The following is a 42233-nucleotide window of genomic DNA, read 5'->3' on the forward strand; positions in this document are numbered from 1 at the left end:
GTGTGGGTCACGACCTTCGATACCGACGCGTCAAACAGCCACCGCATCTTCTTCGTCACGTCGCTGCAGCAGACCGTGGGGCATCAGGCGGCGGAGGCGCTGCTCTCGCTGCTCAACGGGCGCACCGGGGCCATCGCGCTCGGCTCCACATGGCTCAATGCTGACGCATCGGCGCGCATCGCGGGGCTCAAAGCAGGTTTGCAGAACAATGCCGGTCTGCGCGTGCTCGACGCGCAGGACGACCGGCATGATCTCGCAGTAGCAACACAGGCGGCGCGCGGCGCGCTGGCCGCGCAGAAAGATCTGGCGGGCGTGTTCGGTGTGTACGCCTACAACGGCGTGGCGTGGTGCCGCGCGGCGCGCGATGCAAGCGCAGAGGAGCGGGTCGCCGTGGTGGCGTTTGAACTGACCGGCGAGACGGTGGATTGCCTGAAGGATGGCGGCATCGACGCACTGGTCAGCGCGCGCCCCTACGAGCAGGGCCTGCAGAGCGTGCTGGCGCTCGATGCGCTGGCGCGGCGCGGCCTGTTCGCCGCCGCCGAGGAACTGCACGTTCCGGTTGGCAGCGCGCCCGATGCCTGGGTGGTCGATGCGGGTGCCGATGTCATCTCGCTGGACGGCCGCGTGGGACAGAGTCTCGCGGAGTACGCCGCGCATCTGTCCACACTCGGCGTCCCGCACGCCTGGGCGCCGTAGGGTTTGTGCCGATGTAAACCACGATCGTGTAGGGGCGGCTCGCGAGCCGCCCAATTTCGTACCGTTCTACCCCGCCGTCAACGCTTCCAGCGCCAGCCGGTAGCCGATCCAGCCCAGACCCGCGATGCTGCCGCGGCAGACCGGCGCGATGAACGAGTGATGGCGGAACTCCTCACGCGCATACACGTTGCTGATGTGCACCTCAATTGCCGGCACCTTCACCGCCGAGATCGCGTCACGGATGGCGACGCTCGTGTGCGTGAAGCCGCCCGCGTTGATCACGATGCCGTCCCAGCCGATCGCGCCCTGGATCGCGTCGACGATCGCGCCCTCGTGGTTCGACTGCATGATCGTCAGGTCGACATTCGCCTCGCTCGCCCATTCGCGCAGGCGCGCATTGATCGTGTCGAGCGACAGCGCGCCGTAGATGCCCGGCTCGCGGATGCCGAGCATGTTCAAGTTTGGCCCGTGAATTACGAGGATGCGCATGGTGCGTCTCCGGTAATACTATTTCAACTTGGCCATGTCCTCATAGCGATTGCGCAAGTGCAACTGCCGCCCCCTCATCCCCTGGCCCCTTCTCCCCCGCGCGCGGGGGAGAAGGGGAAAAACTAACGGGGATTGGCGCGGCGGCTACGCCGCCGCGCCAATCCCCGGAGACTTGAGCCCCCTCCCAGCGAAGCTGGGAGGGGGCCGGGGGGAGGGCGGAATTTGGCGGTGTGCCGTGTGCTCATGCGGCATGCACATGGGGACATTTTCAATTTGAAACAGTATAAGATGTGTTGATAGGTGCACAGGCTATTGGGGCAGTGTTCTGACGCGTATGCGCGTGTTCTCGACAACGGCAAAATGTCCGGCCCAATCCTCGCGTGATGCCAGTGCTGCTACTGTGATGCGGGCCACATGGGTGGGCGACGGTGCTGAAATGCGAAACAAAATAACGTCACAGGCCGCTGGCAGGCCAGCTTTGAATGCCAATTCGCCAAAATCCTTGTCGAAAGTCAGGAGGATGCGGCCGTCTGAAACAGCGCGCGCAAGCACGGGGGAATCGCGGCTTCCGGGCGCGTCTAAGCGGATTGACAACACGTCGTGACCTTCACTCCGCAGAGCATCGATCGCTGCCTGCGGGAAATTTTCGTCGGCGATCAGGCGCATGCTGAACCGCTAGCCCGGCGTGAAGGCGTACACCTTTTCGTTGCGCAACGAGTGGCTTGCATAGGCGAGGCAGGCCTGGATGTCCTCGTGTGTCAGCCCTGGGTAGTTGTGAAGCAGGTCCGATTCGCTCCAGCCCTGCGCCAGCAAATCGATTGCGAACTCGACGGCCAGGCGCGTGCCTTTGACGACGGGCTTTCCAAGCAGAATCTCAGGATCAACGACGATCCGATCTTGCCAGTTCATGCTTCCCTCCATGCTTCGATCTGCCGATCCTATCTCATTATACGCTCAGATGCGCATACAATCACAGCGGAATCAGTATTTCGCCGTGTGCCGTCCGCTATGCCTTTGCCCTGAGCACCGCTTTCACGTCCGCCGCGTCCACGTCGTTGCGGATCACCGTCTGGCCGATCGACAGCGGCAGGATGAAACGGATGCGCCCCTGCTCCTTCTTCTTGTCGTTCTGCATCACCGCCAGCGCCGCGTCGGCGTCGAACTGTCCGTAAGTGGTCGGCAGGCCAACCCGTATCAGCAGCGCCGTGATACGCTCCACGAGCGCCGGGTCGCACATCTCCAGCCGCGCCGACAGCCGCGTCGCCGCCACCAGTCCCATCGCCACCGCTTCGCCGTGCCGGATGCCGTAATGCGACAGCGACTCGAACGCGTGCCCGAACGTGTGCCCCAGATTCAGCACCGCCCGCTCGGCGCGCTCGTGCGGGTCGGCCTCGATCACCTTGAGCTTGACCTCGATCGCATCGGCCAGGATGCGCGGCAGGTCGCGCAGGCCGTCGCGCTCCAGTCGCTCGAACAGCGCCGGGTCGCCGAGCACGCCGTGCTTCACGACCTCGGCCAGCCCGGAGCGCAGTTCCGCCACCGGCAGCGCCGCCAGCGCCTCGCGGTCGCCGCAGACGAGCACCGGCTGCTTGAATGCGCCGACCAGGTTCTTGCCTTTCGGCAGGTTGACCGCCGTCTTGCCGCCGAGGCTCGCATCGACCACCGAGAGCACCGTCGTCGGCAGTTGCACGAAGTGGCAGCCGCGCATGTACGTCGCCGCCGCGAACCCGGCCACATCGCCCACCACGCCGCCACCCAGCGCCAGCACCGCGCTGCTGCGCTCCAGTTGCGCGTCCACAAACTGGCCGTACAGCATCGCCGCCGTGTCCAGCGTCTTCGCGCTTTCGCCCGCCGGCATCGTCACAATCGCGCACTCGAAGCCGGATACACGCAGGCTGGCCGCCACCGTCCCGGCGTAGAGCGGGCCGACCACGTCATCGGTCACGATTGCGGCGCGCCCGGTCTTCGGCAGACGCTCGCGCAGCAGCGTGCCGACCTGTCGCCAGGTGCCCGCGCCGAGCACGACCTCATACTGGTCAGCGCCGGCGTGCACACTGCGCCGCAGGTCGATCACCGCGCCGCCCTGCGCCCGCTCTACGATCTGCGTCGCCACCTTCTCCGGCGTCAGTCCATCGGTATCGATGTGGTGCGGGATCAACGCGTAAGCCGCCTCGCGCCCGGCCAGCAGGTCCGCGATACGCCCGGTGACGGACTGCCCAGCCGGCCGATTGGACAGCAGCGGCCGCGAGGCTCCGTCGCCGATGCGCCGCTCGATCTCGGCCGGCGACGCGTCGAGGCAGAACAGCCGCCCGGTGCGCGCCAGCGTGGCGCGGTTGCCGTCATCGACCAGAGCGCCGCCGCCCGTCGCGATCACCAGATTGGACTGCGCCGCCAGTTCACGGCAAAGCGCGCTTTCGAGCGCCCGGAACGCCGTCTCGCCCTGCGCCGCGAAGATCTGCGCGACCGGCATCCCCGCGCACTCGGCCAGCACGGCGTCCATGTCCACGAACGCGCGCTCCAACGCCTGCGCCGCCAACTGCCCGCACGCCGTCTTCCCCGTGCCCATGAAACCCGTGATGATAATGTTCGCTGCCATGCGAAGTCCCATCCAAAGTGAACAGTGAACCGTAAACAGTGAGCAGTTACTGTTCACCGTTCACTGTTCACTTCTTTCTGATTGCTGACGACTGACTACTGGCGACTGTCGTAGTGCCGCTTCATCTCCGCGATGCTGTCGCCGCCATACTTTTCCACGAACGCCTCGGCCAGCGCCCACGCGACCATCGCCTCGCCGACGACCGAGGCGGCCGGCACGGCGCAGATGTCCGAGCGCGTGTAGTTCGTCGCCGTCGCCTCGCCGGTCTGCATGTTCAGCGAGCGCAGCGGCGACAGCGTCGTCGCGATCGGCTTCATCGCGGCTCGGATCACGACCGGCTGGCCGTTGGTCATGCCGCCTTCCAGCCCGCCGGCGCGGTTGCTGGTGCGCGCCACGCTGCCGCCCGCCGGCAGGGCGAACTCGTCGTGCACCTCGGTGCCGAATTTGCGCGCGTTCTCGAACGCCGGGCCGATCTCCACACCCTTGATCGCGTGAATGCTCATCACCGCCGCCGCCAGTCGCCCGTCCAGTTTGCGGTCCCAGTGCACATGGCTGCCAAGCCCGACCGGCAGGCCGGTCGCCACAACCAGAAAGCAGCCGCCGATGGTGTCGCGCTTGCTCATCGTCTCGCGGATGCGCGCATGCATCTGCTCCGACCAGGCCGGGTCGGGGCAGCGCACGTCCGACTCCTCCGCGCGCGCGAACAGTTCCTCGTACGGCACATCTGCCGGCGCCGGCATCTCGACGCCGCCGATCTCCGTGACGAACGAGCCGACACGCACGCCGAACGCGCCGAGCAGTTGTTTGGCGATCGCGCCGACCGCGACGCGCACCGCCGTCTCGCGCGCCGAGGCGCGCTCGGCGATCAGCCGCATGTCTTCGATGCCGTACTTGATCCGCCCGGCGTAGTCGGCGTGGCCGGGGCGCGGCACATACCACGGCGGCACCTTCTTGTCCTTCCAGTTCGCCCAGTCCCGGTTCTCGACGCGCAGCGCGATCGGCGCGCCGATGGTGACGCCGTCAACCACGCCCGCCGAAATGTCGGCCATGTCCTGCTCGATGCGCTGGCGGCCGCCGCGCCCGTAGCCGCCCTGCCGACGCCGCAGGTCATCGTTGATGGCCTCCATGTCGAGCGTGAGCCCTGCCGGCAGGCCCTCGATAATGCCGGTCAACCCCGGCCCGTGCGACTCGCCTGCCGTGAGAAAACGAAGCATGGTAATCAACTCCCAAATCCCAAACAAGGTATCCACGAAGGGACACGAAGAAACACGAACAATAATGACGGGCCCAATCTTGCTTTTCTTTGCGCTCTTTGCGCGCTTTGCGGTGAACTGTTTTTCGCTGCGCTCTCTGCGTGCTCTGCGGTTCAGCTATCAAGTGCCTGCGTCATCACGTCCACCGGCGCGTTGCGGCCAGTCCACAGCCGCAGCGACTCCGCGCCCTGGTAGACCAGCATCGCCAGCCCGCCGATCGGCTGCGCGCCGACCTGCCGCGACTCTTTCAACAGCGCCGTCTCGCGCGGATTGTACACCAGATCGTACACGAAACGCGCGCCGTAGCCGCGCCCGGCCAACGGCAGCGGCGTCTCGGCCGTGTTGGGCGTCATGCCGACCGGCGTCGTGTTGACGATCAGCATAAACTGGCCGCAGCGCATGGCGGGCGGCAACTGCGTCGTGACCTCCGCGCCAAACTCGTCCGCCAGCGCGATGGCGCGCTCCGGGGTGCGGTTCCAGATTGTGACGTGCGCGCCCGCGCTCGCCAGCGCATAGACCACCGCGCGCGCCGCGCCGCCCGCGCCGAGCACCAGCACGCACTGGCCGCGCACGTCGCAGCCGGCCTCGCTCAGGCCGCGCATGAAGCCGGCTGCGTCGGTGTTGTGGCCGGTCAGCCGTCCATCCTCGTTCACGATCGTGTTGACCGCGCCGATCGCGCGCGCCGTCGGCGCGATCTCATCTAGCAGCGGCATCACCGCCTGCTTGTGCGGGATCGTGACGTTCAGACCGCGATAACCTTGTGCCGCCAGCTCGCGCAGCCGCGCCGCCAGTTCGCCCGGCGGTGCCGCCAGCGCCTCGTACGTCCCGTCGATGCCGAGCGCGCGCAGCGCCGCGCCGTGCATGCGCGGCGACAGGCTGTGCTTGATCGGCCAGCCGATCACGCCGAGCCGCATCATCGCGTGATCCCGGCCAGCACCCGCTCGAACTCCGGGAACGACTTGGCGACGCTCTCGGCCCCGCTGATGCGCGTCTCGCCGCTCGCGATCAGCCCCGCGACCGCCAGCATCATCGCCAGCCGATGGTCGCCGTGCGAATCGACTTCCGCGCCGTGTAGCGGCGTGCGGCCGCGCACCACAAAGCCGTCCGGCCGCTCCTCGATCTGCGCGCCCAGCTTGCGCAGTTCGACCGCCACCGCGCTGACCCGGTCGCTCTCCTTGACGCGCAGCTCGGCCGCGTCGCGCACCAGCGTCTCGCCCTCGGCCTGTGTCGCCAGCAGGGCGACCAGCGGGAATTCATCAATCGCGCGCGGCACCACCGCGCCGCCGACCGTCGCGCCGCGCAGCCCGGCAACGGTGCGCACGCGCAGGTCGCCGACCGGCTCGCCGTTCTCCTCGTGTCCCTGTTCGACGGCGACCGCGCCGCCCATCGCTGTGATGATGTCGAGCAGTCCGGTGCGCGTCGGGTTCAGGTTCACCGCCTTGATCAGCAGGTCGGCGCGCGGCGCCAGCAGCCCGGCGGCGATGAAGAACGCCGCGGACGAGAAGTCGTTCGGCACGCTGATGTTCAGCGCGGACAGGTGCGACGGGGAGAGCATGATGGTATTCGTCTCCCGGTCGTGCGTGATCTGCGCCCCCATCGCGCGCAGCATCCGCTCGGTGTGGTCGCGCGTCGCCGCGCTCTCGCGCACGGTCGTGTGCCCGCTGGCGTGCAGGGCGGCCAGCAGCACCGCCGACTTGACCTGCGCGCTGGCGACCGGCGTGGCGTACTCGATCGCGTGCAGTCCGCCGCCCTTGATGATCAGCATCGCCTGGCGGCCGTTCGGCGTGGCTGGCGGCGGGAGCGGGCTGATGTCTGCGCCCATCAGTTTGAGCGGATCGATGATGCGTCCCATCGGCCGCTTCGCCAGTTGCGCGTTCGCCGACAGGATGCTCGTGAACGGCAGCCCGGCCAGCAGCCCGGCGATCAGCCGGATCGTCGTGCCGCTGCCGCCGCAGTCGAGCGGCGCGGCCGCCTCGCCTATGCGCCCGCCCGTGACGTGCAGCGCGCCGCCGCCGTTCCGGACGATCGGCACGCCGAGCGCCTCCAGGCAGCGCTTAGTGGCCGCCAGGTCGTCGGAGTCGGGCACGTTGGCCACGCGCGTGACGCCGTCGGCCAGCGCTCCGAGCAGCAGCGCCCGGTGCGCGATCGACTTGTCGCCCGGCACGACGACTTCGCCGGTCAGCTCTTGAGCGGGAACAATACGCATAGCAAATACCTTCCTTCGGATGTAGGGACAGGTCTTTGACCTGTCCGCAATGGACGGGTCAAAGACCCGTCCCTACACCACCTGTCTTCCGTCGACGTGCCGCTTCCAGCCTTGCGCTCCAGGCCGCCTCGTCACCGCGGGCGATCTGGTCGCGCAGAGTCGTCAGTTCGCGGCTATACGCATCGATCATCGCGACGATCGCCGCGCGGTTGCTCGCGATGATATCGCCCATCATGCGCGTGTCGCTCGCCGCCAGGCGCGTCATGCCCACGTAGCCCGTCGACGCCAGTTGCTCTGCGTGCTGGTCGTTCAGTCCGGTGACGGTGTTGACCAGCGTGGCGCTCAGCACGTACGGCAGATGGCTGATGGCCGCCACGGCGCGGTCGTGCGCGTCAGCTTCGATCATCAGCACCGCCGCGCCGGTAATCGCCACCAGGGACTGCGCCAGCCGCATCGCCCGCACGCTGGTGCGCGCCGTCGGCGTCAGCGCGAAGCGCGCCCCGCGAAACAGCCCGGCGTCGGCCGATTCGATGCCCGACGTCTCTTTGCCGCACATCGGGTGCCCGCCGACGCTCTCGATCGCGAGTTTGTCCATCGCGGCGACGATCTCGCGCTTGGTGCTGCCCAGGTCCATCAACAGTGTCCCCGTCGGCAGCGACGGCCCGTGCGTCTCGATCCATGCCACGATGCCGCGCACCGGCATCGCCAGCACGACGATATCGGCGGCGTCGCCGGGCTGCCAGTCGCCGTCAATCACATCGCGCGCCTGCGCCTGCCGGACCACGTCCGGGTTGGCGTCTGCGCCAAGCACGCGCAGCCGGGCGCCGCCCGCCTTCAGCGTCATCGCCAGTGAGCCGCCCATCAGGCCTAGCCCGGCGATGGCTATGGTAAAGCCATCGAGATCATCCATCGTGTTCTCTGGTCATCCATGTCCTGTGCGCGTCCCGCCTTTGGCGGGACGCCCGTCCCTGATAGGGACGGGCACAGGATGAAGTGCGACGGCAACACCGTTGCCATCCGCGTTGCTTCGCGCGCGAAGGATCTCAGATGCTTCACGCACGGGGCGCTCTCGAAAACCGGGGTCATGCCTTCGCGTTCAGCATGACAAGTGTGTTTAGATGTGCTTCCCAATGATCGACGCAATGCCCTTCAACTCGACCATCAGTGCCGCGAACTGCTTGAAGTCGAGCGACTGCGCGCCATCGGAGGTCGCTTTGGCCGGGTTGGGGTGTACCTCGATCAGCAGCCCGCTCGCCCCGGCCGCGACCGCGCCGCGCGCGACCGCGCCGACGAGCGCCGACCTGCCGGTGCCGTGACTCGGGTCGGCGATGACCGGCAGGTGGCTCAGTTCCTGGATCGCCGGAATCGCGTTGACGTCGAAGGTATTGCGGGTATAGGTCTCGAACGTGCGAATACCGCGCTCGCAGACCATCACGCGGCGGTTGCCGTGCGAGAGGATGTATTCGGCGCACATCAGCAGCTCCTCGATCGTGCCGGACATGGCGCGCTTGAGCAGGACCGGGTGCTGCGCCTCGCCGACGGCGTGCAGCAGCGGGTAATGCTGCATGTTGCGCGCGCCGATCTGTAGGATGTCCGAGTAGCGCGCGACGAGCGGCACCTGCTCGACCGCCATCACCTCGGTGATGACGAGCAGGCCGGTCTCTTTGCCAGCCTCAGCCAGCAGTTCGAGTCCTTCCTCGCCCATGCCCTGGAATGAGTAGGGCGACGAACGCGGCTTGAACGCGCCGCCACGCAGCACCTTCGCGCCCGCCTCCTTAACGGCGTGCGCTGTCTCCATGATCTGCTGGCGGCTCTCGATCGAGCACGGCCCGGCCATCACGACGACCTGGTCGCTGCCGATCCGCGAGCCGTTGAGCGGGACAACGGTATCTTCCTTCTGGAAGTCGCGGCTGGCGATCTTGAACGGCCGGCGGATGCGCACCACGTTCTCGACGCCGTCCCACATCTCGGCCACTTCGGGCGTCAGGTTCGTGCCGTTGCCGACCGCGCCGATGATCGTGCGCACCTCGCCAAAACTGGTGTGCGCCTTGAAGCCGTACGATTCAACTTTCTGAATCGCCTCGCTGATCTGCTCGCTCGACGCGCCCTGCTTCATTATGATAACCATAGTCTGTGCTCGTTTCTGATAATTTCGCGGCTAAGGCCGCGCCCTGGGCCCGTCATCCTGAGCGCGCAGGCAGGACCGTTGTGCTTCCAATCCGTCTCGCGCGCGAAGGATCTAAACACCGCAGTCGGAGATGCTTCACACGCGTATCGCGTCGAACAAGTTAGGTAATGCCTTCGCGTTTCATCCTGTGCCCGTCCCTGAAAGGGACGGCGTCCCGCCTAGCACGGGACGCGCGCAGGACATGTATGGCAACCTCATATCGTCTTTCCGATCGCCGCAGCGATGCTCTTCAGTTCGACCATCAACTGGGCGAACTGCTTGAAGTCAAGCGACTGCGCGCCGTCGGAGGTCGCTTTGGCCGGATTGGGATGCACTTCGATCAGCAGGCCGCTCGCCCCGGCGGCGACCGCGCCGCGCGCGACCGCGCCGACGAGCGCCGACTTGCCGGTGCCGTGGCTCGGGTCGGCGATGACCGGCAGGTGGCTCAGTTCCTGGATCGCCGGGATCGCGTTGACGTCGAACGTGTTGCGCGTGTACGTCTCGAAGGTGCGGATGCCGCGTTCGCAGACCATCACACGCCGGTTGCCGTGCGACAGAATGTATTCGGCGCACATCAGCAGTTCCTCGATCGTGCCGGACATGGCGCGCTTGAGCAACACCGGATGCTGCGACTCGCCAATGGCGTGCAGCAACGGGTAGTTCTGCATGTTGCGCGCGCCAATCTGCAGGATGTCGGAGTAGCGCGCGACGAGCGGCACCTGCTCGACCGCCATGACTTCGGTGATGACGAGCAGGCCGGTCTCTTTGCTCGCCTCGGCCAGCAGTTCAAGCCCTTCCTCGCCCATGCCCTGGAACGAGTAGGGCGACGAGCGTGGCTTAAACGCGCCGCCGCGCAGCACCTTGGCGCCGGCTTCCTTCACCGCGTGCGCCGACTCGAGGATCTGCTGGCGGCTCTCGACGGAGCACGGCCCGGCCATCACGACGATCTGGTCGGACCCGATGCGCGAGCCGTTGAGCGGGATGACGGTATCGTCCCTCTGGAAGTCGCGGCTGGCGAGCTTGAACGGCTTGCGAATGCGCACGACGCTCTCGACGCCGTCCCAGACCTCGGCCACTTCGGGCGTCAGATTTGTGCCGTTGCCGACCGCGCCGATGATCGTACGCTCGACGCCGAATACCGGATGCGCATTGAACCCGTGCGACTCGATCTTCTGAATTGCCTCGCTGATCTGCTCGCTCGACGCCCCCTGCTTCATGATAATGACCATGGTATCCTCCTGACCTATCTCACCGCAAAGATCGCAAAGAACGCGACGAAGGGCTTCTAACGCTCTCCGGGGAGCATTGCTTTGCTGTTGATTAGTCTCGCCGTGCTGATCGCGAGAGCGAGATGTTCTTTGCGCTCTTCGCGTTCTTTGCGGTGAAAGATGATTTTCAACGACTATCGCTGGCCAGATCGGGCCGCAGCCGCGCCGCCTCGCGCAAATACACATGCCGGATCTCGTCCTGTGCCCGCTCCGTGTTCCAGAACACCAGCACGCGGATGCAGCGCGGCAGTGCGCTCGCCACGTGCATCTGCTGGTAGCAGTCCATCGGCACCCGCTCCCAGCCGATGGCGCGCGCCGCTGCCGCCGGGAACCCCGCGCGCACGTCGGCGGTGACGCTGAACGTCGCCGCGGCGACGTCGGCCAACTCCACCCCGTTGCGCTCCACGATCTCGCGCAGCAGTTCCTGGGTCGCAGCGGCGATGTCGTCAACGGTGTCGGCGGCGACAGTCGTCGCGCCACGAATCCCGCGCATCATGCGATCGCTCCCTATCCGAGAAATGTGCCAGCGACGCTCAGGAGCGCCGCCACGCCGAACAGCGCAATGGTCGCGCCGGCGATCCGGTTGACCCATTGCATCGCGGCCGGCGTGAAGCGGTCGCGCGCCAGTCCGACGCCGAAGCTCAGCAGCAGCCACCAGGCCGCCGAGCCGCTGAAGACGCCCAGCACCAGCAGCGCGGCGCGCCCGTAGTCGCCGCCCGCGCTCGCGATGCCCATGCCCGCGAAGATGATCGTGAACGACGCGATCGTCATCGGGTTGGTCAGCGTCAGGAACAGCGTGGATGTGTACGCGCCCAGCAGCCCCGCGCCTTTCGCCGTCGCTGCGCGCTCCGCCGGCGCACTGACAAACGTGCGCCAGCCGAGCCAGCACAGGAACAACCCGCCGACCAGCCGCAGCGCCGTCTGCTGGCTGGTCAGGAAGCCGGAGACAAACGTCAGCCCGAAGGCGGCCACCGTGCCGTAGAACGCGTCGGCCGTCGCCGCGCCCATGCCCGAAAGCAGGCCGTTCACGCGCCCGTCCGACAGCGTGCGCCGGATGCACAGCAGGCCGATCGGCCCGACCGGCGCCGCGATCCCGAAGCCGATCAACAAACCCTGCAAGAAGATGTCCATGGTATGTCCCGTCGGGGCGAAGCATTCGCCTCTATCATTGCACGACGCAACCCAGATCGCGGGCGAATGCTTCGCCCCTACCTATGTCGTTTGGCAACAAAAAAAGCGCGGAGCCGATTGCTCCACGCTTCTGTTATCCGGTCGAACCGTTGACTTGCTAGGCCAGGTCGTCCTCGTGCGCGTTGCAATCGGCGGTCACGCCGCCAAAATAAAAGTAGCCGTAAAAATAAAACGCGCCATGCCAGTTTGCATTGGCAGGCGCGTTGAACGACCGAACCGTCGCAATGACGGTCGCCGGAATTGCATGATCGGCAGATCGTTGGGTAATCATAGGATAACGTCGCCGATAATAGCACGGGGCGGGGGAGGTGTCAAATTGCGGGCGCGATGCGTCATTCCCGCGCAAGCGGGAATCCAGTAATCTGTGGCCGGCATCACGCCGTCGGATGGCCGTTTACAACAAGCGCGCCCCGCGCTCCGTCAGTAATTCGCGCAGCACCGAGCGGTGGCAGTGCGCTTCGTCGGCGCAGTAGCACCCGATCGCGAAGTTCGTCTGGTGCGACAGCGCGGCGAGCAGATCGAGAATCTTGCTCGGCTCCGTGCCGTTCATCTCGGCGCGGAACTTGCGCTTGAACGCCGCCCATGCCGCCGCAGCGGACGCTGCTTGCCCTGCTTTCATCAGCGTGGGGCTTGGCGACAGGATGGGCAGCCAGACATCGTAGAAGTCGCGCCGGGCGAATTCGGTTCTCGGCACGCCGCGCGGCGGCCGCCGTACAGTCCCGATGCGCAATCCCTCGTCGGGCGTCCTCGATGTTCCGAGCCGGACAATGCGAATAGGCATTGACGCTCCTGATTGTGTTTCCGCGCCGGCGCATGGCCGATGGCCGGGCTGCTCCCGCAATTTGTCGCTCGCGCCCGATTGTACCCGCCTGCCATTCGTCCTGCAAAACGCACATACCCCGCTGTCTGCCGCAGGGCGATTCAAAAGTCGCTTGACAACGCATGAGATCGTGCCCTGAGCTTGTCGAAGGGCAGGGATATGCGCACGCTTCGACGGCGTCGTGTGCCGCTCAGCGCCCGTTTCGTCGGATAATCACCATGCACCATGACAATTGAATGACCCGGCGTCTGCCGACATTTGTTTGACAACCTTCGCGCCCTGTGCCATAATTCGCCTCACAACCGCATACAGCACAGATCGTGATCCAGACGAGTAGCCGTCACAAGCGGGTCGCAGAGAGCCGGGCCGCGCGAACAGCGCGTGGTGTGAGTCCGGCGCCAGCGCAGGCGGCGAATGGGCTGGGGAATCTGAACGGGAACGCGCGCCGCGTGCGCGCCAGTACCCGACACGGCAACTCCGCCGTTATCCGGGAGCAGGGCATTCAGGTTTGCAGAACCGCGTGCCCGTTTGAGTGAGGCTGGCCGATTCATCCCGCATCATGGCGGGATTTCTTTTTTTCCGGGCTAGTCTAATGGGGGTGGCAACACGGGAGTCTTGACCTCTCGTCCCTTTCGGGGCGGGAGGTTTTTTGTTGTTGGCGAAAACAGACCAACCGCAGAGGACGCAGAGGCCGCTGAGACAAGGCGCTGACCGCAAAGAGCGCGAAGATCGCAAAGGAAACCCGAACGCACAGCAGGCGTCTACTTCGTGTCTTTTCGCGTAGCTTCGCGGACAGGTCCTATTCTTTGCGCTCTTTGCGAGCTTTGCGGTAAAGCAGGTTTTCTCTGTGTGCTCTGCGCTCTCTGCGGTGATAGATAAAAGGAGTAACTATGATCCGACCGACTCTGGACGAAATGACCGCGCTGGCCGCGCAGGGCAACCTGATCCCGGTCTGGCGCGAACTGCCCGCCGACCTCGACACCCCCGTGTCGATCTACCTGAAGCTGGCCGGCGGCCCCGGCGAACACCGCGCCGCATTCCTGCTCGAAAGCGTCGAAGGCGGCGAACAGGTTGCCCGCTACTCGTTCATCGGCGTCGCGCCGTCGCGCCTGATCACAATCCGCGGCGACACGCTGACTGTGCAGAACGGCCGCGCCGAGACGCTCTCCGCCGCCAGCGGCAACCCGCTCGACGCGCTGCGCGACCTGATGCGCGCCTACCGCGCGGTGCCGGTCGCCGGCCTGCCGCGCTTCACCGGTGGGCTTGTCGGCTACCTCGCGTATGACATCGTGCGACGTTTCGAGCGCATCCCGGCCACGGCGCAGGACGAGCTCGGTCTGCCCGACGGCATGCTGGCGCTGGCCGATACGCTCGTCGCGTTTGACCACGTCAAGCATCGCCTGCTCGTCATCGCGCACGCGCACGTCGAAGGCGACGTGGCCGCCGCCTATGCCGACGCCGTCACGCGCGTCGACCAGTTGGCCGGGCGCTTGCGAGCGCCGTTATCCGCACCCGCGCCGCGCGCCGCGCGTACCGTGGCGCCCGCCCCGCTGCGCTCGAACATGTCACCGGCGCAGTACGGCGAGATCGTGCTGGCCGCCAAGGAGCACATCGCGGCCGGCGATGCCTTCCAGATCGTGCTCTCGCAGCGCTTCGAGCGCGAAACCGACGCCGCGCCGTTCGGCATCTACCGCGCCCTACGGCGGCTGAACCCGTCGCCGTATATGTTCTTCCTCGATTTTGGCGACACGCAGTTGGTCGGCGCGTCGCCGGAGATGATGGTGCGGCTGGAAGACGGGCGGGCCGAGGTGCGGCCGATCGCCGGCACGCGGCGGCGCGGCGCGACCGACGCCGAGGATGAGGCGCTGGCGCAGGGCATGCTGGCCGACCCTAAGGAGCGCGCCGAGCACGTCATGCTCGTGGACCTCGGTCGCAACGACCTGGGGCGGGTCGCGCAGTACGGCTCCGTGCACGTCGCCGAATTGATGGGCGTCGAAAAGTTCTCGCACGTCATGCACATCGTCTCGCGGGTGCGCGCCGCGCTGCGCCCGGAGTTCGACGCCTTCGACCTGTTCCGCGCCACCTTCCCGGCCGGCACGCTCAGCGGCGCGCCGAAGATCCGCGCCATGCAGATCATCGAAGACCTGGAGGGTACCAAGCGGGGCGCATACGGCGGCGCGGTCGGCTACTTCGACTACGCCGGCAACATGGATACCTGCATTACCATCCGCACCATCGTTATGCGCGGCCGCAAGGCGTATATCCAGGCCGGTGCGGGTATCGTGGCCGACTCCGACCCGGCCGCCGAGTACCAGGAGTGCGTCAACAAGGCCAAAGCACTGGCTGAGGCGATCCGGCTGGCCGAGGAAGCCACCTAACACAGACCGCGCGGGTTTTTGGAAACCCGCGAGGTCTCCGAATGAGATACCACGATGATTCTCATGATCGATAACTACGATTCGTTTACTTTCAACCTTGTCCAGTATCTCGGCGAGCTGGGCGCCGACCTGCGCGTCGTGCGCAACGACGCGCTCTCGCTCGACGCGATCGCGCAGCTCGCGCCGAGCCACATCGTCATCTCGCCGGGGCCCGGCGGCCCGCTCGACGCCGGCATCGCCTGCGCCGCCATCGAGCGGTTCCACCGCGAGATTCCGATCTTCGGCGTCTGTCTCGGCATGCAGTGCATGGGGCACGCCTTCGGCGGGCGCGTCAGCCGCGCGCCGCGCCAGATGCACGGCAAAACGTCGCCGATCTACCACGATGGCACTGGCGTATTCGCCGGCCTGCCGTCGCCGTTCGAAGCGACGCGCTATCACTCGCTGATCGTGGAAGAGCCGTTGCCCGCCGGTCTCGTAGCCACCGCGCACACCGCCGAGGGCGAGCTGATGGGGCTGCGGCACGCACAGTCCCCGCTGTTTGGCGTCCAGTTCCACCCGGAATCGATCCTCACGCAGGGTGGCAAGCAGTTGCTCGGCAACTTTCTCGCCGCATAACGGGCCCTGAGCGGCGCAACCCGCCGTCGAAGGGCCGCTTCGAGACTGCCGGGCCGTGTGTCCGTGCGCCGTGTCCGCGTAGCGGCGGGTCGGCGACCCGCCTGCGTGGACAGGTCAGAGACCTGTCCCTACATCCGGAACCATGATCGAAGGGCCGCTTCGAGACTGCCGGGCCGTGTGTCCGTGCGCCGTGTCCGCGTAGCGGCGGGTCTGCGACCCGCCTGCCTGGACAGGTCAAAGACCCGTCCCTACATCCTGAACCATGGTCGATGGGATTTCTCTGCGCCTCCGTGGGCTGCGGCGCGGCCCTTGTCGTCCAGGGACGCAACAAGGGGGCAGGCCCGACCTTCCGAGCCTGCCCCGTGGCGACCATCATGCCGTGCTACGACATTTTGTTGAGTTCGCCGAGCAGTTCCTCGATATCTGGCAAGCCGACCTGGTAAATCCGCTTCCAGCGCAGGACGCCCTGCGCGTCGATCAGGAACACGGATCGCCAGTGGCGGCCGTATTGCTCATTGTACGTCCCGTACTGCTGGCCGACCGCGCCCTTCGGGTGGAAGTCGCTCAGCATCGGGAAGGTGATGCCGCCGAGTTTTTCGGCATACGCGCCGTGCGAGTAAATGCTGTCCACGCTGACGCTCATGACCTGAGCGTTGGCCGCTTCAAAGCGCGCGAGCGCGCCCTGAAGGGCTTGCAGTTCGCTCGTTCAGCCCCCGGTGAAATCGAGGACGTAGAAGCAGAGCGCGACCTTTTTCTTCTTGCCCGCGAAATCGGCGATGGTGGCCGATTCGGTGCGCGAGTACGGCAGGGTGAAGTCGGGCGCTTTCTGGCCGACCTCCGGCCCGCCCGTGGGTTGTGACATGGTTCCTCCGAGCATGGAATGGTGCACGAACAAGGTGCCACATGCGATTATAGCACGGCGCGAGGCCAGTCGTCAGCCGTCAGATGTCAGTAGCCAGAAGGCGTCTGTGAAGGGTGAACAGGCAACTGTGAACCGTCAGCCCCGCCGAGAACACATGCCCCCTGAAACCTGATCCCCGATCCCTGTTCCCTCTTTTCTCTGTGTCCTCTGCGATTAGCTGGCTGGTAAACGCCATATCAGTCCGTGCGCCGGGTAGATCGTCGTCACGCCCTTGCTGCGTACGCGCTCCCAGCTTCGCCCGGTCGGGCATCGGCTTCTCCTTCAGAGGCCCCACACGGCACGCATATTCAATAACTTCCGGTGGTAATCGCGCCTGCACGCTCGTAATTCACGATAATGATACCCTTCGGCGAGACCTGGCTATCCGTCAGCTTGAACGCCGCCGGGATGGTGCCATCGGCAAACAACCGTTTTCCAGCGCCCAATGTCAGCGGATATATCTTGAGCCAGAACGCATCGACCAAATCATGCTTCATCAGCGTCTGAACCAGATTTGCACTGCCGTATACGTGCAAATCCGGCCCTGGCTGTTGCTTGAGTTTGCTGACTTTTTCCGCAATGTCTCCGCTTAAAAACACGGAGGGCTGCCATTCGTGAGACGTCATGGTATGCGAGGCGACGTACTTGGTCGCTGGATTGACGCTCGGCCAACCGTCCGCATGGCGCGGCCAATACGATGCCCAAATTTCAAAGGTTTTGCGCCCTAACAACAGATCAAACGGCATGTTCATCTGCCTGTTCATGACAGTTCCAATCACATCGTCAGAATATGGAACCTGCCACCCGCCATAGGCGAAGCCGCCACTGGTATCTTCCTCTGGCCCGCCTCCGGCTTGTATGACACCATCAAGGGTAATAAATTCGAGTACGATAATTTTTCTCATGATCAAGCTCCTTTAACGCCTGGCGAATTTTATGGTAAACAATATAGCATCGCGCTTGACGTGCGGCAATTTGACTACGGCTCCAAGTTCTCAGCCGCCTTATGCCCTCTGTTCCCTGCCACCTGATCCCTGAAACCCGATCCCTACATCCGCCACACCGGCCCATGCGCCGGGTAGATCGTCGTCACGCCCGCCGCGCGGATGCGCTCCCAGCTTCGCCGCGCCGGATCGTCCGCGTCGTCCGGCGCCATCGCCAGCGGCGGCAGATCGCCAGTGAACGCGATCCCCTCGTCGAGGATGAGCGTCACGCTGTCGTCGGAGTGCCCCGGCGTGCTGATGATCTCCCCCGCGATGCCGATCCCTTGCAGGAATGCGCGGCTCTCCGCCTCGCCGATCACGATGTTCCCGCTTGGCGTGATCGGCGTATAGTTGTCGCGCGGCTTCACAATGTTGCTCAGCAGCGGAATGCTCGTCACCTGCGTGTCGAGCACGATCAACTGCACGCCGAGCCGCTTCAGGTCTTCCGCGTGCCCCGCGTGGTCCGGGTGGTAGTGCGTCGCCAGTTGATACGGCACATCGCTCAGTTGGATGCCCAAGCGCCGGCACTCCGCCTGCATACGCCCCACCATGCCCGGCCAGCCGGCATCGACCAGCAGTCGCGGCTGCCCGTCCGACAGGATGTAGTAGTGCGTCGAGCGATAGCCGACGTTGAGGATGTGCACGGAACGCTATTCTCCTGTAGACTTCGCGGGTCTTGAAGACCCGCGAGGTCTGGCGGGCAAAAGTAAAACGGGGCGCCGAAAGATCAGCGTCCCGTTCATAGCTCCTCGGGGATGACTCGAACATCCAACCGCTCGGTTAACAGCCGATTGCTCTGCCGATTGAGCTACCGAGGAATGCAACAGCAATTATACAAGTACGGCCGGGTTTCGTCAAAAGAACACGGCGCGAATGACGGCATATACTCGCCTGCGCCGGACGGCTCGACCCCGTGTGATCTGCGCTATCATATTGGTGTGGCCTGACAGAAAGTGCGCCGTTGTTTCTCTGCGCTCTCTGCGTCCTCTGCGGTAGGCTCTGGTACGCATGCCAGCCATGCAGCCGCGCAAATCGCGCGTATGTTTGACAGAGCACCCAGTTAGTGATACATTTCACAATGTTTTGTATGGCGCGCAGTTGGCCGGGAGGCCGGGAGGGAGCGATGCAGAACACCCGCAAGAAGCCGGGCGACACGTGGGAAAACCACGTCGAAATGCAGATTCGCGAGGCGATGGAGCGCGGCGACTTCGATAACCTGAAGGGCAAGGGCAAGCCGCTCGACCTCACCTCGCGCGCCGCCGACCCGGCGCTGGAAATGGCTAACAAGATCGTGCGCGATGCCGGCTTCGCGCCGGCCTGGCTTGAACTGGAGCATGAAATCGATATCGAGCAGAAGAAGGCCGAGGACGCACTGATGCGCACGTGGCGCTGGTGCGAAGCCGCGCGCGGCGACGCCATCGAAGACCCGCTCTGGCTGGCCGCCGAGTGGCGCACGGCGCGCGACGCGTTCGAGAAACAGCTCCGGCAGATCAACGACAGGATTCTCAGCCTGAACCTGCAACTGCCCGAGCCGCTCCTGCACCGCCAGCGGCCGCGCCTGCGGCTGGACACCGAGTTCGAGCGACTGGGGATCGCCGAGCGATGACGCCGGGACAGCCGGCCGGGCCGGTGCTCGAAGCGCGCGGCGCCGAGAAGTCGTACCGCATGGGCGAGGTGCTCGTCAGCGCGCTCGGCGGCGTCGACTTTGCCGTTGCGAAGGGCGAGTTCGTCGCGATCATGGGGCCGTCCGGCTCCGGCAAGTCTACCCTCCTGCACCTGCTCGGCGGGCTCGATCGCCCGAGCGGCGGGCAGATCACGCTCGGCGGCGAGACGATCTCCGACCTGGACGACCGCGCCGTGACCCTGGCGCGCCGCCGCCACATCGGCTTCATCTTCCAGTTCTTCAACCTCCTGCCGACGCTGACCGCCGAAGAGAACATCGCCCTGCCGCTGCTGATCGATGGCCGGCGCGCCAGCGACCACCAGCAGCGCATCGACGAGTTGTTGGCGCTGGTCGGCCTGACCGACCGCCGCCATCACAAGCCCGATCAGCTTTCGGGCGGGCAGCAGCAGCGCGTCGCTATTGCGCGCGCCTTCGTCACCAACCCGTCGATCGTGCTGGCCGACGAGCCGACCGGCAACCTCGACTCCAAGAGCGGCGACGAGATTCTGCAACTGTTGCGTCGCTCCTGCGACGAGCTATCGCACACGATCGTCATGGTGACGCACGACGCCAAGGCCGCGTCGTACGCCGACCGAGTCGTGTTCCTCAAGGACGGGCAGGTCGCGGGCGAGTTGCGCGTCGAGCGCCGGCGCGATGCCGCGCCGATCCTGGAACGCCTGCGCCTGCTGGAATCGTAGCCGCCACCGGGGCGTTCAGCCGTACGGGCGTTCAATTGAACGCCCCTCCCCGCGCACAAACAAAAACGCCGCACTCATTCGAGTACGGCGCTATCATTCCACCACAAAGCCACAAAGGCACAAAGAAACCTAAAATCAAATCCTCCTTTGTGTCTTGGTGTCTTTGTGTTGATCCGCGTGTTTGCAATCGGCCCAGACAAAGCAAGAGGCACAGAAAGACCGCTTTCTGTGCCTCTGTGTCTCTGTGGTGTAATTGTCTTGCGTTAATGCGGCAGTCCTGGAACGTCGATCGGCTGCGGCGCTTTCAGCCCCATCAGCTCCCAGCGCTTCTCCAGCGCCGCGCGCCCCTTCACGTGCACCGCTTCGAGCGCCGCCACCTCGACGTGCTCCTGCACCATCTGGTAGATCGCGTCGCTCAACACAATCTGGTTGCCCGCCGCGCCTTCCTGCAGCCGCTTCGCCAGGTTCACCGAGTCGCCGATCGCCGTGTAGTTCAGCGCGCGCTCCGCGCCGATGTTGCCGACGACCGCGTCGCCGACGTTGAGCCCCAGCCCGAACTGCAGTTGCGCGCTCGGTCCGACCTCCTGCTGGTGCTGCACCACCGATTCGCGCATGTGCCAGGCCGCCCGCACCGCGCGCAGCGCGTGATCGTGCTGCGCCTCGGGCGCGTTCCAGAAGGCCATGATCGCGTCGCCCATGAACTTGTCGAGCGTGCCTTCCTCGCCCAGGATCGCCTGCGCGCCGAGCGAGAGGTACTGGTTCAGCACGTCCACCAGCGTCTCCGGCGTCAGCCCCTCGCTGAACGTCGAGTAGCCGCGCACGTCGGCGAACAGCACGGAGATCGTCTCGCGGTGCCCGCCCAGCTTGAGCTCGCTCGGGTCGTCGGGCAGGCGCTTGATCACGGACGGGGCGAGGTAGCGGCCGAACATTTCCTCGCGCGCCTGCAATTTCCGCTTTTCGGTCAGATCGTCCACCACGATCGCCACGCCGAGATCGGTCTGGGCGGTGGCGTCGCGCAGCGTGGTCAGCGACATGCTGAGCGACACGGAACCGCGGTGCGGCACCTGCCGGCGCGACTCGTGGCCGATGACCGGCACGCTTGTCTGCTTCACCTCGTCGATCAAGTGCGACAGGTCGTCGCGGCCGATAAACTCGAGCGCGTCGACGAGCGGCCGGTTGAGCACATCAGCGCTGTGCGTGTTGAGAATCAGCTCGGCGGCGCGGTTGAACGTGGTGATGCGGTCCTGCATGTCCACGGTGATGACGCCGCTCGCGATGGAGGCGAAGATATTGTCCTGGAAGCTCTTCAGCGCGGAGACTTCGGCGATGTTGCGGCGCAGTTCGCCGAACAGCCGCGCATTCTCGATGGCAATCGCCGCCTGATCGGCCAGCGCTGCCAGCAGGCGCTCGGTGCTTTCGTCGAACATGCCCGGATCGGGCGCGTCGGCGGTGACGGTGCCCAGCACGCGGTCACCCACGATCAGCGGCGCCACGACCAGCGACCGGATGGTGCTCTGGCTGTTGATGAAGCGCGGATCGGTCTGCGTATCGCGCACGCTGATGACGTGCCGGTCTTTCATGGCCGCGCCGGATAGCCCCTGGTCGCGTCGCAAGTTGCCCAACCGCACGGTCGTGATCGTCTTTGATGCAATGGCGCGTGCTTCCAGCACCTCGCCGCTGGCATCGAGCAGGTGAATGACGATCTTGTTGGCGTTGGCGATCGCGGCCAGGCCCTGTTCGCAGATCGTCTTGAGCACGAGTTCCTGGTCGAGTGAGCGGGTGATGACCTGCCCGACGGACAGCAGCGTCGATAGTTCGCGCAGGCGCTGGTTCGTCTCGGCGAACAGCCGCGCGTTTTCGATGGCGACGGCCGCCTGGTCGGCGAACGCCGCGAGCAGGTCGCGGTCGCGCGTGCTGAAAATGCCGGACTTGACGCGGTTGTCGGCGTAGATGACGCCGATCGTCTTGTCCTTGACGCGCAGCGGCACGCACAGGATCGAGCGCAGGCTGAAGCTGATGATGCTCTGGCTGGCCTTGAAGCGCGTGTCTTCCTGCGCGTTGGTGGTCAGCACCGGCACGTGCTCTTTCGCCACACGGTCAGCGATGCTGCGGCTGATCTGGAAGTCCTCGTTGGCCTGGGCCACTTTGTCGATGCCGCGCGCGATCTTGAGCGAGAGCTGCCCCGTTTCGGAATCCGACAGCATGAGAAAGGCGCGCTCGGCGCCGGTGACCGAGGTGATCATCTCGATCACGAGGTTCAGCAGCGACTCAATCTCCAGCGTGGAGTTGATGGCGCGGCCGATATTGAACAGGCCGCGCACCTGCTGGTGTTCCTTGTCCTGGTCGTTGATGCGCGTCTGCAGCTTGTCCATCGCGGTCTTCATCTGCGCAAGGACGGTGTTCGTCTGCGTGGCGACCGCCGGATCCGGCAACTTGTGCGCCAGCGCCATGAGGTCGGCCAATCCCTTGTAGACGGCGATCAGTTCGGCTTGTGCCCGATGAATTAAGGTCTCGCTGGACATGGGGCAATTATATCACACTAGTAAACTCCGAAATCTGCCCGCAGATCCGTTCCAGCCGCGAGAAACACCGTTCGCGCGCGCCATGCGCTCGCCGGCCCGGCGTCGATGAACCGCCCGTCGCGCGCCAGCCGCGCATCGTTGACTGATACTGTTCCAACTTGACCATGCCCCAGTTGTATCACGGATGCGCGCGAGCCAATCACGGTCATCGTGAGAATTCCAGGTCGCCGCGCCGACGTGCGTGCGGACAGAAATTGGTGCGCCGGACTGCCAACCCGTCATGCCGTTGTCCGCTGGCTGCTTGCCAGCGGACGCTTAATACTATTTCCGCTTGAGTATGTCCCCATCAGCCTGCCACATGCGCATACGGTGTGACAACAATCTGCCCTCCCCCCCGACCCCCTCCCAGCTTCGCTGGGAGGGGGCGGCAGTTGCGCCTACACACCCGCTATTGGGACATTGTCAAGGTGAAAGAGTATAACAGTCAGCGGTGCTGTCCAGCGGCATCGCGCCGCTGGACGTTCAGCACGCCTGGGCTGGAGGCCCAGGCGCAACGAAGCCGCTGACCAGCGCCGGCATCCAGAGGTGTTGACCCTGGGCCCCGGCTTGCGCCGGGGCGACAACCGGTGACGCTTTGGTACCGAATGCAGCGAAGTTTCTGAACAGGCGAAGGCAGCATCCACCGCTTCCATGGCGTCACGCGCGCGAAAGACCTGAAACCCGTGACATCACGGTGGACCGTCGGTTGAGATGCTTCGCGCGCGGCAGACAAAGAGCCAGAGATGGCGCCTTCGCGCTTCATCTTGTGTCCGCCGCCAGGTGGCGGGTGTCTCGGTATTGCCGGGACGTGCATAGGAAGCGCATGACAGGGTCACAGGGACGTTTCCAGGTCGAATCAGCGCGACCCAACATGTGCAACCCGCCGGACGATCGATTGATGCATCGCCACCAGCCTGCGAACGGATTATAGCGTCCAGATTGCCACACGATGGCGCTGCATTCCGTCATGCCGGCATGTAGATAATCCTGTGCGTGACGACGGGCACGCTAGCCGGCATCCAGAGTGAGTAGCGGCAGCCAAGCAGACTGCGGGCTGGATTTCTCTTGCGCCGGAATGACCAGGTGGCCTGATGTGTGCGTCCCAGCACTGGAATGCCCCGGTTGTTGCCATTTTATTGACTGCGCCCCTTTTTTGGTATAATGGCACCAGTTGCCATGAACAAAGAGCGGATCATGAACCCGGCCAAGCGCGACGAGGAAGTCGCGAGCGAGCCAAGCCTTCGGCCCAAAAATTTAACCGATTACATCGGGCAAGAGCGGCTCAAGGAGACGCTGCGTATCGCCATCGCGGCGGCGCGCGCGCGCGGCGAACCGCTTGACCACGTTCTGCTCTACGGGCCGCCCGGTCTCGGCAAGACGTCGATGGCGAACGTGATCGCCCACGAGATGAACGTCAGCATCAAGACGACATCGGGGCCTGCCATCGAGCGCAAGGGCGACCTTGCCGCGATTCTGACCAATCTGCGTCAGGGCGACGTGTTATTCATCGATGAGGTCCATCGTCTGAGCCGCGAAGTCGAAGAAGTGCTCTATTCGGCGATGGAAGACTTCGCGCTCGACATCATTATCGGCAAAGGGCCGTCGGCGCGCTCGCTGCGGCTGTCGCTGCCGCACTTCACGCTGATCGGCGCGACGACGCTGCTCTCGCGCATGACGTCGCCGCTGCGCGACCGCTTCGGTATTATTCAGCGGCTGGAATACTACGACGAGGCGAGCATGATGGAGATCGTGCGGCAGAAGGCGCGCGCGCTCAACGTGCCGGTGGACGATGACGGCATGGGGGCGCTGGCGACGCGGGCACGGGGCACGCCGCGCGTCGCGATCCGCCTGCTGAAGCGGGCGCGCGACTATGCGCAGGTGCGCGCCGATGGGCGCATCACCAGCGCGGTGGCGGTCGATGCGCTGCAACTGCTGCAGGTCGACGTCCTGGGGCTCGACATGGTCGACCGCAAGGTACTGGACACGATCATCCGCAAGTATGAAGGCGGCCCGGTCGGGCTTGAGACGCTGGCGGCCTCGATCAGCGAAGAGACCGACACGATTATGGACGTGTACGAGCCCTATCTGTTACAGCTCGGCTTCCTGGAGCGGACAAACCGGGGCCGCGTGGCGACCCGCCGGGCGTACGAGCATCTCGGCATCCCGTACCCGGAGCAGCCGGCCCAGGACCGCTTGCTTTAGGCGACGCATTACGCTGAGCGAGGCAGCAATGCCCGATGCCGGCGAACTCGGACGCGCACTGATTACGCTTGGTGTGCTGATCGTCACGGCCGGTGTGGTGCTTGTGCTGGCTGGGCGGCTGGCCATCTGCCGGGCGCCATCGCCATCCAGGGCGATGGCTACGCGTGCCTGTTCCCGCTGGCGACCAGCCTGATCGCGAGCGTCCTGCTGACCGTTATCGTAAACGTACGTATTCGTTGGCTGAACCGCTAAAAGGCGGGCGATGCGCCATGGCGCGGCCCGGAAGGATTATGCATGCACGAGCAAATTCAAGCTTTCCTGCGTTTCATCACCGTCGAAAAGGGCTATGCCCAGAACACGCTCTCGGCGTACCAGAACGACCTGAACCAGATGGCGGCCTATCTGTCGGCCAAAAGCCCGGAGATGACGTGGGCGATGGTGACCCGCGAGGACGTCAGCGAGTATATCGCGCACATGAAGTCGCTGACCTACTCGTCGTCCACCGTGGCGCGCAAGCTGGCGGCGCTGAAGTCGTTCTTTCACTTTATGACCGTCGAGCGGTTGATCGCCGAGAACCCGGCGGCGATGCTCGACTCGCCCAAGACGCGCAAGTACCTGCCGAAGGCGCTCTCGACGGAGGACGTGGACCGGCTGCTGGCGGAGCCGGCCAAGGACAACAGCCCCAAGGGCCAGCGCGACCGCGCCATTATGGAGGCGCTGTACGCCACCGGCATGCGCGTGACCGAGCTGATCAGCCTCAATGTGGATGATGTGACCCTGACCGAGGGGACGATCCGCTGCATGGGCAAGGGCGCGAAGGAGCGCATCGTGCCGCTTTACCCGCGCGCCATCGAAGCGCTGCTGAACTATGTGCAGGGCGGGCGCCTGCAGTTGCTGAAGTCTCCGACGCCGGAACCGGCGCTGTTCCTGAACCAGCGCGGCGAGCGGCTGACGCGGCAGGGCCTCTGGCTGATTATCAAAGAGTACGCCAAGCGCGTCGGCATTACCTTCGAGGTGACGCCGCACACCCTGCGCCACTCGTTCGCGACCCACATGCTGAGCGGCGGCGCCGATCTGCGCAACGTGCAGGCGCTGCTGGGGCACGCCAACGTCGGGACAACCCAGGTCTACACGCACGTGTCGAACGAGCGGCTGCGCGAGGTGTATAACACCGCGCATCCGCGCGCGAAGTAGTCTGTCGCGGGACAGCCTGCCCGCGAACCGCACCTATCTCCGTTTCTGCAGATTCGGCGCTGTTCGCGGGTCGTTCTATTCGGTGCTTCTGAAATAGCGAGATAGTCATGGACACCACGGCTTCAGCCGAGTATATCCGCAACTGCACCGCGCAGCGCCCCCGGATCGCCGTCGTCACCGGCTCCGGGCTTGACGCGCTGGCCAGCATGCTGAACCACGCCGAGGTGATCCGGTTCGGGGAGATCCCGAGCTTCCCGCAGGCGACAGTCGAGGGACACAAAGGCGAGTTCTGCTTTGGGACGCTGGCCGGCAAGCCGATCGTCGTCGCGCGCGGGCGGGTACATTACTACGAGGGCTACTCCCCGAAACAGGTGACGCATTACGTGCGCGTGCTGAAACTGCTCGGCGTCGAGACGCTGATCCTGACCAATGCGGCGGGCGGTCTGAACATGAACTACCGCGCCGGCGACATCATGCTGATCAGCGACCACCTCAACTTCGTCGGCATGGCGGGTCACAACCCGCTGTTTGGCCCCAACGATGCGTCTTATGGGCCGCGCTTCCCTTCGATGAACCCGGCGTACGATCCGGCCCTGCGCGCAATGGCGAAGTCGGTTGCGGCGGCGCAGGGGCTGACCCTGCGCGAAGGCATATACGCGGCCGTGGCCGGGCCGTCGTTCGAGACGGCGGCCGAGTTGCGCATGCTGGCGCAACTCGGCGGCGACGCGGTCGGCATGTCCACCGCCAACGAGACGGTGGTGGCGGTTCACGCAGGGCTGAAGGTGCTCGGCCTGTCGCTGATCAGCAACATGGCGACCGGCGAGCCGGCCGGCGAGCGCTTCACCGCCGAGGAACTGCACCACGAGGTGCTCGACGCCGGCACGCAGGCCGCGCCGCGCATGATCGCGCTGATCAAAGGCGTGATCGAGCGGCTGTGAGTTTGAGCGCACTCAGGTTGAACCCTGTATCGGTCTCGTCCGACAAAAGCGAATGGGTATAGAGTAATGCCTCAGCTAACTATCAAGTCGCTCATACACCAAGCCAAGCGCTTCTCTGAACTTGAATCCAAGCATCTGGAACGATCGCTATTTGGTGTGACAGATGGGAAGGCGGTCGGCACATACCTGGAGCACAAGTTTCGCAGTTTCTTGAAGGCCCAATATAACTTTCGAGAGGGCAATACAGCAAACGGTGTGGACTTCCCAGGTCTTTCGGTTGACATGAAGGTCACGAGCATTCGGCAACCGCAATCTTCGTGCCCCTTCCGTTCGGCGCGTGAGAAAATATACGGGCTTGACTACGCGCTACTTGTATTTGTCTATGACAAACACGACTATACTAAGCAACGTGCCTCACAGTTGAATATCGCTCAGGCGATCTTCGTGAACGCGGAGAGAACCGGAGACTACCAGACTACGCGCGGCATTCTGCAACTCCTGCACAACGACGGCAATCGAGACGATCTGATCGCGTTTTTCGATGAGCGCCATCTTCCCATCGATGACATTCAAGCTGAAGTGCTGGCAGCGGAGATATTGCAGAACCCGCCCGTGCAGGGTTTTCTGACCATTTCAAATGCTTTGCAATGGAGGCTGCAGTACGGTCGAGCACTTGAAATGGCAGGGCGCGAAGACGGAGTTGTTTCCATCTATCGGGCGCCAGCATGAGGACGATAGCTCGAAAAGCCAAGATCGAATACGGCGATTTCCAGACTCCTCCGGAACTTGCATCCGCTATTTGTCGGAAGCTGGTTACTCTCGGTATTTCACCGCAAACCATTGTGGAACCCACGTGCGGCGTGGGTGCATTTGTAGAGGCGTCCGCGCGCTCATTCCCATCAGCGTGTCGCATTTTGGGTTTTGACGTAAACGAAGACTATTTGCGTTCGCTTTCCCACAGACTCCAATACCTGCCGTACTCCGATAGAATTTTGATCCAACGGGCAAACTTCTTCGAATTCGATTGGCAGGACTTGTTGCAGCAAGCCAATGACCCCATCCTGGTGATCGGTAACTTCCCCTGGGTCACTAACGCACAGGTCGGTGCACTGGGCGGCGCCAACCTGCCTCCGAAGGACAACTTCGTCGGAGCCTCCGGTCTCGAAGCGATGACGGGCGCCAGTAACTTCGATATCTCGGAATGGATGCTTGTGAAAATGGCGACATGGTTAGCGTCGCATAACGGTTGCTTGGCCATGCTCTGTAAAACGGCCGTTGCGCGAAAAACCATGAAGCATCTGCATACCATGCGCATTGGTTGGTCGCGGGCAGCGATCTTCGGTATTGATGCCAAGCGGAGTTTCGGCGTATCGGTTGACGCTTGTCTTCTTTTTGCAGAATTTGACCCGGATCGTTTACTCGATGATTACCAAGTCTATGACTCACTAGAAGCCGAGCGATCAAGTTGGGTAGGACATCGCAATGGCGTAACGGTGCGAGACCTGAATGTTTTTGAGCACCACAAACAATTGCGCGGGAAGAACCCTCTCCCGTGGCGGTCTGGCATCAAGCACGATTGCGCCAGTGTCCTGGAACTGCGCGAGAGCAACGGGTTGCTAGTGAATGGATTGGGCGAAATCCTTGACATTGAGCCGCTCCTGCTCTACCCCCTCCAGAAAGGGGCTGATCTAGCCAATAACCGTGCTTTAGCGAGCAAACGCTTCTTGCTTATGCCTCAGCAGGACGTAGGCGAGGACACGCACCGTATTCAGCAAATAGCTCCCAAAACATGGAAATATCTTGAAGCGCACTCGTCCTATTTCGACAACCGCAAGAGCCGCGTCTATAAGCCGGGTATTCGTTTCTCCATATTTGGTGTAGGACCGTACGCGTTTGCGCCTTACAAAGTTGCCATTTGTAGTCTATACAAGAAGTTGGAATTTCGACTAGTAGAGCCTATGCATGGCAAACCGGTCGTCTTTGACGACACAGTGTATTATCTGAGTTTTGCGTCAAGAACTGAAGCCGAGCAGGCGATCTTCTTACTAAGCTCGACAATTGCACAGGAGTTTCTATCTAGCTTGATCTTCTGGGATGACAAGCGTCCTATCAAGACCAAGATTCTCAACTGTTTGGATTTGGCAAAGGTTGAAGCCGCGCTGGCTCTCGCCTGATCATAGTGGAACGCAGCATGATCATCCAAACCGGACAGCAATTTTTCATTGAACAAAGGGTGGGCGCCTCCAAGGCTGGATTCATGCCCGCCGTCTTCGTCAAACTCAACCTCCAAGCCCCGCGCACCGTCGCCGTGCTGAACGCGCCGTCGCGCGCGGCGAAACGATGTGCCCGCTAATCGCGTTGCGCCTCAACGTATGGAAATAGCCCGCTCGCTGGCCTATTTCGTTGCCGCCGGGCTGTGCGAGATCGGCGGCGGCTACCTGATCTGGCTCTGGCTGCGCGAGGGGCGCAGCGTGTGGCACGGCGTATTGGGGGCGCTGGTGCTGGTCGTGTACGGCATCGTGCCGACGTTCCAACCGGCGCATTTCAGCCGCGTCTATGCCGCGTATGGCGGCATCTTCGTCGTGCTGTCGATCCTGTGGGGTTGGGCGATCGACAAGCAGGCGCCCGACCGGTTCGACCTGCTCGGCTCACTGGTGGCGCTGGTTGGCGTTGCGATCATCATGTACGCGCCGCGCAGCACATAGCGCACCGGTCTATCCTGCTCTACCGCGCTTCTTGGTCATTGCGGTAAACCTCTCTTTGGCAACCGGTTGCCATGCCCGCGCGCCTACGCAGCCGCAGAAAACTCCGCTACAATAGTCGCCATGTACCCGACCATCCTCGTGCCGTTGGACGGCTCCGAGCTTGCCGAAACGATCCTGCCGGTTGCGCGCGATCTGGCGCGGCGTAGTCACGCGCCGCTCTTGTTGCTGCGCATCGCCGCGCGCGGCGCGAACACCGAGGCGGCAGCCTACCTGCACAAGCAAGCGTCCGCGTTGCAGGCCGCCGGCTGCGAGGCGGCGACCGTCGTGCGCAGCGGCCCCGTGGCCGAGACGATCCTGGCCCATGCGGACGAGGTGCGCGCCGATCTGATCGCCATGTCCACCCACGGGCGCGGTGGACTGTCGCGCGTAGTGATGGGCAGCGTCGCCGACCGGGTGGTGCGCGGCGGGCGCATGCCGGTGGTGCTGGTACGCGCCGGCACGGAGCCGCGCGGCCAGTTCGCGCTGCGCCGCATCCTGGCGCCGGTGGATGGCACGCCGCTGGCCGAGCAGTCGCTGGTGCACGCGCAGCGGCTGGCCGGCGCATTCGATGCCGAGGTGCTGCTGCTATCGATCTGGGATGGCATGGGCTACCAGTTGGGCAGCTTCCCTGCGAACGAGCTGGAAATGAAGAAGCAGGAAGAGCACGCCATCGCGAAATACTACATCATCGAGACGACGCATCGCCTGCAGAAACAGGGCGTGCGGGTGCACTGGAAGCTACTCTCCGGCCACGTCAGCCAGTGCATCGTCGAGACGGCGCGCGCGAACGGCTCCGACCTGATCGTAATGGCGACACACGGGCTGACCGGCATCAGCCGGATGGTGGAGGGGAGCATCGCCGATGAGGTGCTGCGCACTTCGCCGGTGCCGCTGCTGCTGGTGCGCGGCATCGCGCCGCAATAGGCTCTTGGATTGATTGGCCCTCTTGCGGGTTGTCGCGCTGCGCCGGTTCGTGAACATGAGCACAATCCCGCCTTCCCTGTGACACAGTTCACACACTGATTAGGCGGGCTAACCGCGATCACGCGCGATTTAAGATTCATGCACCACTTTGTGCCAAAACCCTTGACAAAGAGGCGGGACTCATGTATATTGCGTTTGTGAGTGTAGGTTTGCAGTATCAGTGCGTGGCGAGGCCGTTCTGAACCGTCTGGCGAGCAGGTAGCCGGCGGTTTTTTTGTTTCATTTTTCACAACCAGCCCATTCTCTGCTCCGGCATCACCGCCGGCGATTGATCTTTGCAAGAAAGGAGGGGGTTGATATGACCGCAGAGAGGTCCCTGACCGGAACCGTAAAGTGGTTCAGCCCTGCAAAGGGCTACGGTTTTATTTCTCCAGATCCGGAGGCTGATGGCGCCACCCGCAAGGATGTCTTCGTGCATTTTTCGGGTATCCTCGGCGACGGCTACCGCAACCTGGAAGAAAACCAGCGTGTCCAGTTTGTCATCGAAGACACGCCGAAGGGCCCGCAGGCCGTGCAAGTGACGCGAGTCTGAGCACGAGTCGGCAGACAGCACACCCGCTCCGATATCCATCGGGGCGGTTTTTTGTTCGCGCGCGGTTTGCAGATTCGCCCGCGCGCGGTTAAGATACGCGCATGCCCCGTCTCCCACCATCTGCCGCCGGCGCCGCCGCGGCCCCGAAGCGCGCGCCACGCAAAGCGGCCAAAGCGCCGCCCGCGCCGGTGACTGCGCTCGATTTCGCCCACCGCGCGCTCGATGCCGTCCAGGACAAGAAGGCCGTGCAGATCAGCCTGCTCGACGTGCAGGCAGTTTCGATGTTCACCGACTACTTCCTGCTGTGCAACGGCGAGAGCGACCGGCAGATCACGGCGATCGTGGATGCGGTTGACGACTCGTTGAGCAAGCTCGGGCGCAGGCGGCTGGGACTGGAGGGCACGCCCGAATCGGGCTGGGTGCTGCTGGACTTTGGCGACCTGATGATTCATGTCTTTACGCCGGAGCGCCGCACCTACTATAAGCTGGACGAGCTCTGGAAAGACGCGCAGACGGTGGTGAAGATCCAGTAGCCGCCGGACGTTCCTACAAACGAAAAACCCGCGCGGGGCATGGTGCCCTGCGCGGGTTTTGTATTTGCATAGCGGCGGCGCTCCAGAGCATTTTGCATTAACATCGGGCACGCCATGCAGTTCGCCGTGTAGGGGCAGGTCTTTGACCTGCCCGTCGGACAGGCCAAAGGCCTGTCCCTACATGCGGTGTGCAGCCCTATGCGGCACTCTATCGGACTTTTCCGCAAACCGCTCTAGAACATCACATCCTCGCCGCCGCGCGCGTACTCCATCAGTTCCGCGTCGCTGAACCAGTGCTTGATCTCGTATGCGGCTTCTTCGGCATTGCCGGAAGCGTGAATCATGTTGTGGATGCTGTGGCGCAGCGCGTTGGCGATCGTCGACGACGCGGTCGAGAAGTCGCCGCGGATCGTGCCCGGCGCCGCCTCGACCGGCAGCGTGTGGCCGACGAGCTTGCGCACGACTTTGATCGCGTGGCCGCCTTCCAGCGCCACGGCGACGATGGGGCCGGACGCGAGGTAGTCGATGTTCCAGTTCTTGACCAGCTCGCCAATCGCCATCGCGTCGGCGCTGCCGACTTCCTTGACCGGGTCTTTGCCCAGCGCCTTGTAGTTGTCCAGCGATTTCTCGCCCATGCCGCGAATCCAGTCCGGCGTGTTCGGGTAGTGCCGCGCGATGAACTCGCGCGGTGGGCGCACGATCTTCAGCGCGATGATCTTCAGACCGGCGTTCTCGAAGCGCGCCAGGATTTGACCGATGAGACCGCGCTGGACCGAATCGGGTTTCAACAGGACGAGCGTGCGCTCGTAATAGCTCTGGGTGGCCATGGGGCATGTACTCCGTGTTTGAGAATGAATGGACACGCGAAACAGGCAGGCGTTGTCGGCCTGCCTGTGCGGTCACGCTATTATAAACTGAAACGGGCGATCAGACCATCAGACGGTACTGCGCGATCGCCTCGGCCAGCCGCCCGGCGCGGGTGAGCGCGTCGGCCAGTTGCACGCGCGCGGCGCGCGCCTGCGGGTCGGCGGCGATGATCGCCTGCAGGTCGCCGATCACGTCGGGCAGCAGGGCGGACTGCGCATCGATCAGGAAGCGGTACTGCGCCAGGCACTCGCCCAGATCGAGATCGCGCAGTGAGCGCGCCAGATCGAGCCGCGCCTGGTGCTCGGCTGCGCCGGTCGGCGCCGCCTGCGTTTCGACAGATGGCGGAGCCGACGAGTCTGCGAGATAGACGGTGGCTTCGCGCGGCGCAGGCGGCTGAACCGGCTCCGCCTCCGCCACGGTGATCGGCGCGGGCGCAGCCGGTGTTTCGGCGAGCGCCGGCTCGTCCATGATCTCTTCGTCTACGATCGGCAGCGCAGGCGCGGCGGCGCCGGCCTGCGAATCGGCGCCGGCCTGCAGCGTCTCTTCCTCGACGATCGGCTCGTCGGGCTGCGCCGACGCGGGGATCGGTGCGCTGGACTGCGCATCGCCGACCCAACTCGGGGTCGCCGGCGCGATGCTGCGGCGCAGATCGGCCAGAACCGCCGCGGCATGCGGGTTCTTCAGGGCCAGCACGGCGAGGTCCCGGATCGCGTCCTCCACCAGTTCCTGCGGCGCGCCGGTCAGCCGCGCGTACTGGTCCGCCGCCTCGTCCACATCGATGAACTTCAGCGCGCGCGCCAGATCGAGCCAGGCGCGATACTCGGCCGCGCCGCGCGGCAGCGGCTGCGATTCGACCGAAGGCGGCGCGGAGGAGTCATCCAGGTAGAAGCTGGCTTCGCGCGGCTGGCGCGCAACCGGCGCGGCTTGCGGCACCATCGTTTCATCGACGACCGGCGCGCCGGGATACTCCGGCTCAGCCGCCGCGCTCGACTCCACCGCTTCGATGGCCTCTTCGCTAACGATCGGCTCGGCGGGCTCGTGCGCGGTACCTGCGGCCGAGACCATCTGCGCCATCTCATCCGGTTCGGCGGCATACGCATTCGCGCCGGCAGCCACATCGACCGAGACCGCGTGCGGTGCTTCGGCAGTAACCGCTGCTGCGCTGATGGCCGGTTCAGACGCGATCGCTTCCGATGTTTCGACCGGCTCAACGGGCGCGACAATGCCCGCAACCTCGTCGCCAGCCGCCAACTCGGCGGGCGCTTCGGGGGCAAGGGCGCGCGGCGCCGCCGGAGCGTCACGCAACTGCGCGAGCACGCTATCGACGCGCGGGTTCTCGGCGGCCGTGGCGGCCAGCAGACGCAGATCGTCGCGGGCCTGCTGCCGGATCGCCGGCGATGCCGCAGCCAGTTGAGCGTACTGGTCGAGCGCCTCGTCCACATCGAGATCGACCAGCATGCGCGCCAGATCGAGGCGCGCCTGATGCTCGGCCTCGCCGCTCGGCATCGGCTGCGATTCAATCGAGGCCGGGCCGGAGGCATCGTCCAGGTAAGTGGATGGTTCGCGCGGCGCGAGCGGTTCGACCGGCGCGGGCGACTTCTCGGCGCGCAGGGCGCGCAGCCACTCCGGCACCTCGGGTTCCGGCGCGAGCGGCTCGACCGGCACGGGGAGCGCAGGCGGCGGGTGCGGCGGTTCCACTGGCGCCGGTGGTTGCTGCTCTGCGGCGCGCATCTGCAACGCCTTGAGCCAATCGGGCGGCTCGGGCAGTTCATCTGCCGCAGGCGGTTCAGCCGGCGCGGCTGGCGCGGGAGTCGCAGCGTCTGTGCTCCGCATCCAGTCCGGTAGTTCTGCCGCAGGCGGTTCAGTCGGCGCGGCTGGCACGGGAGTCGCAGCATCTGCGCTCCGCATCCAGTCCGGTAGTTCTGCCGCAGGCAGTTCAGCCGGCGCGGCTGGCGCGGGAGTCGCAGCGTCTGCGCTCCGCATCCAGTCCGGTAGTTCTGCCGCAGGCGGTTCAGCCGGCGCGGCTGGCGCGGGAGTCGCCTCCGCAGATTCCGGAGCAGCAGTCACTTCGTCGGCAGACGGCTCGCGCAGCGCCTTGAGCCAGTCCGGTTCGTCCGTGGTGGCAAGCGAAGCGGTGTCCGGCCTGATCTCGGTCACGGGCGCCACATCGACCGCCGACTGCGTGCGCAAGGCGCGCATCCAATCAGGCTCGGTTGCATCGTCCGCCGCGACGGGTGAGGACGGCGGCGGCTCAGGCGCCAGCACGCCGGCGTGGCTGCGCAGTGCTCGCAGCCAGTCGGGCAGATCGGCGCCGGAATCCTGCGGCAAACCCATAACCGTGGGCGTGGCCGGCTCGGATGCCGACGACGGCTTCGGCTTATCGGACGGCGCCGCCACCAGTGGACCGCTGGCCGGTTCGTCGAGCGTGATTTCGCGCGACGGCAGCAGCGGGGTTTCGAGCAGCCTCTGCGCCAACCGGTTCGCGGGGTCGACCGCCTGCGCGCGCTCGAACAGCGGCGCGGCTTCTTCCGGGCGATCGGCATCCTGGACGATGCTGCCGAGAATCAGGTTGGCTTTCAGCGCGTTAGGCAGCGCCGTGAGCACGGCCCGGCATTGCTCGGCGGCGGCGCGCCGATGGCCGGCGTGATGGAGCGCCTCGGCCAGCGCAATCTGCACATCGAAGCGATCGTGTCCGGCGCCGTTGCCGGACGCCGAGCGCAGGACCGCGCGGAACTCGTCGGCGGCGCGATCATACTGCTCGCCGCGCATATAGATATAGCCGAGCGTCGTGCGCGTCAGGTGCAGGCGGCCGTGCGCGTCGGGCGCGCCCACCTTCGCATGCAGCCCGCGCAGCTCGTCGCGGACCGGGCCGTGATTCGGCTCCAGCTCCAGCGCGCGGTTCCACTGCCAGTCGGCTTCTTCGTACGCGCTGATACCCTCGGCCACGACGCCGAGCCCGACACGCGCCACGAAGTTCTGCGGATCGACGCCGAGCACGCGGCGGAACATATCGGCGGCATCGTCCGGGCGATCCGATTCGAGGCACGCCTGCCCCAGCAGCCGGTAAAAATCAACGCAGCGGGGCAGCGTGCGCAACGCATGCTGGCAGTACATGATGGCCCGGTCGTAGTGCTCGCCGGCGACCAACGACTCGACGCGCTCAAGATAGACCTGCAACGTCAAACTTGCCATTGCGGCTAGTTTAACGAACATTCGGCGGGTGGTCAAGTGCGTTTTTGGAGGCTATAATGGAATCGTGGCCTTCCGGTTGCCGTTCCAACAGCAGGTCAGCGATCTGGCGCGCGCGCGCGAGATCGTGGACGTCGTCATGCGCCACGGGCTGGGCGTGCTGGCCCAGCAGTGGGAGCTGACGCGCTTCCTGCCGCGCGGGCGCCGTTCCGTCGATGCGCCGGCCGACAGCCTCGAAAACCGGCTGACCACCGCCCAGCGCGCGCGGCTGGCGATCGAGGAACTGGGGCCCACCTTCATCAAGCTCGGCCAGCTGGCATCGACGCGCGCCGACATTTTCCCCGCGGAGTTTGTAGCGGAGTTCGAGAAGCTGCTCGACGCGGCGCCGCCGGTGCCGTTCGAGCAGGTGCGCGCCGTGCTGCAGGCCGAACTGGGCGAGCCGATCGACGCGCTCTTCGCGTCGTTCGAGGCAAACCCGCTGGCCTCGGCATCGATCGGTCAGGTGCATCGCGCCGTGCTGCACAGCGGCGAGCACGTCGTCGTCAAGGTGCAGCGCCCCGGCATCGAGCGGGTTATCAACGCCGATCTCGACCTGCTGCTCGGGCAGGCGCGCTTTGTGGAGAGCCGCTCGGAGCGCGTGCGCCGGCTGAACCTCGTCAAGCTCGTCGAAGAGTTCGCCTATGCGCTGCGGCTCGAGCTCGACTATACGAGCGAGGCGCGCAACGGCGACCGCTTCCGCAAGCACTTCGCCGACGACTCGCGCCTGCTGATCCCGAAAGTGTACTGGCATCTGACCACGCGCCGCGTGCTCGTCAGCGAAGAACTGCACGGCATCAAGATCAACGACGTCGAGCGGCTGGCGGCGGAAGGCTACGACCTGCCGGCCATCGCGCAGATGGGCACGCAGATCTACATGCAGCAAATCTTCGGCGACGGCTTCTTCCACGCCGATCCACACCCGGCCAATATCTTCGTCGTCGGCGGGCAGATCGCGCAGATCGACTTCGGCACGGTCGGCTACCTGACCGATGCGCTGAAAGACCAACTGGTGGACCTGCTGGTATCGCTGGTGCGCAACGACGCGGACGGCATTGCGCTGGCGATGATCCGGCTGGGCGGCGACGCGGAGGTGAACGAGGCCGAGCTGCGCCGCGACGTGCAGCGCTTTATGATGCGCTTCTACGGGCTGTCGCTCAAGGACGTGCGCATCGGGGACTTTCTCGGCGAGGTCTTTCGCATCGCGAACCGGCACCACATCATCCTGCCGGCGGATTTCGCGCTGCTGGGCCGCACGTTCATCATCCTGGAAGGGGTGGCCCGGCAACTCGACCCACACATCGTGCTGGTCGAGGTGGCGCAGCCATTCGCCACCCAACTGGTGCGCGAGCGGCTGTCGCCGGAGAAGATCGGCGCCAACGTGTTTCGCTCGCTGCGCGAGACGAACGCGCTGGCGCAGGCGCTGCCGCGCCGCATCGACAACTTTCTGGCGCGCGTCGACACCGACAAATTGCACCTGAACCTGCGGCTGACCGACGCGGAGCGCATGGGCGATCGGCTGGATACGGCGGCCAGCCGGCTGGCGCTGAGCATCGTGGTCGGCGCGTCGATCGTCGGCTCGGCGGTGCTGATCGCCAGCGGGCATACGTTTACGCTGCCGCTGATCGGCTCCGACGCACCGATCGCGGAGCTATCGTTCTTTATTTCGCTGGTGCTGGGACTGCGGCTGCTATGGGGGCTGCTGCGGGCCAAGAGCCTGTAACGGCGGGGTAGGGCGCAGCAGCGGCGGATGATTTCGTGACGATCAGCGCGCCTGCGCCGATGCTTCGCCCCTACTGCGACGCGGGCGGGATCAGTTGGCTGGCGTCGGGGTTGCCTTCCCAGCCGACCCAGTACTCGCCGCCTTCCCAGACTTCCTTCTTCCACACCGGCAGAATCTGCTTGAGCCGATCGATGGCGTAGCGGCACGCCTCGAACGCCTCGGCGCGGTGCGCCGACGACACCGCGATCACCACGCTGGCCTCGCCAATTTCCAAGCGCCCGGTACGGTGCGCCATCGCGATGCGCTGGATGCTCCAGCGCGCGCGCACTTCGGCGGCGATGACCTCCATCTGCTTGACGGCCATTTCCGGGTACGCTTCGTATTCCAGGTACAGGACGCGCTTGCCCTGCGAGTTGTCGCGCACGACGCCGCTGAACGTGCAGATGCCGCCTGCGCCCGGATCGGCCACGGCGCGCGCGACCGCCTGCTCATCGATCGGCCGGTCAACCACCGCGAACATGCGCGCCTCCGCTCACTGGCGGGATGAACGCGATCTCGTCGCCGGCCCGCACCGGCGCGTCGAGCGGCGCGTAGTCCTGATTCAGCGCGGCCAGGACGCTGTCGGACAGGTGACCGAGCTGCGGCACCTGCGCCTTGAGCGCGTGCCACACGTCGCCGACACGGGCGCCATCGGACACTTCCACGAACACCTCGCGCCGGCCGGCCAACTGCCGGTGGACCGCAAACAGTTTGACGTTGATTTTCATCGCATCACAATTGAACGAAATAGGCGTCGCACGCCTGGTCGATCAGGTCTTTCGTCATCATCGGCGCGATGCCCTCGTAGTTGGCAATGTCGATGATCTGGTCGAGAATGTCGCGCGGGTGTACCGCTTTCAACGCGCGGCTTTTCTTGATATACCACTCCTGCAGCAGGTAGATGAACACCTGCTGGTCGAACGGCACGTTGCGCGCGACCGCCATGCGCTGGAAGATCTGGTAGAACTCCGCGTCGGTCGGGTCGCCGACATAGATCTTGTGGCGGATGCGGCGCAGGAACGCCTCGTCCATCAGCGACTTCGGATCGAGGTTGGTCGAGAAGACGATCAACTGGTCGAACGGCACTTCGATCTTCTTGCCCGTGTGCAGCGTCAGAAAGTCGATGCGTGTTTCGAGCGGCACGATCCAGCGGTTCAGCAGGTCCTGCGGGCGCGTCGCCTGGCGGCCAAAGTCGTCGATCAGAAACAGGCCGTTGCTGGCGCGCATCTGGAACGGCGCTTCGTAGAATTTGGAGCTCGGGTCATAGATCAGATCCAGATTGTCGAGCGTCAACTCGCCGCCGACGATGACCACCGGTCGCCGGCACAGCACCCAGCGCTCGTCGATGCGGCTTTCGCCGGTCGCCTGCGCATACTCCGGCGAATCGAGCGCGACCGCCTCGTGGTTCAGCCGGTCATAGACGCGGATAACCTGCCCGTCCACATCGACCGCGTACGGGATGAACACGAGACCTTTGAGCATGTGCCCGATTGCCTGCGCGATCGTCGTCTTGCCGTTGCCGGGCGGGCCGTAGAGGAAGATTGACTTGCCGGAGTTGACCGCCGGGCCGATCTTGCGCACCGTGCTGGCATTCAGCACCATGTTCCCCAGCGCGGCGCGCACATCGTCGGGGCGAATGATCTGCCCGCTGGTGCTCTGCAGGCGCACGCGCTCGGCCCAGGCGTTGAGCGGCACCGGCGCCGGGCCGACATACTGCGTGCGGCCCATCGCCTCGCGCACGCGCTCGACGCCCTTGGCGGCCAGTGCGTACTGGTAACCGCGCTCGCCGACGCCGCGCGTGCCGACGACGCTCACCATCTCCTCGCGCTTGAGGAAGTCGAGCGTTGGCTGCACCACGCCGGTGAACGGCAGTTTGATCTCGCGGCAGATGTCGTTCCCGCTGATCTGCCCGCCGACGTACACGGATTTCAACACGAGATCGGTGATCTGATTGTCGCTCAGGCCGGTCTGGGCGATGCTTTGCGGCTCCGGCAAGGGCGACTGCCGCGCGCCGGACAGCGTGCCGGTGCGGCCGAGCAGTCCGGTGCCGCCGGGGCGCGCCGGCGCGGCCGAGCGGGTTTTGTCAGTGGTCATAGGGGTGTCAGGCTCGAAGTGGGGGTGCGTCTATTTGAGATGCTCCAGCAACGCCAGGTAGCCAACGGCCGACTCGCGCAACTGGGCGATTGCGACGCGGTCATGGGTGGTATGCGCGAAGCTCTCTTCGCCGGGCCCAAAACCGACGGTCGGAATGCCGGCCGCCATGAGGTGCCCGCCATCCGTTGCGAACGACCAGGCGGCCAGTTCGACCTCGCGTTCCAGCGCCCCGGTCAGAATCTGCCGCGCGCGCTCCAGCAGCGGAGCGTCGTCGGGCAGGTGGTAGCCGGGGTGCATAATCAGGTGCAGCTCGTCGTGGCCCATGTACGTCGTCAGGCGCGTCTGCTGGATCTCGACGGCGCCAGTCACGCCCGAATCCGAGCAGTCGTCCAGCACCTTCTGCATCTTGGCGACGACCTGCGCCGGCGTCTCGCTCGGGATGTTGCGCCAGTCCAGCGTCAGCCGGATTTCGCCGGGCGTGACATTGGGGCTGGTCTGATCGGTTGTCACCAGCGTCGGCGCGACGGTGGAGTGCCCGAGCACCGCGTCGGAGACCATGCGCAGCTCGCGCAGCTTGCCCAGGAAGCGCGCCATGGCGAAGTGCGGGTTGGCGCCGCGCGCGGGGATGGAGGCATGTACCGAGCGTCCGCGAAACGTGACGATCAGCTCCATGCGGCCGCGATGACCGGAGCGCAGTTCGTTGCGGCTGGCCTGGCCGAGCACGGCGCAATCACTCTTGATGTGCTTGACGAGGTGCGCGGTGCCCCAGCCGCCGCGCTCTTCGAGCACGGTGGCGGTCGTGTAGAGCGAGCGCGGCAGCGGGCGCCCGGCCTTGCGCGCCATGGCCGGCGCGTAGACCTGCACCGCCAGCGCGCCCTTGCCGTCGCAGGCGGCGCGGCCCCAGATGAAGCCGTCGGCCAGCGCTGCGCTGTACGGCGGGTGCGGCCACTGCGCCGCGTCGCCGACATCGACATGGTCCATGTGGCTGTTCAGCATCAGCGAGCGGTCGCCTTCCGTTCCCTTCATCAGGCCGACGACGTTGCCGACGTGGTCGCGCCACACCTGATCGTAGCCTAGCCGTTCCATCTCCGCCAGCACCAGATCGGCGATCGATTGCTCCTGTCCGGGTAGGCTCGGCGTCTGGATGAGTTTCTGCGCGAACTGAATAATATCGTTTTGGAAGGCATCGACGATGCGGGTCAAATCGGGACGCATAACAACCTCGGTTGGATAACAGTCTTACTAAGCCATTATAGCACCAAGCGGCGGCGGCGCACGCGCAGCGCCCGCCTCTGCTATAATCCCAGGCAAGCCCATTACCCAGGAGGAGCTATGCACATCGACACCGGTCTCGGCGTTGGATCGCTCGGCGACATCGCTGCACAGGCCCGGCAGGCCGAGCAGATCGGCTACGACGCGCTCTGGTCGAGCGAGACGCAGCACGACGCCTTTCTGCCGCTGACGCTCGCGGCGTCGGCCACGAGCCGTATTGCGCTGGGCACCGCCGTCGCCATCGCGTTTGCGCGCAGCCCGATGAACCTCGCCTACATCGGCTGGGACCTGCAGCAGATGAGCGGCGGGCGCTTCATCATGGGCCTCGGCACGCAGATCAAGCCGCACATCGAGCGCCGCTTCGGCATGGTCTGGGATCATCCGACGCCGCGCCTGCGCGAGTATATCCTGGCCATGCGCCACGTCTGGAACTGCTGGCAGACCGGCGAGAAGCTCAACTTCCGCGGCGAGTTCTTCAAGCTGACGCTCATGTCGCCGTTCTTCAATCCGGGGCCGATCGCGCACCCGCACATCCCGATCTACATTGCGGGCGTCAACGACCACCTGTGCCGACTGGCGGGCGAGTTGTGCGAAGGGTTCCACGTCCACCCGTTCCACACGCCGAAGTACATCGCGGAGTTCATCCTGCCACACATTGAGACGGGATTGCAGACATCGGGCCGCGCGCGGAGCGACATCGCGCTGTCGAGCGCCGTGTTCGTGATCGCGGGGGACAGCGCAGACGAGCGCGCCATGGTGCGCGAAATGGTGCGCCAGCAGATCTCGTTCTACGCCAGTACGCCGTCATACCACCCGGTGTTCGCGCTGCACGGCTGGCAGGCGCAGGCGAACGAACTGTCGGCGCTCGCGGCGCGCGGCAAGTGGGACGAGATGCCGAAGCTAGTAACGGACGCGATGCTGGCCGAGTTCGCGGAGGAAGCCACACACGCCGAGTTGCCGGCCAAGCTGAAGAAACGCTACGCGGGGCTGCTGGAGCGTATCACTTACTACCTGCCGGGCGGCACGGAGGCGCAACAGCGCGAGACGGTGCGGCAGTTCCACGCCTGATCGGCGTGGCGGCAGAAACCGGGCGGGGGCTGTCAACCCGTCATTCCGGCGGAAGTTGGTGATGCGCCAGGGACGCACACTCGCGCATGGAAATGGGCGTGTCGTTGTAGGGACGGGTCTTTGACCCGTCCAGTTGGCCAGGTCAAAGACCTGGCCCTACGCGTGGAGTTGCCTATTTCCATGGGAGTTGGTGATGCGCCAGGGACGCACACTCGCGCATGGAAATGGGCGTGTCGTTGTAGGGACGGGTCTTTGACCCGTCCAGTTGGCCAGGTCAAAGACCTGGCCCTACGCCTGGAGTTGCCTATTTCCATGGGAGCCGGAATCCAGGCA

General features: G+C 65.0%; 43 protein-coding genes and 1 tRNA gene (1 of these 44 only partly in view). 18 read left to right on the forward strand and 26 right to left on the reverse strand.

The genetic code is table 11. The annotated features are described in order from the left end of the window. Positions 1-696, forward strand: the 3' portion of a protein-coding gene (locus HZB53_04070) for a substrate-binding domain-containing protein (protein MBI5876805.1). 417 nt of this gene lie to the left of the window's left edge; 696 of the gene's 1113 nt are visible here — the last part of the coding sequence; the start codon falls outside the window, past its left edge; the stop codon is at positions 694-696. Between the two features lie 66 nt (positions 697-762). Here HZB53_04070 and aroQ read toward each other — a convergent pair whose 3' ends face one another. The 14 genes from aroQ to HZB53_04140 form a co-directional block, all read right to left on the reverse strand. Then, entirely contained in the window at positions 763-1185 is a 423-nt protein-coding gene (gene aroQ / locus HZB53_04075; protein MBI5876806.1) for a type II 3-dehydroquinate dehydratase, read from the reverse strand. Between the two features lie 309 nt (positions 1186-1494). Next, positions 1495-1851: a DUF5615 family PIN-like protein gene (locus HZB53_04080; GenBank protein MBI5876807.1), complete on the reverse strand. Its 357-nt coding sequence runs from the start codon at positions 1849-1851 to the stop codon at positions 1495-1497. Positions 1852-1860: 9 nt separating this feature from the next. After that, the gene (locus HZB53_04085) at positions 1861-2094 is read right to left on the reverse strand and encodes a DUF433 domain-containing protein (protein ID MBI5876808.1); all 234 of its coding nucleotides are present in this window, start codon (positions 2092-2094) and stop codon (positions 1861-1863) included. A gap of 97 nt (positions 2095-2191) precedes the next feature. Continuing rightward, entirely contained in the window at positions 2192-3781 is a 1590-nt protein-coding gene (aroB, locus tag HZB53_04090) for a 3-dehydroquinate synthase (GenBank protein ID MBI5876809.1), read from the reverse strand. A gap of 95 nt (positions 3782-3876) precedes the next feature. Then, positions 3877-4995, reverse strand: a complete 1119-nt coding sequence (aroC, locus tag HZB53_04095; protein MBI5876810.1) for a chorismate synthase — start codon at positions 4993-4995, stop codon at positions 3877-3879. A gap of 152 nt (positions 4996-5147) precedes the next feature. Next, positions 5148-5948 (reverse strand): shikimate dehydrogenase, encoded by an 801-nt coding sequence (locus tag HZB53_04100; protein ID MBI5876811.1) that lies wholly within the window; start codon positions 5946-5948, stop codon positions 5148-5150. Continuing rightward, positions 5948-7240 carry a 3-phosphoshikimate 1-carboxyvinyltransferase gene (gene aroA, locus HZB53_04105; protein MBI5876812.1) on the reverse strand — a complete coding sequence of 431 codons (1293 nt, stop codon included), beginning with the start codon at positions 7238-7240 and terminating at the stop codon, positions 5948-5950. Before aroA ends, HZB53_04100 begins: the two co-directional genes overlap by 1 nt. A 58-nt stretch (positions 7241-7298) precedes the next feature. Beyond that, complete coding sequence (locus tag HZB53_04110) at positions 7299-8150, reverse strand: prephenate dehydrogenase (GenBank protein ID MBI5876813.1); 852 nt, start codon at positions 8148-8150, stop codon at positions 7299-7301. A 204-nt stretch (positions 8151-8354) separates the two neighbouring features. Continuing rightward, a complete protein-coding gene (gene aroF, locus HZB53_04115) occupies positions 8355-9368 on the reverse strand; it encodes a 3-deoxy-7-phosphoheptulonate synthase (protein ID MBI5876814.1) in 1014 nt (337 codons plus the stop codon). Between the two features lie 254 nt (positions 9369-9622). Then, a complete protein-coding gene (gene aroF / locus HZB53_04120) occupies positions 9623-10636 on the reverse strand; it encodes a 3-deoxy-7-phosphoheptulonate synthase (GenBank protein ID MBI5876815.1) in 1014 nt (337 codons plus the stop codon). A gap of 166 nt (positions 10637-10802) precedes the next feature. Continuing rightward, positions 10803-11171 (reverse strand): chorismate mutase, encoded by a 369-nt coding sequence (aroH, locus tag HZB53_04125; GenBank protein MBI5876816.1) that lies wholly within the window; start codon positions 11169-11171, stop codon positions 10803-10805. A gap of 11 nt (positions 11172-11182) precedes the next feature. Continuing rightward, positions 11183-11806 carry a LysE family transporter gene (locus HZB53_04130; GenBank protein MBI5876817.1) on the reverse strand — a complete coding sequence of 208 codons (624 nt, stop codon included), beginning with the start codon at positions 11804-11806 and terminating at the stop codon, positions 11183-11185. A 157-nt stretch (positions 11807-11963) separates the two neighbouring features. Continuing rightward, a complete protein-coding gene (locus HZB53_04135) occupies positions 11964-12137 on the reverse strand; it encodes a hypothetical protein (protein MBI5876818.1) in 174 nt (57 codons plus the stop codon). Between the two features lie 123 nt (positions 12138-12260). Then, a complete protein-coding gene (locus tag HZB53_04140; GenBank protein ID MBI5876819.1) occupies positions 12261-12647 on the reverse strand; it encodes a DUF488 family protein in 387 nt (128 codons plus the stop codon). A 929-nt stretch (positions 12648-13576) separates the two neighbouring features. Here HZB53_04140 and trpE point away from each other — a divergent pair. After that, entirely contained in the window at positions 13577-15064 is a 1488-nt protein-coding gene (trpE, locus tag HZB53_04145) for an anthranilate synthase component I (protein MBI5876820.1), read from the forward strand. 54 nt (positions 15065-15118) lie between these two features. Further along, on the forward strand, positions 15119-15679 hold the full coding sequence (locus tag HZB53_04150; GenBank protein MBI5876821.1) for an aminodeoxychorismate/anthranilate synthase component II: 561 nt from the start codon (positions 15119-15121) through the stop codon (positions 15677-15679). A gap of 382 nt (positions 15680-16061) precedes the next feature. On the opposite strand, the gene HZB53_04155 is transcribed toward HZB53_04150, so the two are convergent. From HZB53_04155 to HZB53_04175, 5 genes are all read right to left on the reverse strand, one after another. After that, on the reverse strand, positions 16062-16376 hold the full coding sequence (locus HZB53_04155) for a redoxin domain-containing protein (protein MBI5876822.1): 315 nt from the start codon (positions 16374-16376) through the stop codon (positions 16062-16064). Between the two features lie 9 nt (positions 16377-16385). Continuing rightward, a complete protein-coding gene (locus HZB53_04160) occupies positions 16386-16541 on the reverse strand; it encodes a redoxin domain-containing protein (GenBank protein MBI5876823.1) in 156 nt (51 codons plus the stop codon). Positions 16542-16888: 347 nt separating this feature from the next. Continuing rightward, positions 16889-17485: a dihydrofolate reductase family protein gene (locus tag HZB53_04165; protein ID MBI5876824.1), complete on the reverse strand. Its 597-nt coding sequence runs from the start codon at positions 17483-17485 to the stop codon at positions 16889-16891. A 143-nt stretch (positions 17486-17628) separates the two neighbouring features. Beyond that, positions 17629-18201 carry an MBL fold metallo-hydrolase gene (locus HZB53_04170; protein MBI5876825.1) on the reverse strand — a complete coding sequence of 191 codons (573 nt, stop codon included), beginning with the start codon at positions 18199-18201 and terminating at the stop codon, positions 17629-17631. A 107-nt stretch (positions 18202-18308) separates the two neighbouring features. Then, positions 18309-18381: transfer RNA gene (locus tag HZB53_04175), tRNA-Asn, on the reverse strand. A 305-nt stretch (positions 18382-18686) separates the two neighbouring features. Between HZB53_04175 and HZB53_04180 the strand changes: the two genes are divergently transcribed. Together HZB53_04180 and HZB53_04185 are read left to right on the forward strand one after the other, a co-directional pair. After that, positions 18687-19169 carry a DUF1992 domain-containing protein gene (locus HZB53_04180; protein ID MBI5876826.1) on the forward strand — a complete coding sequence of 161 codons (483 nt, stop codon included), beginning with the start codon at positions 18687-18689 and terminating at the stop codon, positions 19167-19169. Beyond that, positions 19166-19924 carry an ABC transporter ATP-binding protein gene (locus HZB53_04185; protein MBI5876827.1) on the forward strand — a complete coding sequence of 253 codons (759 nt, stop codon included), beginning with the start codon at positions 19166-19168 and terminating at the stop codon, positions 19922-19924. The genes HZB53_04180 and HZB53_04185 overlap by 4 nt, the downstream gene beginning before the upstream one ends. A gap of 263 nt (positions 19925-20187) precedes the next feature. Here the strand turns inward: HZB53_04185 and HZB53_04190 are convergent, their stop codons facing one another. Beyond that, the gene (locus tag HZB53_04190) at positions 20188-22446 is read right to left on the reverse strand and encodes a GAF domain-containing protein (GenBank protein ID MBI5876828.1); all 2259 of its coding nucleotides are present in this window, start codon (positions 22444-22446) and stop codon (positions 20188-20190) included. 1215 nt (positions 22447-23661) lie between these two features. Between HZB53_04190 and ruvB the strand changes: the two genes are divergently transcribed. The 11 genes from ruvB (at position 23662) to rsfS (ending at position 31612) form a co-directional block, all read left to right on the forward strand. Beyond that, positions 23662-24687, forward strand: a complete 1026-nt coding sequence (gene ruvB / locus HZB53_04195) for a Holliday junction branch migration DNA helicase RuvB (protein MBI5876829.1) — start codon at positions 23662-23664, stop codon at positions 24685-24687. Positions 24688-24813: 126 nt separating this feature from the next. After that, the gene (locus HZB53_04200) at positions 24814-24939 is read left to right on the forward strand and encodes a DUF2905 domain-containing protein (GenBank protein MBI5876830.1); all 126 of its coding nucleotides are present in this window, start codon (positions 24814-24816) and stop codon (positions 24937-24939) included. Between the two features lie 42 nt (positions 24940-24981). After that, on the forward strand, positions 24982-25881 hold the full coding sequence (xerD, locus tag HZB53_04205) for a site-specific tyrosine recombinase XerD (protein ID MBI5876831.1): 900 nt from the start codon (positions 24982-24984) through the stop codon (positions 25879-25881). A 107-nt stretch (positions 25882-25988) separates the two neighbouring features. Next, on the forward strand, positions 25989-26819 hold the full coding sequence (locus HZB53_04210) for a purine-nucleoside phosphorylase (protein MBI5876832.1): 831 nt from the start codon (positions 25989-25991) through the stop codon (positions 26817-26819). A 66-nt stretch (positions 26820-26885) separates the two neighbouring features. Further along, complete coding sequence (locus tag HZB53_04215) at positions 26886-27548, forward strand: restriction endonuclease (protein ID MBI5876833.1); 663 nt, start codon at positions 26886-26888, stop codon at positions 27546-27548. Continuing rightward, entirely contained in the window at positions 27545-28993 is a 1449-nt protein-coding gene (locus HZB53_04220) for an SAM-dependent methyltransferase (protein MBI5876834.1), read from the forward strand. Before HZB53_04215 ends, HZB53_04220 begins: the two co-directional genes overlap by 4 nt. A 17-nt stretch (positions 28994-29010) precedes the next feature. Beyond that, entirely contained in the window at positions 29011-29172 is a 162-nt protein-coding gene (locus HZB53_04225) for a hypothetical protein (protein MBI5876835.1), read from the forward strand. A gap of 19 nt (positions 29173-29191) precedes the next feature. Further along, positions 29192-29524 (forward strand): YnfA family protein, encoded by a 333-nt coding sequence (locus HZB53_04230; GenBank protein MBI5876836.1) that lies wholly within the window; start codon positions 29192-29194, stop codon positions 29522-29524. Between the two features lie 120 nt (positions 29525-29644). Continuing rightward, complete coding sequence (locus HZB53_04235; protein MBI5876837.1) at positions 29645-30487, forward strand: universal stress protein; 843 nt, start codon at positions 29645-29647, stop codon at positions 30485-30487. Between the two features lie 358 nt (positions 30488-30845). Next, positions 30846-31079: a cold-shock protein gene (locus HZB53_04240; protein ID MBI5876838.1), complete on the forward strand. Its 234-nt coding sequence runs from the start codon at positions 30846-30848 to the stop codon at positions 31077-31079. Positions 31080-31180: 101 nt separating this feature from the next. Continuing rightward, a complete protein-coding gene (rsfS, locus tag HZB53_04245) occupies positions 31181-31612 on the forward strand; it encodes a ribosome silencing factor (protein MBI5876839.1) in 432 nt (143 codons plus the stop codon). 233 nt (positions 31613-31845) lie between these two features. Here the strand turns inward: rsfS and HZB53_04250 are convergent, their stop codons facing one another. Both HZB53_04250 and HZB53_04255 read right to left on the reverse strand, forming a co-directional pair. Next, the gene (locus HZB53_04250) at positions 31846-32439 is read right to left on the reverse strand and encodes a nucleoside-diphosphate kinase (protein MBI5876840.1); all 594 of its coding nucleotides are present in this window, start codon (positions 32437-32439) and stop codon (positions 31846-31848) included. A 100-nt stretch (positions 32440-32539) separates the two neighbouring features. Next, positions 32540-35671 carry a tetratricopeptide repeat protein gene (locus tag HZB53_04255; protein MBI5876841.1) on the reverse strand — a complete coding sequence of 1044 codons (3132 nt, stop codon included), beginning with the start codon at positions 35669-35671 and terminating at the stop codon, positions 32540-32542. 64 nt (positions 35672-35735) lie between these two features. On the opposite strand from HZB53_04255, the gene HZB53_04260 reads away from it, so the two are divergent. Then, positions 35736-37427, forward strand: a complete 1692-nt coding sequence (locus tag HZB53_04260; protein ID MBI5876842.1) for an AarF/ABC1/UbiB kinase family protein — start codon at positions 35736-35738, stop codon at positions 37425-37427. Between the two features lie 70 nt (positions 37428-37497). Here HZB53_04260 and HZB53_04265 read toward each other — a convergent pair whose 3' ends face one another. Genes HZB53_04265 through HZB53_04280 form a run of 4 tightly spaced genes read right to left on the reverse strand, consistent with a single transcriptional unit; the run spans position 37498 to position 40775 of the window. After that, a complete protein-coding gene (locus tag HZB53_04265) occupies positions 37498-37947 on the reverse strand; it encodes a molybdenum cofactor biosynthesis protein MoaE (protein MBI5876843.1) in 450 nt (149 codons plus the stop codon). Then, positions 37931-38194, reverse strand: coding sequence for a MoaD/ThiS family protein (locus HZB53_04270; GenBank protein ID MBI5876844.1), 264 nt, complete (start codon positions 38192-38194; stop codon positions 37931-37933). Before HZB53_04270 ends, HZB53_04265 begins: the two co-directional genes overlap by 17 nt. Positions 38195-38198: 4 nt before the next feature. Then, a complete protein-coding gene (locus tag HZB53_04275; GenBank protein MBI5876845.1) occupies positions 38199-39560 on the reverse strand; it encodes an AAA family ATPase in 1362 nt (453 codons plus the stop codon). A 30-nt stretch (positions 39561-39590) separates the two neighbouring features. Then, entirely contained in the window at positions 39591-40775 is a 1185-nt protein-coding gene (locus HZB53_04280) for a M20/M25/M40 family metallo-hydrolase (protein ID MBI5876846.1), read from the reverse strand. 117 nt (positions 40776-40892) lie between these two features. On the opposite strand from HZB53_04280, the gene HZB53_04285 reads away from it, so the two are divergent. Beyond that, on the forward strand, positions 40893-41900 hold the full coding sequence (locus HZB53_04285) for a TIGR03617 family F420-dependent LLM class oxidoreductase (GenBank protein ID MBI5876847.1): 1008 nt from the start codon (positions 40893-40895) through the stop codon (positions 41898-41900). Positions 41901-42233 lie beyond the last annotated feature (333 nt).

This window comes from Chloroflexota bacterium, from assembly GCA_016235055.1.
GTDB lineage: Bacteria > Chloroflexota > Anaerolineae > JACRMK01 > JACRMK01 > JACRMK01.

Bases quoted from the DNA above. Each gene is read 5' to 3' on its own strand.
- aroQ (MBI5876806.1), bottom strand. From the start codon at position 1,185: ATGCGCATCCTCGTAATTCACGGGCCAAACTTGAACATGCTCGGCATC.
- HZB53_04080 (MBI5876807.1), bottom strand. From the start codon at position 1,851: ATGCGCCTGATCGCCGACGAAAATTTCCCGCAGGCAGCGATCGATGCT.
- HZB53_04085 (MBI5876808.1), bottom strand. From the start codon at position 2,094: ATGAACTGGCAAGATCGGATCGTCGTTGATCCTGAGATTCTGCTTGGA.
- aroB (MBI5876809.1), bottom strand. From the start codon at position 3,781: ATGGCAGCGAACATTATCATCACGGGTTTCATGGGCACGGGGAAGACG.
- aroC (MBI5876810.1), bottom strand. From the start codon at position 4,995: ATGCTTCGTTTTCTCACGGCAGGCGAGTCGCACGGGCCGGGGTTGACC.
- HZB53_04100 (MBI5876811.1), bottom strand. From the start codon at position 5,948: ATGCGGCTCGGCGTGATCGGCTGGCCGATCAAGCACAGCCTGTCGCCG.
- aroA (MBI5876812.1), bottom strand. From the start codon at position 7,240: ATGCGTATTGTTCCCGCTCAAGAGCTGACCGGCGAAGTCGTCGTGCCG.
- HZB53_04110 (MBI5876813.1), bottom strand. From the start codon at position 8,150: ATGGATGATCTCGATGGCTTTACCATAGCCATCGCCGGGCTAGGCCTG.
- aroF (MBI5876814.1), bottom strand. From the start codon at position 9,368: ATGGTTATCATAATGAAGCAGGGCGCGTCGAGCGAGCAGATCAGCGAG.
- aroF (MBI5876815.1), bottom strand. From the start codon at position 10,636: ATGGTCATTATCATGAAGCAGGGGGCGTCGAGCGAGCAGATCAGCGAG.
- aroH (MBI5876816.1), bottom strand. From the start codon at position 11,171: ATGATGCGCGGGATTCGTGGCGCGACGACTGTCGCCGCCGACACCGTT.
- HZB53_04130 (MBI5876817.1), bottom strand. From the start codon at position 11,806: ATGGACATCTTCTTGCAGGGTTTGTTGATCGGCTTCGGGATCGCGGCG.
- HZB53_04135 (MBI5876818.1), bottom strand. From the start codon at position 12,137: ATGATTACCCAACGATCTGCCGATCATGCAATTCCGGCGACCGTCATT.
- HZB53_04140 (MBI5876819.1), bottom strand. From the start codon at position 12,647: ATGCCTATTCGCATTGTCCGGCTCGGAACATCGAGGACGCCCGACGAG.
- trpE (MBI5876820.1), top strand. From the start codon at position 13,577: ATGATCCGACCGACTCTGGACGAAATGACCGCGCTGGCCGCGCAGGGC.
- HZB53_04150 (MBI5876821.1), top strand. From the start codon at position 15,119: ATGATTCTCATGATCGATAACTACGATTCGTTTACTTTCAACCTTGTC.
- HZB53_04160 (MBI5876823.1), bottom strand. From the start codon at position 16,541: ATGTCACAACCCACGGGCGGGCCGGAGGTCGGCCAGAAAGCGCCCGAC.
- HZB53_04165 (MBI5876824.1), bottom strand. From the start codon at position 17,485: ATGAGAAAAATTATCGTACTCGAATTTATTACCCTTGATGGTGTCATA.
- HZB53_04180 (MBI5876826.1), top strand. From the start codon at position 18,687: ATGCAGAACACCCGCAAGAAGCCGGGCGACACGTGGGAAAACCACGTC.
- HZB53_04185 (MBI5876827.1), top strand. From the start codon at position 19,166: ATGACGCCGGGACAGCCGGCCGGGCCGGTGCTCGAAGCGCGCGGCGCC.
- HZB53_04190 (MBI5876828.1), bottom strand. From the start codon at position 22,446: ATGTCCAGCGAGACCTTAATTCATCGGGCACAAGCCGAACTGATCGCC.
- ruvB (MBI5876829.1), top strand. From the start codon at position 23,662: ATGAACAAAGAGCGGATCATGAACCCGGCCAAGCGCGACGAGGAAGTC.
- xerD (MBI5876831.1), top strand. From the start codon at position 24,982: ATGCACGAGCAAATTCAAGCTTTCCTGCGTTTCATCACCGTCGAAAAG.
- HZB53_04210 (MBI5876832.1), top strand. From the start codon at position 25,989: ATGGACACCACGGCTTCAGCCGAGTATATCCGCAACTGCACCGCGCAG.
- HZB53_04215 (MBI5876833.1), top strand. From the start codon at position 26,886: ATGCCTCAGCTAACTATCAAGTCGCTCATACACCAAGCCAAGCGCTTC.
- HZB53_04220 (MBI5876834.1), top strand. From the start codon at position 27,545: ATGAGGACGATAGCTCGAAAAGCCAAGATCGAATACGGCGATTTCCAG.
- HZB53_04225 (MBI5876835.1), top strand. From the start codon at position 29,011: ATGATCATCCAAACCGGACAGCAATTTTTCATTGAACAAAGGGTGGGC.
- HZB53_04230 (MBI5876836.1), top strand. From the start codon at position 29,192: ATGGAAATAGCCCGCTCGCTGGCCTATTTCGTTGCCGCCGGGCTGTGC.
- HZB53_04235 (MBI5876837.1), top strand. From the start codon at position 29,645: ATGTACCCGACCATCCTCGTGCCGTTGGACGGCTCCGAGCTTGCCGAA.
- HZB53_04240 (MBI5876838.1), top strand. From the start codon at position 30,846: ATGACCGCAGAGAGGTCCCTGACCGGAACCGTAAAGTGGTTCAGCCCT.
- rsfS (MBI5876839.1), top strand. From the start codon at position 31,181: ATGCCCCGTCTCCCACCATCTGCCGCCGGCGCCGCCGCGGCCCCGAAG.
- HZB53_04250 (MBI5876840.1), bottom strand. From the start codon at position 32,439: ATGGCCACCCAGAGCTATTACGAGCGCACGCTCGTCCTGTTGAAACCC.
- HZB53_04255 (MBI5876841.1), bottom strand. From the start codon at position 35,671: ATGGCAAGTTTGACGTTGCAGGTCTATCTTGAGCGCGTCGAGTCGTTG.
- HZB53_04265 (MBI5876843.1), bottom strand. From the start codon at position 37,947: ATGTTCGCGGTGGTTGACCGGCCGATCGATGAGCAGGCGGTCGCGCGC.
- HZB53_04270 (MBI5876844.1), bottom strand. From the start codon at position 38,194: ATGAAAATCAACGTCAAACTGTTTGCGGTCCACCGGCAGTTGGCCGGC.
- HZB53_04275 (MBI5876845.1), bottom strand. From the start codon at position 39,560: ATGACCACTGACAAAACCCGCTCGGCCGCGCCGGCGCGCCCCGGCGGC.
- HZB53_04280 (MBI5876846.1), bottom strand. From the start codon at position 40,775: ATGCGTCCCGATTTGACCCGCATCGTCGATGCCTTCCAAAACGATATT.
- HZB53_04285 (MBI5876847.1), top strand. From the start codon at position 40,893: ATGCACATCGACACCGGTCTCGGCGTTGGATCGCTCGGCGACATCGCT.